This is a genomic window from Microcoleus sp. C2D2, from assembly GCF_036702495.1.
Taxonomy (GTDB): domain Bacteria; phylum Cyanobacteriota; class Cyanobacteriia; order Cyanobacteriales; family Microcoleaceae; genus Microcoleus.
The window spans coordinates 1-43361 of sequence record NZ_JAUBTO010000062.1 but is presented as its reverse complement, the minus strand read 5'-3'; the positions used below and the strand labels follow the sequence as shown (position 1 = coordinate 43361).

39 protein-coding genes and 2 pseudogenes are annotated in these 43361 nt (G+C 46.0%); 22 read left to right on the top strand and 19 right to left on the bottom strand.

Annotation, left to right across the window (positions count from 1 at the left end; all coding sequences use genetic code 11):
• The 3 genes from QUB61_RS20260 to QUB61_RS20250 all read left to right on the top strand — a co-directional run.
• Positions 1–288, top strand: a 288-nt coding sequence (locus QUB61_RS20260) for a hypothetical protein (RefSeq protein ID WP_333131422.1), incomplete at its 5' end; no start/stop codon positions are given.
• A gap of 29 nt (positions 289–317) precedes the next feature.
• Entirely contained in the window at positions 318–1115 is a 798-nt protein-coding gene (locus QUB61_RS20255) for a dihydrofolate reductase family protein (protein ID WP_333131420.1), read from the top strand.
• 200 nt (positions 1116–1315) lie between these two features.
• Positions 1316–2512, top strand: coding sequence for a GNAT family N-acetyltransferase (locus tag QUB61_RS20250; RefSeq protein WP_333131418.1), 1197 nt, complete (start codon positions 1316–1318; stop codon positions 2510–2512).
• Between the two features lie 467 nt (positions 2513–2979).
• Here the strand turns inward: QUB61_RS20250 and QUB61_RS20245 are convergent, their stop codons facing one another.
• Positions 2980–3534: a hypothetical protein gene (locus QUB61_RS20245; RefSeq protein WP_333131416.1), complete on the bottom strand. Its 555-nt coding sequence runs from the start codon at positions 3532–3534 to the stop codon at positions 2980–2982.
• Positions 3535–3736: 202 nt separating this feature from the next.
• Positions 3737–5101 (bottom strand): ATP-binding protein, encoded by a 1365-nt coding sequence (locus QUB61_RS20240; protein ID WP_333131414.1) that lies wholly within the window; start codon positions 5099–5101, stop codon positions 3737–3739.
• A 318-nt stretch (positions 5102–5419) separates the two neighbouring features.
• Between QUB61_RS20240 and QUB61_RS20235 the strand changes: the two genes are divergently transcribed.
• The 3 genes from QUB61_RS20235 (at position 5420) to ftsH4 (ending at position 8956) form a co-directional block, all read left to right on the top strand.
• Positions 5420–6265: a M48 family metalloprotease gene (locus QUB61_RS20235; protein WP_333131412.1), complete on the top strand. Its 846-nt coding sequence runs from the start codon at positions 5420–5422 to the stop codon at positions 6263–6265.
• Between the two features lie 112 nt (positions 6266–6377).
• The gene (locus QUB61_RS20230; RefSeq protein ID WP_333131410.1) at positions 6378–6851 is read left to right on the top strand and encodes a tryptophan-rich sensory protein; all 474 of its coding nucleotides are present in this window, start codon (positions 6378–6380) and stop codon (positions 6849–6851) included.
• A 230-nt stretch (positions 6852–7081) separates the two neighbouring features.
• A complete protein-coding gene (gene ftsH4 / locus QUB61_RS20225) occupies positions 7082–8956 on the top strand; it encodes an ATP-dependent zinc metalloprotease FtsH4 (protein ID WP_333131408.1) in 1875 nt (624 codons plus the stop codon).
• A gap of 97 nt (positions 8957–9053) precedes the next feature.
• Here ftsH4 and QUB61_RS20220 read toward each other — a convergent pair whose 3' ends face one another.
• Positions 9054–9287 carry a hypothetical protein gene (locus QUB61_RS20220; RefSeq protein WP_333131406.1) on the bottom strand — a complete coding sequence of 78 codons (234 nt, stop codon included), beginning with the start codon at positions 9285–9287 and terminating at the stop codon, positions 9054–9056.
• Between the two features lie 181 nt (positions 9288–9468).
• A complete protein-coding gene (locus QUB61_RS20215; RefSeq protein WP_333131404.1) occupies positions 9469–11361 on the bottom strand; it encodes an NACHT domain-containing protein in 1893 nt (630 codons plus the stop codon).
• A gap of 153 nt (positions 11362–11514) precedes the next feature.
• On the opposite strand from QUB61_RS20215, the gene QUB61_RS20210 reads away from it, so the two are divergent.
• The 3 genes from QUB61_RS20210 (at position 11515) to QUB61_RS20200 (ending at position 12436) form a co-directional block, all read left to right on the top strand.
• Positions 11515–11718: a hypothetical protein gene (locus QUB61_RS20210; RefSeq protein ID WP_333131402.1), complete on the top strand. Its 204-nt coding sequence runs from the start codon at positions 11515–11517 to the stop codon at positions 11716–11718.
• Positions 11719–11829: 111 nt separating this feature from the next.
• Positions 11830–12051: a type II toxin-antitoxin system VapB family antitoxin gene (gene vapB / locus QUB61_RS20205; RefSeq protein WP_333131400.1), complete on the top strand. Its 222-nt coding sequence runs from the start codon at positions 11830–11832 to the stop codon at positions 12049–12051.
• Between the two features lies 1 nt (position 12052).
• On the top strand, positions 12053–12436 hold the full coding sequence (locus QUB61_RS20200) for a type II toxin-antitoxin system VapC family toxin (protein ID WP_333131398.1): 384 nt from the start codon (positions 12053–12055) through the stop codon (positions 12434–12436).
• Positions 12437–12576: 140 nt separating this feature from the next.
• Here QUB61_RS20200 and QUB61_RS20195 read toward each other — a convergent pair whose 3' ends face one another.
• On the bottom strand, positions 12577–13473 hold the full coding sequence (locus tag QUB61_RS20195; protein ID WP_333131396.1) for a M48 family metalloprotease: 897 nt from the start codon (positions 13471–13473) through the stop codon (positions 12577–12579).
• Here QUB61_RS20195 and QUB61_RS20190 point away from each other — a divergent pair.
• Positions 13461–13703, top strand: a complete 243-nt coding sequence (locus QUB61_RS20190) for a hypothetical protein (RefSeq protein ID WP_333131394.1) — start codon at positions 13461–13463, stop codon at positions 13701–13703. The two genes, QUB61_RS20195 and QUB61_RS20190, sit on opposite strands and share 13 nt — an antisense overlap.
• 84 nt (positions 13704–13787) lie before the next feature.
• On the opposite strand, the gene QUB61_RS20185 is transcribed toward QUB61_RS20190, so the two are convergent.
• The 3 genes from QUB61_RS20185 to hemE all read right to left on the bottom strand — a co-directional run bounded on the left by QUB61_RS20185 (position 13788) and on the right by hemE (position 18299).
• The gene (locus QUB61_RS20185; protein WP_333131392.1) at positions 13788–15380 is read right to left on the bottom strand and encodes a B12-binding domain-containing radical SAM protein; all 1593 of its coding nucleotides are present in this window, start codon (positions 15378–15380) and stop codon (positions 13788–13790) included.
• 469 nt (positions 15381–15849) lie between these two features.
• Entirely contained in the window at positions 15850–16815 is a 966-nt protein-coding gene (locus QUB61_RS20180) for an NAD(P)-dependent oxidoreductase (RefSeq protein ID WP_333131390.1), read from the bottom strand.
• A 419-nt stretch (positions 16816–17234) separates the two neighbouring features.
• A complete protein-coding gene (hemE, locus tag QUB61_RS20175) occupies positions 17235–18299 on the bottom strand; it encodes a uroporphyrinogen decarboxylase (protein ID WP_333131388.1) in 1065 nt (354 codons plus the stop codon).
• 428 nt (positions 18300–18727) lie between these two features.
• Here hemE and QUB61_RS20170 point away from each other — a divergent pair, with 428 nt between their 5' ends.
• Entirely contained in the window at positions 18728–19402 is a 675-nt protein-coding gene (locus QUB61_RS20170) for a hypothetical protein (protein ID WP_333131386.1), read from the top strand.
• Positions 19403–19500: 98 nt separating this feature from the next.
• On the opposite strand, the gene QUB61_RS20165 is transcribed toward QUB61_RS20170, so the two are convergent.
• From QUB61_RS20165 to QUB61_RS20145, 5 genes are all read right to left on the bottom strand, one after another.
• A complete protein-coding gene (locus QUB61_RS20165; protein WP_333131384.1) occupies positions 19501–20274 on the bottom strand; it encodes a hypothetical protein in 774 nt (257 codons plus the stop codon).
• A gap of 163 nt (positions 20275–20437) precedes the next feature.
• Positions 20438–21367 carry an LD-carboxypeptidase gene (locus QUB61_RS20160; RefSeq protein WP_333131382.1) on the bottom strand — a complete coding sequence of 310 codons (930 nt, stop codon included), beginning with the start codon at positions 21365–21367 and terminating at the stop codon, positions 20438–20440.
• Between the two features lie 691 nt (positions 21368–22058).
• Positions 22059–22820: a type I methionyl aminopeptidase gene (map, locus tag QUB61_RS20155; RefSeq protein WP_333131380.1), complete on the bottom strand. Its 762-nt coding sequence runs from the start codon at positions 22818–22820 to the stop codon at positions 22059–22061.
• A gap of 43 nt (positions 22821–22863) precedes the next feature.
• Positions 22864–23940, bottom strand: coding sequence for a glycosyltransferase family 4 protein (locus tag QUB61_RS20150; RefSeq protein ID WP_333131378.1), 1077 nt, complete (start codon positions 23938–23940; stop codon positions 22864–22866).
• 233 nt (positions 23941–24173) lie between these two features.
• Entirely contained in the window at positions 24174–25373 is a 1200-nt protein-coding gene (locus QUB61_RS20145) for a HEAT repeat domain-containing protein (protein ID WP_333131376.1), read from the bottom strand.
• A gap of 245 nt (positions 25374–25618) precedes the next feature.
• Between QUB61_RS20145 and QUB61_RS20140 the strand changes: the two are divergent.
• A pseudogene (locus tag QUB61_RS20140) lies at positions 25619–26321 on the top strand (IS1 family transposase).
• Positions 26322–26414: 93 nt separating this feature from the next.
• On the opposite strand, the gene QUB61_RS20135 reads toward QUB61_RS20140, so the two are convergent.
• Complete coding sequence (locus tag QUB61_RS20135; protein WP_333131374.1) at positions 26415–27095, bottom strand: hypothetical protein; 681 nt, start codon at positions 27093–27095, stop codon at positions 26415–26417.
• 309 nt (positions 27096–27404) lie between these two features.
• Between QUB61_RS20135 and QUB61_RS20130 the strand changes: the two genes are divergently transcribed.
• Positions 27405–27755, top strand: coding sequence for a hypothetical protein (locus QUB61_RS20130; protein WP_333131372.1), 351 nt, complete (start codon positions 27405–27407; stop codon positions 27753–27755).
• Between the two features lie 93 nt (positions 27756–27848).
• On the top strand, positions 27849–28835 hold the full coding sequence (locus QUB61_RS20125; RefSeq protein WP_333131370.1) for a winged helix-turn-helix domain-containing protein: 987 nt from the start codon (positions 27849–27851) through the stop codon (positions 28833–28835).
• An 83-nt stretch (positions 28836–28918) separates the two neighbouring features.
• Here the strand turns inward: QUB61_RS20125 and QUB61_RS20120 are convergent.
• A pseudogene (locus QUB61_RS20120) lies at positions 28919–29096 on the bottom strand (IS1 family transposase); the annotation flags it as partial.
• A 476-nt stretch (positions 29097–29572) separates the two neighbouring features.
• Here QUB61_RS20120 and QUB61_RS20115 point away from each other — a divergent pair.
• Together QUB61_RS20115 and QUB61_RS20110 are read left to right on the top strand one after the other, a co-directional pair.
• The gene (locus QUB61_RS20115) at positions 29573–31309 is read left to right on the top strand and encodes a CapA family protein (protein WP_445300263.1); all 1737 of its coding nucleotides are present in this window, start codon (positions 29573–29575) and stop codon (positions 31307–31309) included.
• A gap of 308 nt (positions 31310–31617) precedes the next feature.
• Complete coding sequence (locus QUB61_RS20110; protein ID WP_333131366.1) at positions 31618–32604, top strand: pentapeptide repeat-containing protein; 987 nt, start codon at positions 31618–31620, stop codon at positions 32602–32604.
• A gap of 217 nt (positions 32605–32821) precedes the next feature.
• On the opposite strand, the gene QUB61_RS20105 is transcribed toward QUB61_RS20110, so the two are convergent.
• Positions 32822–33913 (bottom strand): PfkB family carbohydrate kinase, encoded by a 1092-nt coding sequence (locus QUB61_RS20105; protein WP_333131364.1) that lies wholly within the window; start codon positions 33911–33913, stop codon positions 32822–32824.
• Positions 33914–34214: 301 nt separating this feature from the next.
• Positions 34215–34763: a response regulator gene (locus tag QUB61_RS20100; RefSeq protein WP_333131362.1), complete on the bottom strand. Its 549-nt coding sequence runs from the start codon at positions 34761–34763 to the stop codon at positions 34215–34217.
• 195 nt (positions 34764–34958) lie between these two features.
• Here QUB61_RS20100 and lipA point away from each other — a divergent pair, with 195 nt between their 5' ends.
• Positions 34959–35915 carry a lipoyl synthase gene (lipA, locus tag QUB61_RS20095; RefSeq protein ID WP_333131424.1) on the top strand — a complete coding sequence of 319 codons (957 nt, stop codon included), beginning with the start codon at positions 34959–34961 and terminating at the stop codon, positions 35913–35915.
• A 126-nt stretch (positions 35916–36041) separates the two neighbouring features.
• Positions 36042–36188: a photosystem I protein PsaX gene (locus tag QUB61_RS20090; protein ID WP_333131360.1), complete on the top strand. Its 147-nt coding sequence runs from the start codon at positions 36042–36044 to the stop codon at positions 36186–36188.
• Between the two features lie 254 nt (positions 36189–36442).
• Here QUB61_RS20090 and QUB61_RS20085 read toward each other — a convergent pair whose 3' ends face one another.
• Positions 36443–36808 (bottom strand): hypothetical protein, encoded by a 366-nt coding sequence (locus QUB61_RS20085; RefSeq protein ID WP_333131358.1) that lies wholly within the window; start codon positions 36806–36808, stop codon positions 36443–36445.
• Positions 36809–36886: 78 nt separating this feature from the next.
• Here QUB61_RS20085 and QUB61_RS20080 point away from each other — a divergent pair, with 78 nt between their 5' ends.
• A complete protein-coding gene (locus tag QUB61_RS20080; RefSeq protein WP_333131356.1) occupies positions 36887–37480 on the top strand; it encodes a DJ-1/PfpI family protein in 594 nt (197 codons plus the stop codon).
• A 310-nt stretch (positions 37481–37790) separates the two neighbouring features.
• Here QUB61_RS20080 and QUB61_RS20075 read toward each other — a convergent pair whose 3' ends face one another.
• A complete protein-coding gene (locus tag QUB61_RS20075) occupies positions 37791–38681 on the bottom strand; it encodes a sugar ABC transporter permease (protein WP_333131352.1) in 891 nt (296 codons plus the stop codon).
• Between the two features lie 59 nt (positions 38682–38740).
• On the opposite strand from QUB61_RS20075, the gene QUB61_RS20070 reads away from it, so the two are divergent.
• From QUB61_RS20070 to QUB61_RS20060, 3 genes are all read left to right on the top strand, one after another.
• A complete protein-coding gene (locus tag QUB61_RS20070) occupies positions 38741–39316 on the top strand; it encodes a GNAT family protein (protein ID WP_333131350.1) in 576 nt (191 codons plus the stop codon).
• Between the two features lie 272 nt (positions 39317–39588).
• A complete protein-coding gene (gene purN, locus QUB61_RS20065; RefSeq protein ID WP_333131348.1) occupies positions 39589–40281 on the top strand; it encodes a phosphoribosylglycinamide formyltransferase in 693 nt (230 codons plus the stop codon).
• Positions 40274–41383, top strand: a complete 1110-nt coding sequence (locus QUB61_RS20060) for a class I SAM-dependent methyltransferase (protein WP_333131346.1) — start codon at positions 40274–40276, stop codon at positions 41381–41383. Before purN ends, QUB61_RS20060 begins: the two co-directional genes overlap by 8 nt.
• Positions 41384–43361: the final 1978 nt, after the last annotated feature.

Here is a 43361-nt window from a genome sequence, read left to right as displayed (position 1 = left end):
GCTTTATATTCTACCATGCTGTGCCTAGATTGTGAACCTTCTTTTTTGCTGTTACCCCGATTTATTGAGCGGATACCAAAAAATTTTAGTGCAAACGGGCGATCGACTTTTCCGGCAACGGGCGATCGCTCTTTTGGGATAGGGAAACGGCACCGCCCTGTCCTCTTTTGCCGTTATCATGTTGAAAATTTGATAAACAGGACTCACGCATTTTTCCCAAAGAAACCGGGTTTTTTACCTAATCTGTGGGGGACAACGAAAGATTTTGCTAAAAAACCCGGTTTCTGAGCACCGGTGCGTCCAGGACTGAGAAATTAATGACAGATAAAATCGATCGACCTTACGCAACAGTAATACTCGCAATCAGTGCTGACGGTAAAATTGCCGATGCAGTACGATCGCCCGCGAGATTCGGTTCTGCCAACGACAAAGCCCACCTCGAACAGCAAGTAGCAGCAAGTGACGCCGTTTTGTTCGGCAACGGCACTTTACAGGCTTATGGGACGACGATGAGAGTGATTTCGCCGGAATTGGTCAAACAGAGGGAACTGCAAGGGAAGCCCCCACAACCGGTGCAAATTGTATGTTCGCGATCGGCCCAATTTGACCCAAACTTGCGATTTTTCCAGCAACCGGTGCCTCGGTGGCTGCTGACGGGGCAAGACAGTAGGGAAACGGCATTGCCGTCTCCTCTCAAGAACGGGCAAGATGCCCGTTCCACAAGAGCTGAATTTTCTTGTGAAACAGGCATCTTGCCTGTTCATAAAAGGCTTATTGAGAATGGTGCAACATCTCAATTCGATCTAATTATCTATGCGAAAACCGCAGGTGGAGAGATTGATTGGATTGATGCGTTTCAACAGCTAGCAAACTTCGATATCAAACGCTTGGCGATTCTGGGCGGGGGAAAACTGGTAGCGTCTGTGCTGGCAGCAGGCTTGGTAGACGAACTTTGGCTGACGGTGTGCCCGTTAATTTTGGGCGGCGCGGATGCACCGACGGCTGTTGAGGGAAAGGGTTTTTTGGCGGATTTAGCTCCAAAATTGGAACTTTTGGCGGTTAAACAGGTGGGACAAGAGGTATTTTTGCATTATCGGGTCGATCGATCGATTTAACTGGTTGTAACTGGTTCCCCGGCTCTGCCTGGGAACCCATGTAAGCGAGGCTCTGCCTCGCAAGCGCAAGGAAAATCGAGGCAGAGCCTCTGGATCTGCGTTACCAGGCTCTGCCTGGTAACAAGTGTCGAACAAGTGTGGAACATGGGAAATTATATTAAGTTAAATGAAGTTCGATCGCTCTACGCTCAAATCTCCCTATGCTGAAACAGCCAAAATCTGAATATTCTGTAGCCTGGATTAGCAAAATAGGCGAAATCCCGCAAGCGTCGTGGGATGCCTTGGCGATGCCACTAAAAACTCCATTTCTAGAATGGGATTGGCTTAACAATCTCGAAGTCTCCGGCAGTGCGACAGGTAAAACCGGTTGGCTGCCGCATCACTTGACTGTGTGGCGAGACAAACAGTTGATTGCTGGCGCGCCACTTTATGTCAAAAGCCACAGCTACGGCGAATTTGTGTTCGACAATCAGTGGGCCGATTTAGCTCAACGTTTGGGCATTAAATATTATCCGAAATTGATGGGAATGACGCCGTTTACTCCGGCTGAGGGCTATCGGTTTTTGATTGCCGACGGGGAAGATGAAGACGAGTTAACGTCCGTAATGGTAAGCGCGATCGACCATTTTTGCGATCGCCACAATATCTCCGGCTGCAATTTCCTTTATGTCGATCCCGAATGGCGCGAAAGAATGGAACGGCACGGTTTCAGCAGTTGGCTGCACCACAGCTATATTTGGCAAAATCAAGGCTATCAAAATTTTGACAATTATTTAGGCGCATTTAATGCCAACCAGCGCCGCAATATCAAACGCGAACGCAAAGCAGTTGACCAAGCTGGTTTGTTGGTAAAAACGCTGACTGGCGATGAAATTCCCCAAGCCATGTTTGCTCAAATGTATGCTTTTTATGAGAATACTTGCGACAAATTTGGTTGGTGGGGAAGCAAGTATCTGACTAAGCGATTTTTTGAACAGTTGCACCACAATTATCGCGATCGAGTTTTATTTGTAGCCGCCTACGACAAGGAAGATGACAGACACCCGGTGGGTATGTCTTTTTGTTTGTATAAGGGCGATCGGCTGTACGGGCGTTATTGGGGAAGTTTGGAGGAAATCGACTGCTTGCACTTCGATGCTTGCTACTATACGCCGATCGAATGGGCGATCGATCGGGGCATCCAAAGCTTCGATCCCGGTGCGGGCGGACGGCACAAAAAACGGCGCGGCTTTCCAGCTACGCCAAATTATAGTTTGCACCGATTTTATAACAACCGTCTGGCGCAAATTCTCAAGTCTTATATAGGTCAAATCAACGAAAGAGAACAGGAAGAAATTGATGCTGTCAACGAGGATTTACCTTTTACTAAGTCACCTCCGTTGTTACTGGGCGATTGAAATTGCTTAAGAGTCAAACCTTCGTCTCAGTTATATCCGATCGCGAGTGCGATCGGGCAATTTCATCATCCAATCCGGTTGATTTTACCCGTTACCCGAAATCCGGAGAGGGCGCCGTACCCTTTCCCTAAAATTAGGGGGAGGGTTACATCCGATTGAGGGCGAGGGCGGGCGATTCCTCGCCCGTGCTAGGACGTTTTCGGTATCGATATTTTCGCGTAGGGAAACGGCACGGTGCGGTGTCCTCGCCCGGTTGTCGATGGTTAATTCGGATATTGAAATCGCGTCTACAAAAACAAAGTCCCAGCAGAGGGGGACTAAGACATAAGTCAGATTAGGTATTAGTTATTGGTTATTGGTTATTGAGAGCAGCTAACTAATAACTAATAACTAATAACTAATGACTAATGACTAATGACTAATGACTAATGACTAATGACTAATGACTAATGACTAATGACTAATGACTAATTCAAAATTACCTTGCCATCTTCCTGAATTTCCAACGATTTTGTATCAGTGGCCAAGTCAGTTGTCGCGCCGAAACTGACTTGCAACATTCCCGGCATCGCGGTGGCTTGGGGGCGAACCAGCAGCAATCCGCCGTCTGGGCGCTGGTAAGTGAGGGTGATTGGCACTTGGATGCTTTTAAGCAAAATTTCCGATTGTTCGCCCAGAGTGCGCTGCGGGGTGACGCCTACGATTTGATAATTGATGACAGCATTGGTGGTATTCACCAGTTTAATTACTATCATGCCTTCGGCAGGCGTAACTCGCGCACTGGGCATTGGGAAGCGGGGAGGTGCGTCTGTGGTTGTTGAGGGCATCCCGCTGGGGCTGGGGCTGGCAGCCGGAGTCGGTTGGCTGACGGGTTCTTCAGTAGCTGCGGGTTGGGAAACGGGTTTTCCTTGTTGGGGCGGGGGGCCGCCTGCCTGAGAAAGTGTTGCGAGACTAACGAGTAAACCCCCGCAGGTGGCTGCTAGCAAGCTGATTTTTTTGAACGGTAGATTGTGGCGAAACATAAATAACTCCTCACGAGTTCGATCGAGGTTTTCCAACAACGTTTATGTTAATCTATGGCGGAAATGAATTTTAATAGCTGGGTTTGGGCGCGAGGTAGGAAGAATAAGGGTTTGAGGGGTAGATTTTTTTTAAACCGCAGAGGGCGCAGAGGGCGCAGAGGAGGGTCCGAGAGTCCGAGAGTCCGAGGGTCCGAGAGGATTTTTAAGGGTGAGATGCTTCTGATTTGTGGGCGGGGAGGGTGACGGTAACGGCGGTACCTCGATCGACTTGGCTGTCAATGCGGATTTGGCCGCGGTGATTTTCGACAATTGCTTTGGCGATGGCTAATCCTAAACCGGAACCAGCGGCGCTGCGGTGGGTGCGGGCGGGATCTGCGCGGTAGAATCGATCGAACAAATGTGGCAGGGCTTCTGCGGAAATCCCGATGCCGGTGTCTGTTACTTTTATTTGCAGGGCTGGATTTAACATCGGCGAATTTCTTTTGTTTTTAGCTGCAAGTTGCAATTCTACTTCAATTTCGCCCCCCGATGGCGTGTACTGCACGGCGTTGCTGACGAGATTGGTAAACAGTCGGGCTAGTTGATCCCAGTCTCCCAACAGTGTAAAGTTGTCCTCAGCGTTGGGCAGATCGACAATTTCCAAAGAAAGAGAGAGATTTTGGGTAGTGGCGATCGCCTGTTGTTCTTCAATTACCTCCATCAGCAAAGCATCGAGGGGAACATCAATCCACTGCTGCTGGACGATGCCGCTATCTTGTCTTGCTAAAAACAGTAAATCGTCAACCAAGCGCCCCAAACGGCGGGTAAGGCGTTCGATAACTTGTAGCTGTTGATGCTGCTGCGGTTCGATATCCGGTTCCGCCAAAGCTACTTGGACGTTAGTTTGAATAGTAGCGATCGGATTTCTGAGTTCGTGAGAAGCATCAGCGGTAAACTGTTTGAGACGCCCGTAAGACTCCCGCACCGGTGCCATCGCCAAACCCGACAGCAGCCAGCCAATAGCTGCAACGCAAATTAGAGTTAAACCCGCGCCCAAAATCAAATCGAGAATTAATTGGCGGATGGGTTTTGTCACTTCAAACCAAGGATGGCTGACTCGCAAATATCCCAGAACTTGGCGGCCGATTTGTACTCGCTGCGTTACTTGTCTGAGAGAATAGTTTTGATCCGACTGCAACTTATTATTAATTATCCAAACTGTTTCGCCGGTGCGGTTAGCGTGAATGGGAATATTCAGCGGTTCCGATAAAGTAGACCACAGCAATTCGCCCGTAGGACTGAACCATTCTAAATCAATGTGGTCGTCTTCTACTGCATCCGTGCTATCTGGAAAACTGGCTTGAATATTAACTTGCAACTTATTTTTATCTTTGGTAGTAGGGAAAGTTAGCGGTTCGATAACGAGAGTTCGCTCTATAACTTCGACAACATGATTGAGCGTGTCATCAATGCGATCGATCAAAGTATGGCGGACGTAGAAATAGAAACCAGTGGCGAATACAAGCAACAATACAGCAGTAACGGCTGTGTACCAAATAGCTAGGCGGCGGCGGGTAGTTTGAAACATTGGAAATGGGTATTTTTTTTTTAAACGAACCGCGAAGACGCGAAGGGCGCGAAGGAAGAAAACAGCGAGATAATCTTAAATCGATTGTGAAGTAATAATCATTAACTAACTCTTAACCAACCATTTACAAATATAACGCTCTTCTCTTCTCTTCTCTTCCTTTGTGTCCTTCGCGCCTTCGCGGTTCGTTTTAAAAAGCCTTGTTCAGAAGTCCTGCAATAATTGCTACCACAATATTCCATTATTAATACTTCAGACAGATGTCGAGAAAGCTGTCACCATAGTAATCTAATCGCGAAACTTTTTAGGTAAAAACCTGTGAATAAATTTTTATTTCGAGCCGCGATCGGGCTATTAATGGCATTTTTTGGGGCAATCACATATTTTACAAACGACGTACAAAATCCGGTAACAGGAGAGAGACAGCGGGTGCAGCTTTCTCCCCGCCAAGAGGTAGTTTTGGGATTGCAGGCGCGAGATAAAATGGCCGCCCAGCACGGGGGGCTTTATCCCAGCCAGAGTCTTCAGCAGTATCTCGATCGAGTAGGAGCACGAGTTGTCAACGGTTCGGCCGCGAAACAAGCGGGTTATCCGTTTGAATTCCACCTGCTGCGAGACGCCAAAACTGTCAATGCTTTTGCTTTACCGGGCGGACAAGTTTTCATTACTGCGGGGCTGCTGCGGCGGCTGAATTCCGAGGCTCAGTTGGCTGCTGTACTCGGGCACGAAAGCGGTCACGTTGTGGCGCGCCACGGTGCGGAACACTTGGCAAAACAGCAGTTCGGCAGGTCTTTGGTAACGGCGGTTGGGGTGGCTACTAGCGACGATCGCGGGGGCGGTCAGCAGGCAGCATTAATTGCTCAAGCTGTCAATCAAGTTGTCGGTTTGCGGTACGGTAGATCCGACGAACTTGAGAGCGATCGGCTCGGTTTTCGGTTTATGACGGAAGCGGGTTACGATCCTAGAGGTATTGTTGAGGTGATGAAAATTCTCGGTGCCGCTAGGAAGGGCGAAGCGCCGCCGGAGTTTTTGAGTTCTCACCCAAACCCTGAAAACCGAGTTCAAAAGTTGCAAGCTTTAATCACGGAAAATTACCCTAACGGCGTTCCAGCTAATTTGGTGTCTGGACGCGATGAGTTTGCTAAGAATGTGTCGGGCGGTTAGCGAGAATTGCATCGGGCTTTACAAAAGTTATTACTAAAGGCGGATCAAAGTTCGGCTTTGATTTGACACGATCGACTTAATGAGCGATCGAGCAATTTGAAAGTTGAAAACCATGATTGAATCTTGGATGATTATCGGCGGGGTGACTTTCTCAGTCGCCTTCGGCACTCTGTTTTTTAAACTGCGCGATATTAACTGGGCAGTCAAACTTAAAAGACCGGATTGGATGTTTTTTGAGCCTGCTATTCCGTTAATTTGGACGGTGATTTTTGCTTGCGGGGCCGGCAGCGCTACTTTCGTGTGGGAACAGGAGCCAGGGAGCCTTAAAACATGGCTGTTGATGGCTTTGTACTTGCTTTTAGAAATTGTCACAGTTGCTTATATTCCTGCTACTCTCAGAGCCAAAAGTCTCAAAGTAGGGACAATTTTGGGAGGGGCTGGCGAGATTTTGGGACTTGTGCTGACCTTGGCTGTTTGGCCGATTTCTCAAACCGCCGCTTTGTTACTTTTGCCTTACGCGATTTGGGGTGCGATCGGCACTTATACTACTTGGGAAATGATTGATTTAAACCCAGAAGCTGCATAAAGCTCAGATGAGCTTCCGCGCACCCTACATACTATAACGCTCTTCTCTTCCCTTCCTTCGTGTCCTTCGCGTCTTCGCGGTTCGTAAAAAAAAACCTTGTTAAGAATAGCCAATCCCTGGTACCGGGTTAACCGACCGATAGAGTGAGGAAATCCGCTTAACAGTGTGTGGGTATTGGATGAGAAAATAGAGGAATAAAACTGGTTTAAATCAAAGGATGACAGTTATCAATGGCCATTAAAGACCAGCCCCAACCACCTCGTTTTCGGCAAATTAGCAATATTTTGTTATTGCTCTCAAGTTTGTTTTTGCTGGCAAACATCTTTTTACCGAATTTGTTCGGTCCCCAAATTCCGCAAGTGCCTTACAGCTTGTTCGTCCATCAAGTACAAGAACAAGATGTAGTCCGAGCTTCGGTAGGCCAAAATGAAATTCGCTACCAACTCAAAGGCGAAGGCGACAAACCCGGTCAAGTGCTCACTACTACGCCGATTTTTGACCTGGAATTGCCTCAACTTTTACAAGAAAAAGGCGTTGAATTTGCGGCAACTCCGCCGGCTAAAAATGGCTGGATCGGCAGTGTTTTAAGCTGGGTGGTTCCGCCGCTGATTTTTGTGGCGATTTTTCAATTTTTTATGAACAGGCAGGGTGGTGGCCCTCAGGGCGCGCTCTCGATCGGCAAAAGCAAAGCTAAGGTCTATGTAGAAGGCGAATCGGCGAAAATTACTTTTGCTGATGTGGCTGGAGTAGAAGAGGCTAAAACTGAATTAGTCGAAGTTGTGGAATTCCTGAAAACTCCCGACAGATTTACGGCAATCGGTGCGAGAATTCCGAAAGGCGTGCTGTTAGTCGGACCTCCGGGAACTGGCAAAACTCTGTTAGCAAAAGCAGTGGCTGGTGAAGCTGGCGTCCCGTTTTTTAGCATCTCGGGTTCGGAGTTTGTGGAACTGTTTGTAGGTGTTGGTTCTGCAAGAGTTAGAGATTTATTCGAGCAGGCTAAGAAACAGGCTCCTTGTATTATTTTCATTGATGAATTGGACGCGATCGGCAAATCCCGCAGCAGTAACGGTATGTACGGCGGGAATGACGAACGCGAACAAACTCTCAATCAACTGTTAACTGAAATGGACGGTTTTGCTGCGGGCAATACTACTGTAATTGTGCTGGCTGCAACTAACCGCCCGGAAAGTTTGGATGCTGCTTTGTTGCGTCCTGGTCGCTTCGATCGCCAAGTTTTAGTCGATCGCCCGGATTTATCTGGCCGCGAAGCAATTTTGAACATTCACGCTCGAAAAGTGAAGTTGGGCCCGGATATTAATTTGAAGGCGATCGCCACTCGCACCCCCGGTTTTTCCGGCGCAGATTTGGCAAATTTGGTGAATGAAGCTGCTTTGTTGGCGGGGCGCAACAAACGCCTAACTGTAGCACAGGAAGACTTTGCAGAGGCGATCGAACGGATTGTAGCGGGCTTGGAAAAGAAAAGCCGCGTGCTCAATGAAAAGGAGAAAACCATTGTTGCTTATCACGAAGTCGGCCACGCAATGGTTGGCGCTTTGATGACGGGTAATGGCGAAGTTGCCAAAATCTCGATCGTCCCTCGCGGTATGGCTGCTTTGGGTTATACTTTGCAGTTACCGACTGAAGACCGTTTCTTGTTAGATGAGTCGGAATTGCGGGGTCAAATTGCGACTTTGTTGGGCGGGCGATCGGCGGAAGAAGTTGTGTTTGGTAGCATTACTACTGGCGCTTCAAATGACTTGCAAAGGGCGACTGATTTAGCTGAACGGATGGTGACGACTTACGGGATGAGTAAGGTTTTGGGGCCTCTAGCTTACGATCGAGGTCAACAATCAATGTTCCTCAATGACGGTATGGGAAATGCCCGCCGTGCGGTAAGTGCTCAGACTGCTGAGGCGATCGACCAAGAAGTGAAGGAAATTGTCGAAACTGCACACCAGCAAGCTTTGGATATTCTGAAAGCAAATCGAGAATTGCTGGAAACAATTACGCAGAAACTGTTGGAAACTGAGGTGGTGGAAGGTGACGCACTTCGCGAATTCCTCGGTCAAGTGCGGCCTTTAGATAAGGTTGCGGCTTCAGTTTAATAGGGTTTAATTAAACCGCAGATGAACGCAGATGAACGCAGATGAGTGCAATATCATCTGCGTTTTTTGATTGACTACCCCAAAATTTATAATAATTTCAACTGTAAAGATTGTGCTCTGGGTCTAACCAGACAATATAAAAAATATTTTCACTAAAAAATCCATGCACCCTGCCGTATTCATTAGCAGATATTTGAAACTGGTAGGGGATATTTACTAGCTGATCTTCATTGGGAATGCCGAAACCATTAGGTTCTGTTGTATCTTGCCAGACTATTCCATGACAGCGCAGGCTTTTACTCTGATTATTGATAATTTCTTGAGATTTCAATTGTGATCAATCGCGCAGCCTTCTCAATAGAGATCCTAGATATCTCGAATCGCGATCGGCAAGTGAAAATTTATCTTTATCATCCTGATAATATCTGAAATAAAAACTAATTCCTGCGGGTATTTGTACATCTAGACGCTTGATGCTAGATAAAGATTGCTGGCGACGTATATCTGCTTTTTTAATTTTCTTCGATGACACGGGTTTTGTAGAATTCTCTCATTAATTCCTTCGTAATAATAGCATGGCAAGGTTCATCTTTTGGCAAGTCACCTCTCGCCTTAATCCAAGGGTCTTCGCGTCGCACCATCAATTCTAACTCATAAGCATCGCAAAAGAAATACTCGTCGGATAACTCGTCTAAAAACTCTTGTACTTCCTGTGGAAATTCTGGTTTTTCGACTTCTTTGAGAATTGGCTTAAACCCAAATTGTTCTTTGTATTCGTAAAATAAAGCCGGGATAGTTGGCCCGTGCACCCAGGCTTCAAAATCTTCATCAAAAAGCGGTGTATCTTCAAAGGCTAGATACCATGCTTGGGCATAGTACAATAGTTTTTGTAGCTTGTGGTTGCTGAGGTAGGAGCCTACGTCATTCGCGAACCAGATGTAGTAATCAGCCAGTTGGGAGGCTGTTGTTACTGTAGTTATTGTGGTCATATAATTCGACTCAATCTGCTCAAAGTTCTTCACCGCTAGATAAATCAGTAACTCCAACTTTCGGTCCACTGACAAAACTCGATAAATCTTATCTTGCTCCATCTCCCGCCACTTGTCCCACAGCTCCAGTAGCAACTCCAAGCCCTCTTCATAAAGCTTCGATCGCTTCGAGTAAAACTTCACAGTCTGATGAAATACTGCACAGATCCAACTCAGCAAACTCGGAGTAATCGCCAACTCCCGAATCGGCTTATTCTCTTCTCTAAAAAGCTGCTCCAGAAACTTCTGTGCCTTCGTCAGTCCCACCAACTCATCCCCTATCACTGCCTTAAACCACTGTTCTAAAAACGCTCGCACCTGAGGTTCATTAAAATCCGCAACTTCCACAAACTGAAAGTTTAGAGATTTCCAGCTCATTTCGCCCGTAAAACTCTGCGTTCGACACGTCACAATTACTTGCACCTGCGGATAGGCACGAGCAAACTTCTTAATTTCGTTGGTGATATTCTTCCCATCCTCCCCCGTCACCTCATCTAAGCCATCCAACAGAACCAGCACCCGACCTTGCTTTATTAGGCTTTCTGAATCTGATAACTGCCAACACCTCTCTAGATAAAGCTTTAGGGCAGAGAGAACCTCACGTCCATCCTTCACAAAATCCCGCAGCCTAATCAAAACCGGAATCCGGTGCGCTTGTAATTTTCCTGCATTGCACTCCGTAACCACTCGCTGCAAATATGTGGTTTTTCCTGAACCGGGTTTGCCCACCACCATCAGGTTTGTATTCTTCGCCACCACCTCTAAGCCTGACACCCGTTGCCGTTCCCTGCCCAAGCCAATGCGATCTAAACTGCGATAGCTGGGATTGTTGCTGAAATCCTGCCACAAGTCATCAAGTTCAGACTTACGACTATTGCTCAGTTTCTCCAGAATATAGACATCCACAAACAAATCACCGAACGGCACCCCACGATCGACACCCCAAAGTGGCATCGTGCCATTTAAGCCTTGGATGTCATTGGGGAGGCGCGATCGTACTTGTTGCACCAACCCATCAAGATCGTTGGCTTGGCTCCAAATATTTCTCGTCTGAATATTGGCTGGAAGTGAGGCTAAAGGCTGAGGTTCACATCCTTCAGGCACATCGGCCTTAACATCTTGCCACTTCAGCTTGAGCGCAGCACAGATTTCTTTGAAAATCTTGGCATTTTTGGGAGAGCCGTCAAAAAACTCATCAATCGTTGTCCGCGAGATGGCCGTCGTATTTTTTGGAGATGCCCCTTTCTTGTTTCTACGAGAATTACTGATGTGGGTTGCTAAATCTGACTTCGTGACAAATAAATTTGCCAGAGCCTCATTCGCTTTTTTAATTCCTTCAGTCGATAGTTTGAGCGATGGTATCGCCTTTCCAGCCATAGTTACTATTTTAGTCTTTTAACTATCATAGCCACCTGAACAGAACCCGAACAGAACCTGGACAGAATATGACAAGCCGTTGGACATGACCTGAACCAGCTTCCTCGGTAAATTTTGGCATCTTGTTGAAAGCTCAAGAAAAAGGTAGATCTCATGAAAGCTTCCCACAAGAAAAAGTGGATCAAAATTGTCGAGTTTGCAGTAGTGGGCGTTGCCAGTTGCCTCAATCCCCACGCAGGATTTCTGCTCTTTGTGCTCAAGCTGTGCTTTCAAATCCTCACAGCCTTGCAGAAAGATGAGCCGACTGAAACAGACCAGGGCAAACAGACAAACCCGCGTTTGTGCGATCGCAAGTAATCGTATTAAGGGAGAGCAATCACAGGGCGCTCTCCCTTCGCACCAAATACCTTCTGACTGCCATTACAGTATAATTGGTGAATGTGACATAGTAAAAATTGTACAGAAATCATGACTATCGAGCTACAGATTTTTCAAACTGTCGTCAAGATGCCAGAATCTCTCAAACAAGAGATATTGCATTATGCAAAATATCTACTTGAAAAACACGCCAAAACAGAAACATCTCCCGAACAAATTGAACAACCTCATGGTTATGGTAGTTGGGCCGGTCAGATCGTTATGTCTGATGATTTCGATGAACCGCTAGAAGATTTAAAGGAATATATGTAACATGGAATCCCTTTTAGATACTCATGCCTTTCTGTGGTATTTGCTTGGCGATTCCAATCTAGGTAGTAAAGCAAAAGAAGCGATCGATACTAAAACAGGTTTATATTTTAGTATTGCCAGCCTGTGGGAAATCTCTATTAAAATTAATGTCGGTAAGCTTCAACTGAATCGACCATTTGAAGACCTGCGGAAGGAATTGCAATACATTAACGCTCAAATTCTACCAATTACAATTGAAGACACTGAGATTTACGCAGGTCTTCCTCTGCATCATCGAGATCCCTTCGATCGCATTCTGGTAGCACAGACCCTAAATCATTCGCTGGTTTTGATTAGTCGCGATGAGGCTTTTGATGCTTATCCAATTCAGCGAGTTTGGTCATGAAGAAAGCAAAAGTTTTATACTAGCGATCGCCCTTTACCTATCGAATTAGTCGCTCCATACAGCGCTCGCTATAAACATACAGAAACCCGGCTGCTTCAAAACACCGGGTTTCTAAATATTGTTTCTGCATTTTCGACTGATTAACTTCCGCTCACGTAAGCCATCACTGGAGAACCTTGCTGCTGCTGCGCGATTTCCAAAAGGCGCTGAATCCGATCCTCTGTCGGCGGGTGAGTGCGGAAAAGTGACTGCAAACCTTTAGTCGAAAAAGGATTCACAATCAGCAGCGGCGACATCGCAGGATTGCCGTGCATCGGAATTTCATGACCGAGTTTCTCCAATTTTTGCAGCGCGTTTGCTAAACCGATGGGATTATTGGTAATTTCCACCGCACCGCTGTCTGCTGCAAATTCCCTCGTGCGAGAAATCGCCATTTGAATTACGGTTGCTGATAGCGGTGCTAAAATGATTAAAAACAGCAACCCAAACGGATTCGGGCCTTGTCTGCTATCCCGCGTTACCGGGCCGTAAAGCGCTCCAAAAGTCAGAATTCGCCCGACAAATGTAATCGCGCCGGCAATTGTTCCTGCAACTGCTTGAGTCAGAGTGTCGCGGTTGCGGATGTGCGTGAGTTCGTGCGCTATAACGCCTTCCAATTCTTCCCGGGAAAGCAGATTCATGATGCCTTCAGTAACTGCTATTGTGGCGTGTTCCGGGTCTCTTCCTGTGGCGAATGCGTTCGGAGATTGAGTGGGAACTACAAAGATTTTCGGTACGGGAATTTGGGCTTTTTCACTCAGCGATGCTACCATATCGTAGATTTCTGGTGCTTCGCTGCGGGCTATGGGGCGAGCGCGGTAAGCCATTAAAGCGGCCGTGTCGGAATAGTACCAAGAGCTAAAACTTGAGAAGGCGGCTAGGGCTAAACCGATGTAAAGTCCTTGCTCGTTGCCGATTAAGTAATAACTTCCTAAAACTAGAAGGCCGCTTAGGAGTCCTAAAAGAGCTGCTGTCCTGAGTTGATTTGTTCCTAGCATGGCGGGTTGAGGGCGATCGAGATTTTGATATTTTTGAGCTTGTTATTAGGTTTTCATACTTGGGGGCGATCGCGTCTCTATCTGCCGAAATAACTGCTGCCGCCAATAGTAGTATTTCACCTTTTCAGTCAGAAACTTGGAATGCCTCGGGAGACTCTCTGGCCTGCTCTCTTGAGGCTGCAGAGCCGCAGGATATGACATTTCCAGTCAGAACCTGGAAACCCGATTAAAAACAAAATAAACGCAGACAATCTTACAGTCATCTGCTTTTGTCTGCGTTTATCTGCGTTTATCTGCGGTTGAATTCTCGAACCCTAAACCGCTTGCACTTGCTTTTCCTCAACTGAAACAGGTTCTTGATATACAGTTTGAGACTCATTAGCCAAAAACTCAGCCACTTGAGCTTCGATTTCATCCCGCACAATCTGGCGGTATTCGAGGAAATGCTCGTTGTGAGCACAGACTGTCAAATAATGATCCCAAACCGCAGGATTGCGTCTGAGAATGCTGAACAAATGATGCCAGAACTTCCACCGAGTTTTGCGCTTGACTCCCTGACGCCACACCACAGTTAACAGTGCTCGCAAGTCTATCCAACTGGGAACTCGAGCAGGTATATTTGCTGTAGGTGCACCTAACATTAAGAAATGGCGATAAGTCCGGTCTAAATATTTCTCAGCATCGTACACTTCGCAGAATGCCTCGACATATTCGCGGGCAATATCTTCGAGAGGCCGCGTCGGAATGAAGTTCATCAAGGTAGTCTGGTTGAGGTTGCCAGATTTGTCGCGCAACCGCCCTTCTTTTGCTAGTCTGTGGGACAATGCAGTGTGCGGCAAAGCTTGCAGCATTCCAAAGGTTGTGCTGGGAATGGCTGCTGCTTCGGCAAACTGGACAATCCGCTGACCGGCACCTGGTTTTTCGCCGTCAAATCCGATGATAAATCCGGCCATTACTCGCAAACCGGATTTGGCAATTAACTCTACGGATTCGATCAGAGAATTGCGGGTATTTTGGAATTTTTTCGTCATTTGCAGGCTTTCTTCATCGGGAGTTTCAATCCCTAGAAACACTGCATTGAAATTGCAAGCAACCATCATGTCCATCAATTCTTTGTCTTGGGCTAAATCGATGGATGCTTCTGTGTTGAAAGTAAACGGGAATTTGTGTTCTTCTTGCCAGACTTTTAAGTCTTTTAGCAACAGTTTGACGCTGCGTTTGTTGCCGATAAAGTTGTCGTCTACCATGAACACGCCGCGCCGCCAGCCCAAGTTGTAGAGACTGTCTAATTCTGCTATCAATTGTTGGGGGTTTTTGGTGCGGGGTTTGCGGCCGTAGAGGACGATGATATCGCAGAATTCGCACTGGAAAGGACAGCCTCTGGAAAATTGAATTGACATTGAGTCGTAGGCGTCTAATTCCAGCAAATCGAAGCGGGGAATTGGGGTTGTGGTAACATCGGGTTTTACGCCGTCCGATCGATACATTCCGCTTTTTTCGCCGCGCCCTATTGCTTCGACAAACATCGGCAAGGTGATTTCGCCTTCGTCGAGAATCAGGTAATCTATGCCCGCTGCTTGAGGTTCTTCGGGTACGGAAGTGGGGTAGGGGCCGCCGCAAGCTACGGATTTACCGCGCCGTTTTGCTTCGCGAATTATGTCTAGCAAATCTTCTTTTTGGACAATCATTGCGGACAGAATAACGAGCTCTGCCCATTCCCATTCTGCTTCGGTGATTTGTCTGATGTTGCGATCGACTAACTTAAATTCCCATTCTTGGGGTAAAATAGCTGCTACCGTTACCAAACCCAGCGGTGGCAGCAGCACTTTACGATCGACTAATTCTAGGATTTTCTCGTAAGACCAAAATGTTTTCGGAAACAGCGGGTAAACTAGAAGAACTCGCATTATATGTTAAACCTCACATCAGTAAACAACTTGCGATCGGGCTGGCGTGTTTGAGAGTTCGATCGACTCTCAAGACTTAATGTTAAGGCTAAAATTACGATCTTGCACTCGAGCGAATATCTGGCGAGGGGTGAGACCCCCTAAGACAAAGATCGTCAGCGCAATTTTTAGCTTGCAGTTCCCTGTTAAAGTTTGCAAATGCTGATATAGCAGAAGGAAGAAGGAAGAAGGAAGAAGGAAGAAGCAGTAATAGCAATGGTTTCAGCGATCGAGAATGTCCTAACCGTCTTGGCGGTTGCTATATCTTATCGTATTTGACCCTTAATTGACGATAATCGCATTTAAAAAGCATGGGATGAAGGCAAAAAAGAACTTGAAACAGTAAATTAGTCGTTTGGTGCGCACGGATCACCCTACATTACTCGTTTGGTACACATTCCTTCTTCACGCTTGACCTCTTCCTTCTGGCCTATTTTGAATCTTTGCCGGGAATCCCGCTAGTTCTTAACATATCGGCCACTGTGCCGCAGTAACTCGGCATTCCTATGGTTTCGGGATTCACAAGATTTTGATAAGTAAAATGGCGGTAGCTGATGCAAAATCTATCCCAAGCAGCAACCTGAATTCGGAACAGCCAAATAAAGAAATCGGCTAGCCAAGGTGAAAGAGTAATCCGAAAAAATATGTTTTTATTCAAATAGTTGCAAGCTTGTTCTACCACTTCGTTAGCTGTAATCGCCGGATTTCCTAGCACAAAATGTCGCGGTTCCTCGGAAGCAGGCGGATGCTCAACTAAATAATTAACTACTTTGGCAATATCTGCACCGTGGATGAAGTGAAAACTTCCATCTGCCTTAAACCAGCGAATCAAACCAATCCATTTTGCGACCAGTGGCAGGCCAGATGACAAGTGAGAGACGGGTTTTTCTGCGTCTCCTCCCAATACTAATGTCGGGTAAAGTGCCGTAATCGGAGGGACATTTGTCAAGGCTGACAAATGCACCATGCAGTTGTATTTTGAGCGAATATAATCTGTTCCCAGTTCCCCGGCTTCTTTGAGCAAATTGTTGTCTCGACCGAGAATGCTGGCCGTTGAAAAATAAATTACTTGCTGGCAAGTCTGTGGCGAAAGTAGTTGAATTAGGCGCAGAGTTTTGGTGACGTTAACATCAAAAACTTCTTGAGTTCCTCCCCAAGCAGTGGCGGCTACAATGGCTACATTCATTGTTTGCAAAAGTTCGGCGTGTCGATCGATATCTCGCATATCGCCTTGTATGATATTAATGCCGGGGCGGGCTTTCCAGTCAAATTTTAATTTTTCGGGGTTGCGAACTAATAGGTAAAGTTCGTGGTTTGTCTCTTGAATCAAAGTTTCGGCCATGTAGTGACCGATACAGCCACTTGCACCCGTCACAAAAATTTTTTTGGAGTTCATTTTGCCGCAGGGGAAGAGGGAGGATTTGACGCTTTTTCGAGGCTAGGGAGACGGCATTGCCGTATCCCTACAAATATCAGATGCAATTAAACTTACATCTTGCAGCATTCTCAAGAACAGGCAAGATGCCTGTTCCACAAAAATTAAATTTACTCGTTACCAGGCTCTGACCTGGTAACGCATATCGGGAGGCTCTGCCTCCATTTTACGCGAGGCAGAGCCTCTGGATATGGGTTCACCAGGCAGAACCTGGGAACCAGTTAAAGCGAGATTTGTCAGGGGTTGTTACTCGTTACCAGGCTCTGACCTGGTAACGCATATCGGGAGGCTCTGCCTCCATTTTACGCGAGGCAGAGCCTCTAGATATGGGTTCACCAGGCAGAGCCTGGGAACCAGTTAAAACCAGTTCGCAATCAATTTCAAGCAGCAACTGCAAGCAATTTGTCCGCTTGTTTTGCGGTTTCAAAGAAGAAACGCACGTTGTCTTCGGGAGTTCCCGGTAAGACGCCGTGTCCCAAATTGAGGATGTGTCCGCGATGACCGGCTTTGCGAATTGTATCAAGAATTCGATCGCGAATAAACGCTTGAGAACCAAACAACACGCCCGGATCGAGATTTCCCTGAACGTTCATATTGGAACCCAAACGTCGGCGCGCGTCGGCCATATCCACTGTCCAATCGACGCTGACGATATCCGCGCCGGATGTTGCCATACGTTCGAGGATGCCGGCACTGCCGCTTACTAACAGAATTAGCGGGGTGTCGGGATGGGTTTTTTTGACTTGCTCGAATACTTGTTTCTGGTAAGGTAAAGCGAAGGTGTCGTAGTCTTGCGGAGACAGTTGGCCGGCCCAGGAGTCAAACATTTGCACTACTTGCGCGCCGCAGTCGATTTGGTAGCGCATATAAACGGCGATCGCATCTGCAAATTTTGAGAGCAACTGATGCAGTAAAGTTGGATCGGAAAATGCCATGTTTTTGATAATTGCATAATCCTTAGAACCTTTGCCCTCAACCGCATAGGCCGCCAGCGTCCACGGCGCGCCGACAAAGCCGAGCACGGTGGATTTGTTGCCGACTTCCTGGCGCAGGGATTTCAGGATAGTTTTGATAAACGGCAAGCTTTCTTCCGGGTTCAGCGGTTGCAGGTTGTCGATTTGCTGCTGAGTGCGAATGGGTGAGTGGATAATCGGGCCTTTTCCTTCGGCGATGTCCATCTCGATGCCCAAACCGGGCATAGGGGTGACAATATCGGAAAACAGAATTACGCCGTCGGGTTGAAACGCGCGCCACGGCTGAAGGGAAACTTCGATCGCAACTTCGGGAATTTCGGAACGTTCGCGAAACGAGGGATACTTTTCTCGCAAATCTCGATAAGCCTTCATGTAGCGGCCGGCTTGACGCATCATCCACACGGGCGGGCGGTCTAGGGTTTCGCCGCGGGCTGCCCGCAACAACAAGGGAACTTCATTTAATGCCGACATTTTAACTTTTCTCTACCTTAGATATTTCAATGCCTTTGGTAGCTTACCACTGTGCGATCGTCCTTTTTGACAAAAAATTCATCTGTCGGCGGGGAGGCAGATGGGGGGATTGGCTGAGTTCGATTAGGGGCGATCGGGATCTGATTGGTGGCGAGAGATTCTGACTTTGCCTATCTAGCAGAAAAGATTCTCCTCACTCGCTGGGAAGACGAATTAATCGAAACGTGGTTGTTTCATCTAGATTGTAAAGTTTGAACCCATTCTCCCCAGCGACTGGGGAGAATGGGTTCAATTACTCGGCTTTTTGGTATCCGCTTTATGCAGTAATGCAGTAAATAATAAAAACTTTCAATGCATAAGTGCCTTGTATCCAGAAATAAAGATACATTGGCAATGGAGTAAAAAGCATTTATTAATTAGTAAACCATATGGCACCAATTTTTGGAACAGCAATAGCCGATTCCCTTGTTGGGGAGCAGGGGAGAGATTTGATCTTTGGGTATCAAGGAGATGATACACTAACTGCTTATGGAGGAAACGATACACTATACGGCGGAGCGGGCAACGATCGATTATATGCTTACTTAGGCAACAACCTTTTATTAGGCGGGAAGGGAAACGATCTATTAGTTGCAGACGCAGGAAATGATACTTTGTTTGGCGGGCAAGGAAATGACCTTTTAAGTGGGTATGAGGGAAATGATTTTCTCTCTGGAGACTCGGGAAATGATACTTTGTTTGGGGTATTTGTTGAGTCGTTTGCTCCTGGTGGAGGAGAAATTGATACCTTAGTAGGTGGTGCTGGTAACGATTTTTTCGAGTTGGCGTACAGCAATTTTTCGTTAGGGATAATAGCTCAATCTTTTTATACCCTGACAGGAAACGCAGACTTTGCCTTAATTCTAGACTTTGAAGTGGGTCGGGATAAAATTGCTGTTTATGGCTTGGATACTTACACGCTAGCAGATATTTCTCTTCCAGGGTTTGGGTCTGGCGCGGGCGTACTTGTGACTACTCAAGGGCAGAATGAACTTATTAGCTTTTTACCAGGCTTAACATCAAATCAGTTAAGTTTCAGCCGGGACTTTACCGAGATATTTTGAGGATTAAAAATCAGAAACATAACTGAAGAACTCATTAGTCCTCTTGCATAGGACTTTTGCTTTGAGGCAGGGGTTGAAACCCCTGCCAAACTGCCCGACTATCTCGTCACACACACTCCGCCCACGGATACGCGACATTGATCGCGACCCTCATCGAACCTCCTATTATCATCCAACCTCGCCGAATCTAAATCTCTAGTCCGGGAATTGTAATAATAATCTCCCGCCGGAAAGTTTCTAGTCGGCACAGCGCAGTAAGTCGAGTCTTGATTACCATCGTCAAACCTTACTCTCACCATAGAACGTCTCTCGCGGCAATCAACAGACCGCAAGCCAAAATCATCTTGCAGAAGCTGTGCTCTGTCATATCGACTGTCATCTCGCCTCGTGTTCCAATCGTCCCGCGAATTGCGAGCTCGTCTGTCGCCCCCATCAATTCCCGAAACTTCCAGCGTGTAGCTACCGCCTCTGGCAGCATCTTTTGCTAACACTAACAGTTTATAATCGCCACTACGGGGAATTTGATAATTAAAAGAACGGTCTTGCGTAAAAGCGACTTGTTTGTTGTTGCCGTAAAACAGCACCATTACGGGAGCAAAACCGCGACTTGTATCTGTGTCTAAAAACACTTCAATGTTATCGCCTTCCCGAGCGCTGAATGTGTATTCTTGACCGCGCAATTCTTCAGTCGGAGAGCCCGGAACCCACATATTCCGGAAACGGTAAATCGGGGAAGTGCGGCGAATTACTCCACCTATGCGATCGTTATTCCCTATCTGTTCGCCAACGGCACTTGAGGAAATCCCCGTAAGTGCCAATCCCGTAACTAGGACTGCGGCAGCAATACTGTTTAACAAGTTGTGTGCTTTCATCTCAACCTCTGGAAAAATTTAAAATCTTTTTGCTTTCTTGGCGCCGACATTTGCATACACAATCCATTTTAAATGTAATTTCTGCCAACCGTGTCAACCACCCAACCCGGCTATTTAGCGGGTGCAAAACCTCATGTTAAAGTTATAGACGTTAATCCCTAATCTAAAGTTGCGATCGATCGCCGCAAATGAGCAATCCCGATTCAGCGTCGAGACTCGCCATAATTCCCATCGGTAAAGCAGCGTTAACCCCCTCGTGGCCGAAGGGCAAATCCGAGACAATCGGAATATTCAAATCCCCCAGCCGATCGCGCAAAACCTCTTCAATGCTAAAACTGGGAATACTCGGGTCAATATCGCAGCGGCTGAAACGCCCCAAAGCAATCCCCCGCACCCCAGCGAAAGCCCCCGCCATCCGCCACAAAGTCAGCATTCGATCGACCCTGTAAGGAGCCTCAGAAACATCCTCAAATGCGAGTATAACCCCGGTCAAATCCGGTTGATACGGGGTTCCGAGCAAATGAGAAGCAACCGTCAGATTCGCCGGAAACAGCGGCCCGGTGGCTTTTGAGCTGCCCCATCCTTTACCTTGCAAAGATTGTAAGGGACGACCTTCTATGCAGTCAAAAAGTCGATCGACAGACCAATCCGGTTCATCCGCCAAAGTTGTCAGCATCGGCCCGTGAACACCCCAAACGCCTAATTTAGCCTGATTCCACAGCAAAGCAGTAATGTCGGAAAAGCCGATTAACCATTTGGGCGAATGGGAATCGGGAGGTGGAAATTGGGAGTTTTCCGCCTTTCCCAAATTTCCTTTTTCCAAAAGTCGAGTGCTGCCGAAACCGCCTCGAGCACAGAGAATACCGCGACAATCCGGGTCATTTAGGGCATCTGCGAGCTGTCGGACGCGGTTTTCATCGGAACCTGCCAAATAGCCCCAGCGATCGTCAAAACCCGGTGTTAATTCAAGTCGATAGCCGCGGGATTTCCAAATTTCTACACCGCGTTCAAAGCTACTTAATTCTCGCAGAGTGCCGCTGGGAGCAATTACCCTGAGCAAATCTCCCGGTTGCAGCCATTTAATGTTAGTCATTTGTTATTGGTTATTTGTTATATAGCCATCCTAAATCATTTGTAAATTTCTTACTCCCGGACCGCGAGTTCGGGGAGGGTTGGGGTGGGGTAAAAAATTTACGACTCCTGCAAGAATTGCTATATCATGTTTTGTGAATTGACCGTTATCCCGTAGGGGCTGGTTTTACCAACCATCAACGACTGAAATAAACAATCTCAAAAACTAGCCCCAAACCCAAGGACAATCGACATCAATATTAGCCACATTTAGATATTTCCTTTGGTGGGGGCGGGTTTTTGAGATGGTCTGTTCCCGGCGGAAATTGTCTGTGAAACCCGCCCCTACGGGATTTGGGAAATTATTGCTCGAGGGGGGGCTTTTTGAGATTGTTTGTTAATCATTCCATCAACGACTGAAATCAACAATCTCAAAAACCTGCCCCGTACCCAAGGACAATCGACATCAATATTAATCCCCTTGGGGCTGGTTTTACCAACCATCAACGACTGAAATAAACAATCTCAAAAACTAGCCCCAAACCCAAGGACAATCGACATCAATATTAGCCACATTTAGATATTTCCTTTGGTGGGGGCGGGTTTTTGAGATGGTCTGTTCCCGGCGGAAATTGTCTGTGAAACCCGCCCCTACGGGATTTGGGAAATTATTGCTCGAGGGGGGACTTTTTGAGATTGTTTGTTAATCATTACTACGGTAAAGTCAGAATTTCCACTCCAGAATCAGTAACAGCTAGCGTGTGCTCGAATTGAGCCGAAAGCTTTCCATCCTGCGTGATAGCAGTCCAACCGTCGCCTAAAATTTCCACTTCCCAAGTACCCTCATTAATCATCGGCTCGATCGTAAAAACCATGCCTTGTCTGAGCTTCTTCCCCGTGCCCCGCTTACCGTAGTGCAAAATTTCCGGTTCCGTGTGAAAAACGCGGTGAACGCCGTGTCCCGCAAAATTTCGCACTACCGAAAAACCCTGTGCTTCAGCATATTCTTGAATCGCTGCACCGATGTCGCCGGTCCGAGCACCCGGTTTGACTTCCGCAATTCCTCTTCTTAAACATTCCTCGGTTACTTCAACTAACTTTTTCGCTACCGGTGAAGGTTTGCCCACAAAAAAAGTCTTGGAAGTATCGCCGTGATAGCCGTCAACCAAAGGCGTTACATCAATATTAATAATGTCACCTTCTCTCAGAATTTGTTTAGCATTCGGGATGCCGTGACAGACTACTTCATTGACGCTAGCACACAGAGATTTGGGAAATCCTTTATAGCCTAGCGGAGCGCTTTTTGCTCCGTGTGCCAAAGTCCAGCGTTCGGCTTCGTCGTTAATTTCGAGAGTGCTGACACCGGGTTTTACCATCGGTTCGAGATGCAGCAGAAGTTCGGCAGCTAAGCGACCTGCTTGGCGCATTTTGTCTATTTCTCTGCTCGATAAAAGCACTAAACGTTCGGTTGCCATAGTTTTTTCTGTTTTGTTTTTTTGTGGTCGATTAAGAGTTTATTTAACTCAATTTTAGAATAGATTTGAACCAGTGTTCAAAACGATCGCCCAAAGCTCCCAAAGAGTATTCTACCTCTGCTTGTCGGCGGCAAGCGCTGCGGTCAATTTGGTCTAAGCGGGCGATCGCACCTACCAAGCCATTTACACTGTCAGGCTCCACTAAAAAGCCCGTCAGTCCGTCTCGAACAATTTCGGCAGGCCCCCCGCGCTTATAAGCAATCACAGGCACACCGCACGCTAAAGCCTCGATCGCGACATTTCCGAAAGCTTCCACCCAGCGCGGCGTCATCAACAATGCTCGGCACTGACGGACTTGCTCTTGCATTTGGGTTGTTGTCAGAAACCCTAAATATTCTACCGGAGCCTCTGGCCAATCTGCACAAATTTTTTGCCAATAATCCTCATCTTGCATTTTTCCCATAATTTTTAGGGAAATGCCTGTAATTTTCGCTGCCGCCACTGCATCTTCTAAGCCTTTTTCTGGGGCGATGCGACCAAGCCAAGCTAATTTGGGTTCCGGTTGGCTGCAAAATTCGTACAGCGATATATCAATGCCGTTTCCCAACAACTGACACTCCTGGGCAAAGGCAAATGTTTCGGCTTGAGAAGCGGTGTGAACTCCGATCGTACCGGGAAACTGCACGGCAGTTTGTCCGGCGATGCGATCGAGGGATGCCGAAAGGGAGCCCATGCTGATCAAATGTGCGATCGGAGTCCTAAAAAATGGCGTTAAATAAAACGGCAGCCAATCGTAGGCAAAGTTAACAATGACATCCCATTCATCCTGAACTTTGCGAGCGTATTCCCACATATTCGCCAGCACAGCATCGGCGGGCATCACAATAGGAGAATTGTAATCTTGTGTTTGGGCGGTTACTTGCAAATCGCCCATTATTTCGATTACTGGAATTGATTCTAAGACTGAACCTATAGGCGCTACAACTGCTATTTTATGACCTCGGCGGTGCAATTCTTTAGCGATGTTGAAGACTGTAAGTTCGACTCCGCCGCCCAACCCCGAACCGAGTTGACCGACCGAAGTTGAGAGTAACAATATTTTTAAATATTCAGTATTCATTAGTCAGTAGTCATTAGTCATGAGTCATTAGTCAGTAGTCATTAGTCATTAGTCAGCCGTCACTAATTTTAACATAATCTAAGTTATAAATTCTCCCCTATAAAATCTAAAATCTAAAATCACTAGAAAATTGCTATAGCGGTTCGATCGCGTGGTGAGGTATGCCCTATGCCCACGGAGGCCTATGCCCTATGCACGTCGGAACATGTTACGCTCGAAAGGCTATAGACTTATCAATCCATCCCAGAACGCGGACGGATGCGGTTCAACTGATTGATTGCCCAGCGAGCAGTTTCCTGAACTTCTGGATCTGGATCGTCCGTCGCACGGTGCAACAAGTAACTGATTTGATTCACCAATTCGTAAATCCGCGTCAAGTCGCGAATCGCATTTTTACGCACTTCTGGATTTTCATTTTGCAGCGAAATTGACCAGGCATTATTCATGGGTTTGAGAGTGCGAATGCCAATTTCCGAGAGACTTGCCAAAATTAAACTGTACTGGTTCGAGTCGGAATTTGCTAGCAAATCGAGCAACGGCTCAACTGCTCTGGAATCTCCCCGCTGGCCGAGTTCCCAAATTGCTTTGCGCCTCGAAGCCGGATTTAGGTGCTGCAAATCTTCAATCAGTGCTTCAATAATATCAACTTTAGGGCTGCCATCCCTTTCGGGAAGGGAAATATCTTTCTTCCGACTCGCTAGGGAATCGGCTCGATTAGTTGTTTCGGGAATGTTGAAACCTGTGTCGCTGTACCCGTTGCTTTGAGTTTCCAAGGGCGTGGTGTCGGAATTAATTCCCTCGCCCTCGATTGCTGCATCCTGGGATTCTGGTTCCCCCGATTTCTGGATAAACGGTAAAGGCCGATCGCTGCTGTCGAGACTGTAGTCTTTTGGCAAATCCAAAGGGTAAGGCAAGGTTGACAGCGGTTTTTCTGGCCCAAAAGGAACCTCTTGAGATCCAATTTTGTGCGAGTTTGTAGGAGCATTGGGATTAGCGAATTGAGAGTTTTTTTGGTTGTGGCGATCGACTCTTGCCCGCCTTCGCTTTGAATGATTTGACTCGTCGTTGCTAACTAATTTGAGCATGATAAATACTGCCGCTGCCGTGACGACAATTGCTGCCAAACCCAACATTAACAACCCCCGCTGGTTAGACAAAATGACGATCGAATTGGATATCGCTTTCGGGAGTTGGGAATTGGATTTTGACGTTTGGGACGGCTTAGAGTTGTTTTTATCGGGATCTGGAGGCGGTTTTGAAGGCTTGGAGTCCTGGCGATCGTCCGGGGGAGAGTTCGCCTGAGCAATTTCTTGGGAAACAGCCCGGTAGGAGGAATTGAGTACCTGTTGCCTTCCGTCGGCACTTGGACTGAAGGCAGCGCCCAGACAGGTAATGCACGTGAAGAAACATACAAAGGAGCGGTAGTACGCCATAAGACTCAATCCGGGTTTTGAGAGGCAACGCCGCATGACGAGCTTTAGTGTAACCTTGAGTTAGCTGGATCCTAGCTGCTATGCGCTCAACTAACTAACAAATAGCACCTGACCCGCGAAAAACCCGGGTTTGAGAGGGCAGCGAGCCAGATATGATTAACACAATCGCGTCATTGACGTGGAAGTCCTTTAACTAATTAGTTTGGGCGTTGCAGAATGTTGGTATGAATTGAGGTCAATTGAGGATGCAATGCCCAGAATGCGGTTGCACCCATATCCGTAAAAATGGGAAGAAACAAGGTAAACACTCATCACATTTGTGTTGCTTGTGGTCGCCAGTTCATCGAGGGCTACGAACCACCGAAAGGCTACTGAGATCGAGTCAAAGGAGAATGCCTGAAAATGTATGTTAACGCCATCGGCTTTCGGGGTATCGAAGGAGGTCATGGCCTGTGCATCACAGGACGGTGATTGCTTGGGTCAAGTGCCTGGGACAACTGCTGCCTGATGCTTGCGAACCAGAGACTGTTCCCCTCGTAGGTGAGCTAGATGAATGAGAAACCTTTGTCGGTTCAATAAAAAACTTGCATCTGGCTGTGGAGGGCGGTTGACCACTTCCAGCAAGGGCTCTGAGGCTGAATCTTAGGTGACTATCCGTGCAGAAACGTTTCGAGCGTTGTGGGCAATTGTGCAGCCATGGCAGTGCTATTTCGGTACTCACTGATGGATGGTGGGTTTATCCAGGCTTGATTCCAGACGGCGACCTGATTGTCAGCAAGACATACATGACACGGGTTGAGGAGGAAAACACAAGGCAAAGACACTCCGCGAACTCGACTGCATCCCAAGACACTGTGCTATTCCAAATCTGAAGAACTACTGAGACACTCAATTAGATTGTTACTACATTATTATCTGAAGTTCTGGGATGTTGCGGTTCCTCAATAATTCATACCGCTATCGATCGACACCAAAACGGTGACGCTGTTTCAGTATCAGCACTATTTTTAAGTTGCCATTTTCACGCTTAGGTGTTGGTTATCATGCTGCCACAAGTTCCCCAAGAGAAGGTTCCTTTTTCTGGTTGTTGCCGATACTCCAAGCATTGAACATCCGATCGTACAAAACGCTAGTTTCATAAGCGATGCGACTGTATTCTTGACCTTGTGGCGAATCTTCATCGCACTGAGGGATAAGGTCCATGCCTAGTGCTAAGTGATCTCGAGCGCTCTCGCGGTGAACAACCCAATAACGGTTGGTGCTGAGGCCGAGCCGAGCAAACACGGGGATTACTGCCGAGAAAAAATCATAGCTTACACCCTCTGAAATGAGGTTCAGGGCTATGATTTGGTGTTCGTAGGATTCCCGCAAGACCGACCTGAAGCAATAGGCGCTGACCAACTGAGTTTCTAGGTAAGGGACAATGGAAGTCGGCTTTTCTCCCGGCTGCAGGAATTCGTGTTTGTACATCCAATCGAGCCGCAGCGAGGCGTGGTCTACTTCCTCTGTGGCGTGCTGTGCGAAGCATGATTGATACCGAAAGTCCCGACCAATTGTATAGCGCATCGCTAATGCCACATTAAAATCACTCGATTGATAGTACAGTTGCCTGACCCAACCTCGAACATCGTCGGGATGCTCGGCTGCAGCTAGCTGCGTGTAAAAAGACCCAGAAAGCAGATTTTGCCGGCACTCTGCTCCCAAGTTCAATAACCACTTCATGTTTGGAATCCCCTCTTTAGAAATTATTGCAATACAACAATATTTCCGTTCTATAGTACACCAGTATTATAATACCAGTCAACCAGTATTTTGCCTTAAATCAGCCAGAGTGTGGTATAGTGCCGTAAACTAATTGAAAACCTACAGCGTATTCCACGTTTATCAAGTAGGGACACGGCAATGCCGTGTCCCCACGGTGGCGGGGATAAATCGATAGGGGGTGTCCTTCATAAACGTGGAATCTGCTGTAAATCCCTGAATTCACAAGAAAGAGTGTGTGGAAAGTACAGATTTTTTATTTAAGAATTTATGATGATGTCAATTTCCGAACAACTAAAAAATCAGGATAATGCTTGCATTTTACTCGTCAACTGCCAACGACAAATCGTAGGATTCACTCCCAATTTACTGAGTATTTACAGTCTGCCTGAAGTTATTATCAAGTCGTTATCAGAGCAACTGGCGTTAGAGTTTGTATCCAAGCAATTTGATAATCCTCAACTTTTTCTCAAGGATATGACTGAAATTTACGAGCAAACTGATTTGGAGATTAATGAAAAAGTTCAAATCAAGGACGGTCGCATCATACAGCGCCATTCCAAGCCCCTATGCTTCAATGGAGTTTATGCTGGTCGGTTGTGGATGTTTGAACAGAATTAGTCTAATAGATTGAAGAGCATCCGTAGCAACGCTCTGTATTCTATGGGCTGCTTTTAATGGGTAAATTATGAATCAATAATAGGAGAAACAATTATGCCAACTTGTAGGACAGACCCGGTTTTTTCCCTCATAGTTGTCGATACTGCTTCGCCCATCACCATTGGTGCTCAAATCACTGAACAAATTAAGCTACTAATCGCGCGCGGCAATCTGAAGCCACATCAGCCTTTACCGCCGATTACCCACTTGGCTAAATACTTAGGAGTGAATCACACCATTGTGGCACAGGCATACAACAAAATGATTGCTTTGGGATATCTCGCAGGCAACCGAGGTAAAAGAACTGTCATTGCGAATTCTCCCTTGGTCAGGCAGATGGTTGCTCGCAAAACCTTCTACGACTTACTCAGTCAAGCTTTTCATTCAGCATCCCAATATGGGTTAACCGCAGCAGAGTTCTCCGCAGCAGCTTATGCTCAAGCAGTGTTGGTCGATCGCCATCAAATAAATGTAGTATTCGTGAACTTTTTTCCCGACAGTATCGATATCAGTGCAACTCTTCAATCAGCAACAGGATTAGCTTTGGTATCGATTCCTTGGGCGCACTTGCAAGCCAAAGAACCACAAGCATTAGAACAACTCTTGTCCGCCGATTTGATAGTAACGAGCATCAAACACTTGTGGGAGGTGGGTCAGATAGCAGACCCCAATAAGGAAGTGATAGGAATTGAGGTGCAGCCAGATATGCAGCTATGGGGTCACATCTCATCACTACCCCGCAATGCCAAGCTATTGTTTGTGTGCCAAGAACAAAGCAGCAGCGAAGCAATGAAGGAAATTATTGACTATAACGTGCATCACATAGAATCAAAAGTTGTTACCCTAGAATGGGTTCAAAACAATGTCCGCGGGCTAAAGCAATTTGATTTGGTGGTGTGTTCGAGATTAGTTGAGAGTCAGTTGAGGAAATACATTCCCGAAAATTTGAAATTAATGACTTTTAGTATCGGCATCGACCCAGTGAATATGCTGGTACTCCAAGCTCGTTTAGCGGCTGTTGAGATGGAAATTTTAACGTAGTACCAGCTTGCTAAATTATAATTTTATTTACAGCAGCGATCGCTCAACTAATCTTTTTGGTGTTGAGCGATGAGTGCTATGAATTATTGAGGAACCGCAACATCCCAGAACTTCAGATAATGTAGTAACAATCTAATTGAGTGTCTCAGTAGTTCTTCAGATTTGCAATAGCACAGTGTCTGGGGATGCAGTCGAGCTCGCGGAGTGTCTTTGCCTTGTGTTTTCCCCCTCAACCCGTCTCATGTATGTCTTGCTGACAACCAGGCGGAAGTCGGACAAGGGGGATTTGCCGTGGAAACAAGAAACCGAGTTTTTGAGTGTATTCTTGGCCGCTCGACCGAATATTTTCAGTACATTCTAAGACGCACTTTCGATCGAAGAAACGAGCTTTTTTAGCGAAAATGCTGTAAGAAAGAGAGCGCTGATTTGACCAATGTTAATTTCAAGGGGGGGAATTATGGCGGATAGGAGTGTGTGGGCGATCGGCTAAGATAACCGTTAGGAAATATTGTATTCAGCAAGCAAGCGCGAAAAATCCTACTATCTTGTCGAACTGGGGGCGGGTTTAGTTAGGACCTATAGTGAGAGCGAGCAGACTGTTTCAGGCGCGCCCCCTCTCGCCACGTTTTGTTTATTTGTACCCACTTACTTAAGTTAAATTAATCGGTATTTAATCCTGTGCCGCCAAATTTGATATAAGATCGAGCTGAATTTCTAGTGTGAGAGTAGAGGCATTGGTGAGCCAACAAGATATTTTAAATTTAGCAAAAGAAGGCGATGCCCGGGCGATCGCATTTCTGATCGGCCAAGCACTCGAAAGCTTCGGCGTCACGGCTAAAGCCAGCCGGGAAAATGACAGCCTGCACCTGCTGCTGGAAGCAGAACAATTGCCCGCAGAAGAAGCCTGTCTCCGAGTCGCCGTCAAAGGGTTGCAGCGGCTGCAACCAAATAACATTTACTCGCTGACAGTTTACGGACGGCGGGGTGGGCAGCAATTGCCGGCTTGGACTCAGACGGTAGAATTAAAAAAACGCCAGACTCCCGCACCCGTGAGTGCAGAAATTTCCCCGAGTGCAGCCGTTGCCGCGAGTCTACCCGCTTCCCCAATTCCTGTGACTTTGCCAAAGCTAGAAACAACTCAAAATGTCACAACTGCCTACACTCAAATACCAGAAAAATCCCAGCCCAAACCCCCTCAAATCCCAACTCCCAAACCCACAAACCAACGGCAGCAAAAGCCATCACCGCAGCCAGAGTTAGCAGGTACTAAAACTAAAAAAACTCGGCTGTCAATCCGTGTTCTGAGTCTGATTCTCGTGCCGATATTCGGCTTGGTTCTGGCCTCTCAACTTTACAAATCCTCAAGCACCGCTACTAATAACCCTCTAACGTCAAAGCCTGCGGTACAAAAAGTGAGATCGACCCCCCCACCTGCACCCGCAGCCAAACCCCTTCCAGCTCCCAAATCGCCCTCTGCAGCTGCAAACAAACCTGCCACTGTGCCCGCAACTGTCAGCATCAAAGCTGTTGGCGACATGATCCCGGGCACGAATTATCCCTACAACAAACTCCCTGCAAAAAAAGAGCTTTTATTAGAGTCGGTAAAACCGTACCTCAAAGGAGCTGATATTCTGTTTGGCAATTTTGAAAGCACGATGACCGATTATCCTTACAGTTCCAAAGCAGGCGGCGGACGAATGCTGTTTGCCTTTCGGACGCCTCCGAGTTATGCCAAAATCTTCAAAGATGTTGGTTTTGATATTTTGAGTGTTGCCAACAATCACTCTTACGATTTTAACGAGCAGGGATTTAAGGACACGATTAAAAACATCGACAGCAACGGCATGAAGGCTGTTGGCAAAAAAAATCAAATTGTTTATCAAAATGTCAAGGGCGTGAATTTTGCCTTTATCGGTTTCAGCAACTACGGCGAAGTTCACAATTCCTTGCTGGAATTGAAAGCGGGAGCAGAAGTTATCAAAAAAGCGAAGCAAAACGCGGATATTGTAGTGATATCAGTTCATGCTGGAGCTGAAGGAACGGGAGCTCTGAATGTGAGAAATAAAAACGAATTCTTTTACGGAGAAAACCGGGGAAATATGGTTTTATTTTCGCGGACGATGATTGATGCGGGAGCAGATTTGATTTTGGGACATGGCCCGCACGTTCCCAGAGCTATGGAACTTTATAAAGGGAAATTGGTTGCTTATTCGCTGGGCAATTTTTTGGGTTATCGCACTTTGTCCACAGCAGGAACACTCGGTCAATCTTTGATTTTGGATGTGAAAATGACTCCGCAAGGGGATTTTGTTTCGGGTAAGATTATCCCCGTCCAACTTGACGGGCGAGGTGTTCCGGCTGTTGATAACAAATTTAGGACTGTGGGGTTGATTGGCCGTTTGACAAAGAGCGATTTTCCCAATAGCGGTTTGACGATTGATGACAAGGGACAAATTTTGAAAAAGAGTAAGTAATACTGAGTAGGGTGCGTCGCCATCAAAAATATGTACAGAAGATAGACAATCTCATGGCGACGCACCACACAATATTTGATTGTTTTTTCTCTTAAATAAGTTTCCTTGCAGATTTTATTAATGAGATAGATATACAAATATTAACTTTACTATATTTAACTGGGAGTTACTCTATAAGGTAAGCTGCGGAGCATCTAAATTGAATACAGAGACGGGCTCTCCTGCGCGTCCCACAATAATTGTAGAAAAATTGACTGTCAAATTAGATGCACAACAGCTTATAACCACTCCCTTCTGGCTATAAATTTATGAAACGGCTGTCAGGATCTACCGCTCTGCTTCTGATTTCCATAGCTTTTGCTACTCAGGCTCGCGCTGCTAATCCCGAACACGTCAAGCAATTGTTACAAACCAAAGAATGCAAAGGTTGTGATTTAAGTAATGCTCGATTAAAGGGCGCGAGTCTGAAGGGAGCAAATTTGGAAGGAGCAAATTTGGAAGGTGTATATTTGTACAAAGCTTATCTCGTAGACGCTAACCTTAGCAGCGCTAACGTCAAATCAGCCGACTTAGGAGACTCGAATATGCAGGGGATTAACTTTAGCGGTTCTGACTTGACTAATACTAATCTCAAAGGCAACGATATGACTGGCGCTAACTTGGAGAATGCCAATTTATCTGGAGCTGTTTTGGAGTGCAATCAAAGAAATCGAACTAAACTTGGTTATGCTAACCTCAAAAAAGCTAACTTGAGTAATGCTAATCTTAAGGGAGTATGGCTTCAAGGTGCGAATCTCGCAGGTGCCGACCTCAACTATGCTGATTTAAGCCCTGATACTGCTGAGAGTGGGAGGACAATTTACACTATCTATTCTAACGTCAGCAGCGCTAATTTGAGCGATGCTAATCTCAGCAATACTAATTTGTATCGTGCTATTTTCTTTAGAGCTAATTTGAATAATGCCAAGTTAACTGACGCTAATTTGAACGATGCTTATTTGGTGATGGCTCAATTAATGGGAGCAAATTTGATGAAGGCTTCTCTGAGGGAGGCAAACTTGCAAAGAGCTAATTTAAGCAACGCTAACCTCAGTAATGCGGATCTGGTGAAGTCAAAACTGGTTGATGCTAATTTAACAAATGCTATCTTGAAATCAGCTCGGTTGGTAGATATCAATATGAGTGGAGCCAACTTAATGGGTGCTGATATTAGTGGTGCCGAAATGCGTAAAAATAAATTATGTCGTGTGACAATGCCAGATGGGACAAAAACTGAAGAAGGCTGTGATAAATGATATAGCCTTTCGAGCGTAACATGAGGTGCTCTCGCGGGCATAGGCCTCCGTGGGCATAGGCCTCCGTGGGCATAGGCCTCCGTGGGCATGGGCATAGGACTTGCCCCCATACCTCACCACGCTTGAGAACCGCTATATACCAGATTACAGTTGTAAAACCGCCTGTGGAGTTAATAGATAATCGATTTTCTAAAATCGATTATCTATTATTGATTAACTACTCATAAACCATGGTTTTCAAAGCTTCTTTCATTTCCTCCGCAGTCGTCGTTGCCGTACCGAATTGACGCACGACAATACTAGCTGCCAAATTGCCCAAAACAGCAGCTTCCCAACCGGATGCACCGACGCACAAAGCTAAAGTCATTGCTGCTACGACTGTATCTCCAGCACCGGTTACGTCGAATACATCAGTCTTGTTAAAAGGGGGAATGTCCCAACTTTGAATAGCAAATTCCCCGTTTTCACAAGTGGATGTTGGAGAAGGTGAATTTTTGATTTCTTCGCCGTTCACCCTTTCAAACAAACTCATCCCTTCTTCACCGCGAGTAATCAGGATTTTTTGAGCTTGAGTTAAGTTCAACAAATCGCGTCCTGCTTGCATTAAAGTTTGAGGGCTTTTGATAGCATATCCGACGGCTTGCTCGGCTTCTGGCAAGTTTGGAGTAAACAGCAGCGCTCCGGAATATCGCTGCAAATTTGTTTGAGCGTCTACAATTGTTTTGCCGGGAACCACTGCCGATTCGATCGCCAAATTCGTCAAAACTCCGTCGCCGTAGTCGGAACAAACCACGGCATCTACTGTCGGTATTTGCTGCCGGATGTAGTCTGACAATTGCAATTGCAAATCTAAATCCGGCAACTCGTCCGATTTGCGATCGACTCGGACAATTTGCTGAGTCACCGACTGCCGCGCGTGCCCGGAAATTCGAGTTTTGGTGACAGTTGGACGCTGCGAATCGATTAAAATGCCCGCCGTATCAATTCCCGCCGCCTCAAAAATACTGCACAAAGCCTTTCCCTGGTCGTCTTTTCCCACCAAACCAGCAACTTTTACTTTGCCTCCCAGTTTGGCTAAATTGTAGACAGCATTTGCGCCACCTCCGGGTAGTTGCCGAGTATTTTCGTAGCGCAAAATCAACACAGGTGCTTCGCGGGAAATTCGCTCTACTTGTCCGGTAAGAAACTCGTCCAAGGTCAAATCTCCGATCGCTAATACCTGCGCTCGATCGAAGCAGTCTAATCTTTTCAATAATTGCTCAGTTGAGGCACGCAGTTGAGGCAAAAAATCGGAATAGTCGTTAGTCATTAACCAAAAAAATGAGACTGAGGAGTTGATAATTGAGCGTGGAACGAGCGGGAATTAAAAATCCTAATATAAATTAATAATTAATTTCCTCCCTTGTTTGATTTTTAACTTTTAATTAATTTGCTCGCGGGGATTTTGAGAAACCAGTTGCAGGCTGTTGGCGATCGCACTCGCTCAAACAATTTCGCAAAAAAATGCGGATACAAGGGAACCCATTGAGACTCAATAGAAAGTTTCACGGTGTGGAAGTTTTCTTCTACATAAGTGCTTTCTACATAAGTGCCTTCAACAAACAGCAGAATTATTTCAATTTCTGCTTGATGATCGTAATCACCTGAGTCATTTGTTTTTTGAGTGCATCTATTTCCGCTTGCATTTTCGCCATTTTCTGAGTCATCGCCTGAATGTCGGCGGCCCCCGCTCCGGAACTGGGTGCAGCGGCGGCTGGGGCTTCGGGCACTGGTTTCTTTTTCGCCAGTACCATCGCCGATTTGATCGCCTCGGTTAGCTGCTTTTTCTCAAAGGGTTTGGCGATGAATGCAAAAAAATGCTTCTCGAAGGGTTTCGGAATTTTCTCCATCACCTCTTCTTCGCGGCCCGACATGATCACCAAAGGTATCTTAGAAAGCTCCGGATGGGCTTGCACTTTTTGATACACTTCCCAACCGCTGACTTTGGGCAGTAGGAAATCTAACATAATTAGATTCGGACGGGCTTGACGGATCAGTTTGAGTCCCTCTTCGCCGTCTTTTGCTTCTAGAACTTCAAAGTTACCCTGAGGCAACATCTCTCGGACTCGGACTCGGATGACTTTACTGTCATCGATTACTAAGATTTTTTGACCAGCCACGACTGACTCCTTCAGTAATGAGTGATGATTCGCAACCTTCAGTATATCCCTAAGAGAATTCTACCCAGAATTCTGGGCGATTTTAGTTTTGCCCAACTGGAGGCGCAATTCTGATTTGGGGTTATACTCCTACAAGTTCAGGGACTTTGATTTCGGATACGATCTAAGAAATTAACTCAATTGCCACTTAATTTTATGTCGCCCCAAACTCCTAAAACTCTTACTGTCAAAGCAGTTGCTGCCCAAATGCGGGGTGAAATCGAGGCGATGCCGGAGTGGTTGCGCAGGCCTGTCGGCAAAGCTAGCGAACTTTCCCAAGTGCAAAAAATTATTAAACAGCGACAAATTCACACGATTTGCGAGGAGGGCAGATGTCCCAACCGGGGCGAGTGCTACGCGCAAAAAACGGCGACTTTTTTGTTGATGGGGCCGACTTGCACCCGGGCTTGTGCTTTTTGTCAAGTAGATAAAGGTCATTCTCCGATGCCCCTAGACCCGGAGGAACCGCAAAAGGTAGCCGAGGCCGTGCAGTTGTTGGGTTTGCGGTATGCGGTGCTGACTTCGGTGGCGAGGGATGATTTGCCGGATGGGGGTGCGGGTTGGTTTGCAAGGACGATCGCCCAAATCCGCCTTCTTAACCCGGATACTGAAGTTGAGGTACTGACGCCGGATTTTTGGGGGGGAATGGGGAGGAGTTCAGAGGGGGAGAATTCCGGCCTCGATGAGTTGCAGCGAGAGCGGATTCGCACGGTGGTGGAGGCTAAACCGGCTTGTTACAACCACAATATTGAGACGGTGCGCCGGTTGCAAGGGCCGGTGCGCAGGGGGGCCAAGTACGATCGCTCGATCGACGTTCTCCGTATTGTCAAGCAATATGACCCAACTATTCCCACAAAATCCGGTTTGATGTTGGGACACGGGGAAACCGAAGCCGAGATAGTCGAAGCGATGGCCGATTTGCGGGATGCCAAGTGCGATCGACTCACCCTCGGTCAATACATGAGACCATCTCTAGAACACCTCCCAGTGCGTAAATACTGGACGCCTACCGAATTTGACCGTTTCGGGTCGATCGCCCGGGAGATGGGGTTTGAGCGCGTGCGATCGGGGCCTCTCGTCCGCAGTTCCTACCACGCCGGAGAGAGCGATTGAAATTAATCTGAATTCAACTCGGTATAAACTCCTTGTTACAAAAAATAACTCTAGAGGATTGTGCATAAGTGCGACGCTCTCTGCTATTTGTAAATACAGAGACATTATCAATTAGGAGCTTTACCTATGGCAGAGATAGCGAAGAACCAATTAAAATCCGACTCCGTGATGAAAACGGGCAAATTCCCTTACACCTTTCGCGCAGGCTGGTTTCTGTTCCTGTTAGCTATCAATTTTTTGGTTGCAGCCTATTATTTCCATATCATTGAATAGTTCTGCAACTTAACTTTTAGCAGGCCCTGCTGTTCTCGCCCTCAACGTCGGAGAGTGGGAGAGTGGGAGAGAAGGAGAGGGGGAGAGTTTTGAGTTTTGAGTTAGCGAGAATATGACTTCATCCTTCTAACTAATGACTACTGACTTCTTCCCTCTTCCCTTGAACCTCTTCCTTCTGACTAATGACTAATGGCTAATGACCAATGACTAAGGACTAATGACTAATGACTGATGACTAATGACTGATGACTTCTCTAACGATTTCTAGACGATTCTAGCTTTGACAACCGCTCTTGAATTTTGATAACATCTTGCTTAGTTTCAATTGCCAAAGTTGCTAAATTGTCAAACATCGGGTCTCCCGACAGCATTCTAGGATTTGTGCGGCCAGAGCTCGGACGGTTCGGAGACTGAGGCCGGTTAACTCTAGAAGCTTGATTCTGCAAGCTGTAGATTTGTCCTCTGAGTTCAGAAATTTGACTTTCTAATTGAGTAATGCGAAACTCTAATTGAGTTGTGGATTGAGCGGGCGTAAAAATGGGCGCTACAGCAATTGCTAAGGCGCAAGCCAGACACAAAAGACAGATTTTTAGGGCGCGATGGCGAATATTTTTCGGCATAGCTTTAATAATTTAAATTATACCAGTTCTACCATAACAAATCGCCGAGATTTTTGGCCTCTATCAGAAGTATGTCTTATGGCAACTAGGAACGTAGCTATTTTAATGTTCGACGATGTCGAGGTACTGGACTTTGCAGGTCCTTTTGAAGTGTTTTCGGTGACATCAGAATTAAGTAAGGGCGATCGACCTTTTGCAGTCTCTACCGTAGCCGAACATCCCGGTGCTGTCAGCGCCCGCAACGGTTTGAGCGTAAATCCCCACTGCACCATTTCCGATTGTCCGCCACCGGATATTTTAATTGTACCGGGAGGACAAGGTACGAGAAAGTTAATCGATAATTCAGCAGTTATTAATTGGATAAAAGATTCTGCGCGAACAGCAGAATTAGTGCTTTCTGTCTGTACGGGTTCGCTGCTTTTGGCAAAAGCTGACTTGTTGGAAGGTTTGGCAGCAACTACACACCATCGAGCCTTGGAGTTATTGAGAGAATTAGCTCCCAACACAACTATTATCGAAAATCAGCGATTTGTAGATAACGGCAAAATCATCACCTCTGGGGGAATTGCTGCGGGAATTGATATGTCTTTGCACGTTGTCGGCAAGCTTTTGGGAACAGCACAAGCTGAACAAACAGCAGAACACATGGAATATAAAATTGGGAATTGGTAATTGGGCCCTGGGCATGGTTAATTGTATAATGTGCGCGTAGGGGCGGGTTTTACCCACCATAATTGCCTCAAACAAACAATCCCGCAAACCGGCCCCGCCCATACTTTTAGTTGTAAATAGACTAATATCAAAGCTAAAGCTATATGGAATATAAAATTGGGAATTGGTAATTGGGCAATGGGCATGGTTAATTGTATAATGTGCGCGTAGGGGCGGGTTTTACCCACCATAATTGCCTCAAACAAACAATCTCGTAAACCCGCCCCGCCCATACAGGAACCATACACGAAGGATGCTACCGGACGTGATATCAAGCATCTTCGCCCCAAACTTTTAGTTGTAAATAGACTAATATCAAAGCTAAAGCCATCAGGAAAGTTGCGGCTGCGGCTGCATAGCCAAAATCAAATTGCGAAAAAGCTTGCTCGTAAATATAATAAACTAGCAAATTAGTAGAGTTTAAAGGGCCGCCGCCAGTGATGACGTAAACTTGCTCGAAACTCCGCAGGGTAAAAATAGCAGTAGTGACAGTAGCAAATACTAAAGTCGGTCGCAAACCGGGTAAAGTGATGTACAAAAATTGCTGCCAAGCATTAGCTCCATCCAATTGGGCCGCTTCGTAACGATTTACCGGAATTGCTTGCAATCCTGCTAAAAATACTACCATATTAAACCCTAATTGTTTCCAAACACTGAGCAGAATTATCACTGGCATTGCCCAAACTGTGCTACTCAGCCAAGGAATTGGATTTAAACCGAGATCCATTAGCGCATTATTCACCGGGCCTTCGGTTTGAAACAACCACCGCCAACCCAAGCCAACTGCAACTAAAGAGGTAATCGAAGGAATAAAATAAGCCGTGCGGAGAGCTCCTCGCCAAGCAAACGAGCGATTTAGCAAAACTGCTAAGCCCAAAGGAATCACTAAACTGGGAATGACTGTAGCAGTAGTAAAATAGATCGTGTTTTGGATAATTTGCCAGAAATCCGGGTTTGTGACTAGACGCCAGTAGTTGTTCAAGCCAATCCAACGCACTCCCGACTGGGTAAAGCTGCCGCTGGTAAAGCTGAGGTAAAATAAATAGGCGATCGGCAAAATCAAAAAAGTACCCAGAAACAGCAAAGCTGGGGCCAGAAAAGTCCAAGCTGCGATCGAATCATTATCTAACCAGTTAAAACGCCCAAATTTTATCCGAACCATTGGCTTGTAAATTTTAGCTTTTAGTTTTAAATGGTATCACAATATAGGTCAATGTCAAAATGAATCTTCTCGATATATTAGCCCATTTACCCACTATAGAAACTGAAAGGCTGCTGCTCCGAAAAATTACTTTAAACGATGCCAGCGATATGTTTGAGTATGCCTCAAACCCCGAAGTATCAGAATACACAATGTGGTCAACTCACACCTCGATAGAAGACACTAAATACTTTCTCCAGTCACTTACAAAAATGTACAAAAGACGAGAGCTTGTAGATTGGGGAATCGTCCACAAAGCCGAGAAAAAATTTATCGGCACTTGCGGATTTGTGGAATGGAGCATGACGCACAGCCGCGCGGAAATTGGCTACGCACTTTCTCGAAGATATTGGGGCGAAGGATACATGAGCGAGGCGGTCAATGCAGTTATTGAATTCGGCTTTCGGGAGATGTTGCTGAATCGAATTATGGCTCGCTGTGAGGTTAACAATATTGCTTCGGCTCGGGTGATGGAAAAAGTGGGGATGCAATTGGAAGGGATATTGCGACAGCATCTATTTGTGAAAGGCAGATATTGGGATCTAAAAATTTATTCTATTCTCAGGGAAGAGTTTTTTGATAATATTGTAGAATAAGAGTGAATCAGTAAGTCAGAAAAAAAAAATATATACTTAGGAGTTACGCAATATCTCCATTTAGAGTGCGCGGCAGCACGCCTTACCCTTTACTTTTATTGTATAATACGAGTGAATAGATTTTATTATATTTATGACCAAGAATTTCTTGATGGTACAAGCCACGTGATTTATCCGTGGAATCAATCCAAAATCTCAAATCTAAAATCCTCAAGCCCCCGAATTTATCCGTGGGGTCAATCCAAAATCTAAAATCTAAAATCTAAAATCGAATGACCGCTAATCCAGTATCTGTTAATTCCAATGCCAGCCTGATTTCTCCTGAGATTGGCAAAAGTTCGGAAGCGTTGCCCTCGAAGAGGAGCGCTCCGGGTCATCCTCCGTTAAAATTAGGGATTTTAGCATCAGGAAGCGGCAGCAACTTCGAGGTGATTGCCCGAGCCATCCAAAACCAACAACTCGACGCTCAAATCCCATTATTAATTTACAACAACCCCGAAGCCAAAGCGGCATCCCGAGCCGAAAAATACGGCATTCCCTCGATTCTGCTCAATCACCGCGACTGCAAAAGCCGCGAAGAATTAGATACAAAAATTGTCAAAAAATTTCAAGAATATGATGTAGAATGGGTAGTGATGGCGGGTTGGATGCGAATTGTTACCAAAGTTTTGCTTGATGCTTTTCCCGATCGCGTTATTAACATTCACCCCAGCTTACTGCCGAGTTTCCCAGGAATTCGCGCCGTCGAGCAAGCGCTGGCCGCCAAGGTTAAAATCACCGGATGTACGGTGCATATCGCCCGTTTAGAAGTAGACAGCGGGCCGATTTTAATGCAGGCTGCAGTGCCGGTATTGCCTGAGGATACCGCAGAAACGCTGCACGCTCGAATTCAAGTACAAGAGCACAAGATTATGCTGGGTGCGATCGCCCTTATTGCCGAATCTAATCAAAAATATTGTGACTAAAAACCTTACGAGTGCCGCATCTGTCCCCAAATTGCCCGTCAGCGACTCACCCGAAACAGGCCCGCCGCTGACAGACTCCAATCGCCTGAAATTAATTCTCAAAGAAAGGCTCAAAAAGAGCATCGGCATCAAGGGAGAATTCTATCTGCCTTGCTTGCCATCAATGCTAGACGATTATCTTCAATTCCTCTCAGACTTCTTAAAACTTCTCGGGCAAAACCTCGACCCTGCCCAAACCGAAAACTTGCGAACCTTAATTGCCAACGCCTTAGCAGAAGGATTCAAAAATTCTCCCCACGCTAATCTAATAGTCTCATACCTTCCCGCCAATTCCCAAACCGGTTTAGTCGGTGGCATTACTCTGAATACCAAGATTCAAGTCGAATCGATCGCCCAGAAATATCATAGCTGGCCGGATATTCGCCCCGAACCTTTATTCGGCAGCCATCCCGATGCCAAAGTCATCGCAATTGCCGCCGAATTAGGCGAACCCCCAAAAGCACCTATTTTAGATGTCGGTGCGGGCCCAGGGCGCAATAGTTTGCCCTTAGCAAGGTTAGGTCATGCCGTGGATGCGATCGAACTAACACCGATATTTGCCGAGAAACTATCATCCGCAGCCACCGCCGAAAACTTGCGGATAAATGTCACCCAAGGCGACGTTTTAGATCCCTTATTGAGGATGAAAACTTATCGGTACAAATTAGCCATTGCTACTGAAGTGCTCTCTCATTTCCGCTACCCCGAACAAGTCCGCCTGTTCCTCGGCAAAATGTCCGATGCCGTTTTAAGCGGCGGGTTTATCTTATTCAGTGCTTTCTTAGCTGTAGATGGGTACGAACCCGACGAGATGGCAAAACAAATGTCTGAATTGTCTTGGTCTTATCTGATTACCAGACAAGAATTGCAAGCAGCAATAGAGGGTTTGCCCTTAGAAATTATTTCTGATGAATCTGTGATTGAATACGAACAAAAACATTTGCCTGACTCTGCGTGGCCGCCGACACCTTGGTTTCTCAGTTGGGCCAGCGGGCGCGATTTATTTCCCGTGCAACAAACACCGCCGTTAGAGTTGCGGTGGATACTTGTTAAACGCTTGTAGAGTTTATTGTTTTAGCTCAAGTTTTAGGTAAAAATTGTCGAAATTTGTCCGAGGTTTGGGCGAGGATACTTTTGTCTGGGAAATCGGCTAGAATCTGCTGTATTATCTCGAATTTTGTTAAAGGTCAGGATTTTATATACGGCTTGCTGAATAAAGCGAAAAAGGAGACGCTAATTGGGTTTTCTGACCGAAAAAAGGTGGCGGAGTACCAAAAAAAATAGCGATATAATGCCTCAAAACCCTTGCATCACCCTGGGGGGTGACAACCGGCCCCAAACCCATATTTAGTAAGGATTGAGCCAACTTGTGGTAAAAAAAGACAGTCAGCAGAATTGTTACACGCTTGCCTATCCAAAAAAATAATAATACTAAGATTCTACCAGACTCAAGGACAAAAATACCTGACGCCATCTCAGTTTTTGGTGATGACAACCAAGTATCCTTGATGCAATCAGAAAAACAAGTGAGATTAGAACGGCTTTCCCTCCTCTTTTCCCTGTCTAATTACAGCCGAAAGTCGGCGACGTAAATTACAAAGATTTTTAGATTTACCTCACCAGAGCGAGGGAATTAATTTGGTTCCCATTAATTACTTATTGGTTGACCACTTATTGCCGTGTTGGTCAAAGCCGATCGATCGCAATCGCTCCTAGGTCAATGGGGGTGTATTAATCTCTTGATGACTAGCTTAATCTGGGAGCGAAGAGCAATTCCGTTATACTGGTAATTGTTGCCCAAATTGGGCAGCAGCAACTTCGAGGAACAAACTACAAATCTACAGCTTGTTTTACCATTATTTTCAGAATATCCATACTCCGGACAGTTTTTAGATAGGGATGCGATGCCTTCGGCAGCTTCGCTAACACCACAAAGCACAGAAGCGAAAAAAGTGAGTGAAATCAGAGCTAAAAAAATACAGAAAAAAAGGCACTCTTTTAGGTTAAGCTAAAAACACACACACAAGCTTAACAGATTGCCTCATGAATCTTATTGAATCAATCTTACAATAGATGCCAGGGATTAGTCAACCCCCAAAAAAGTTTTTAGTAGTTTTATTTTCAACTATTTTGCTCATCTATGGCCAGGTTAACTTTACGAATCTCAGTCGTTATAGTTGTTTGAGTGAAAAAACCTATCGTCGTCACTTTCGCTCATGCTTTAACTTTCCACAATTTCATCAGTATTTTCACGGAACTTGCGTTGAATCCGGACCGAACAGTTATTGCGGTCATTGATTGTTGTTTTTTTCTTTTGAAGCGGCAAAACAACTGAAGGAAAAGCTTATTTTTATAATAGCATAGCTGCCAAACCTCAACAGGGGTTGGAAATTTCCGTGATTTATCTTGTCGAAGTGGAGACTCGTTTATCCTCTAGTTTAAGTTTCCCAAAAACTCCTTCACGTCCTCAAACAGAAATATCGACAAACCCCCAAATAGTTGCCAAAAGATACCGAGTAAAAAAACCGAGCAAAAAACAGGTGTCTGAAATCTCAAACCCTGATATAACAACAGTTGACGGCTAGGCTCAACCTTAAAAAAATACTCGTTTTTTCTTTCCAGATTCTGTGCGTTATTTGGTGGCTGATGGCTATTATTACCGTTATAAGTTTTGGTAGAATGTGCGGGATTTAAATTGAGATTTAATGGGAAAATTAAGAGTTGATGCTAACCTACGTTATCTTTATACAGGTGAATAAAAGAAACTGGGAACTCCTGGCAAATATGATGGCAAGGTTGACTGCCATGATTTGAGTCGTCTTAATTTGGTTAAAGTAATAAAACCGAGAATTTCACTTTATACATTGGTGGTCGGGAGTTGTTGTTTAAATGGCCCAGTTAGTTTAGCTTGTATCTCTGAGGTTCAAGCTAATGGTAAAATCAAAAATGCTTTATTATTTAGGAATGAGAATTAAATAACTTCCACAAGTTTGTGGGATGGGCGTCCCTCCCGTCCTTTTTGGACGGGCGGGACGCCCATC

Excerpts from the sequence above, each read along its gene's own strand:
- QUB61_RS20255 (WP_333131420.1), top strand. The coding sequence starts at position 318 with ATGACAGATAAAATCGATCGACCTTACGCAACAGTAATACTCGCAATC.
- QUB61_RS20250 (WP_333131418.1), top strand. The coding sequence starts at position 1,316 with ATGCTGAAACAGCCAAAATCTGAATATTCTGTAGCCTGGATTAGCAAA.
- QUB61_RS20245 (WP_333131416.1), bottom strand. The coding sequence starts at position 3,534 with ATGTTTCGCCACAATCTACCGTTCAAAAAAATCAGCTTGCTAGCAGCC.
- QUB61_RS20240 (WP_333131414.1), bottom strand. The coding sequence starts at position 5,101 with ATGTTTCAAACTACCCGCCGCCGCCTAGCTATTTGGTACACAGCCGTT.
- QUB61_RS20230 (WP_333131410.1), top strand. The coding sequence starts at position 6,378 with ATGATTGAATCTTGGATGATTATCGGCGGGGTGACTTTCTCAGTCGCC.
- ftsH4 (WP_333131408.1), top strand. The coding sequence starts at position 7,082 with ATGGCCATTAAAGACCAGCCCCAACCACCTCGTTTTCGGCAAATTAGC.
- QUB61_RS20215 (WP_333131404.1), bottom strand. The coding sequence starts at position 11,361 with ATGGCTGGAAAGGCGATACCATCGCTCAAACTATCGACTGAAGGAATT.
- QUB61_RS20210 (WP_333131402.1), top strand. The coding sequence starts at position 11,515 with ATGAAAGCTTCCCACAAGAAAAAGTGGATCAAAATTGTCGAGTTTGCA.
- vapB (WP_333131400.1), top strand. The coding sequence starts at position 11,830 with ATGACTATCGAGCTACAGATTTTTCAAACTGTCGTCAAGATGCCAGAA.
- QUB61_RS20200 (WP_333131398.1), top strand. The coding sequence starts at position 12,053 with ATGGAATCCCTTTTAGATACTCATGCCTTTCTGTGGTATTTGCTTGGC.
- QUB61_RS20195 (WP_333131396.1), bottom strand. The coding sequence starts at position 13,473 with ATGCTAGGAACAAATCAACTCAGGACAGCAGCTCTTTTAGGACTCCTA.
- QUB61_RS20185 (WP_333131392.1), bottom strand. The coding sequence starts at position 15,380 with ATGCGAGTTCTTCTAGTTTACCCGCTGTTTCCGAAAACATTTTGGTCT.
- QUB61_RS20180 (WP_333131390.1), bottom strand. The coding sequence starts at position 16,815 with ATGAACTCCAAAAAAATTTTTGTGACGGGTGCAAGTGGCTGTATCGGT.
- hemE (WP_333131388.1), bottom strand. The coding sequence starts at position 18,299 with ATGTCGGCATTAAATGAAGTTCCCTTGTTGTTGCGGGCAGCCCGCGGC.
- QUB61_RS20170 (WP_333131386.1), top strand. The coding sequence starts at position 18,728 with ATGGCACCAATTTTTGGAACAGCAATAGCCGATTCCCTTGTTGGGGAG.
- QUB61_RS20165 (WP_333131384.1), bottom strand. The coding sequence starts at position 20,274 with ATGAAAGCACACAACTTGTTAAACAGTATTGCTGCCGCAGTCCTAGTT.
- QUB61_RS20160 (WP_333131382.1), bottom strand. The coding sequence starts at position 21,367 with ATGACTAACATTAAATGGCTGCAACCGGGAGATTTGCTCAGGGTAATT.
- map (WP_333131380.1), bottom strand. The coding sequence starts at position 22,820 with ATGGCAACCGAACGTTTAGTGCTTTTATCGAGCAGAGAAATAGACAAA.
- QUB61_RS20150 (WP_333131378.1), bottom strand. The coding sequence starts at position 23,940 with ATGAATACTGAATATTTAAAAATATTGTTACTCTCAACTTCGGTCGGT.
- QUB61_RS20145 (WP_333131376.1), bottom strand. The coding sequence starts at position 25,373 with ATGGCGTACTACCGCTCCTTTGTATGTTTCTTCACGTGCATTACCTGT.
- QUB61_RS20135 (WP_333131374.1), bottom strand. The coding sequence starts at position 27,095 with ATGAAGTGGTTATTGAACTTGGGAGCAGAGTGCCGGCAAAATCTGCTT.
- QUB61_RS20130 (WP_333131372.1), top strand. The coding sequence starts at position 27,405 with ATGATGATGTCAATTTCCGAACAACTAAAAAATCAGGATAATGCTTGC.
- QUB61_RS20125 (WP_333131370.1), top strand. The coding sequence starts at position 27,849 with ATGCCAACTTGTAGGACAGACCCGGTTTTTTCCCTCATAGTTGTCGAT.
- QUB61_RS20110 (WP_333131366.1), top strand. The coding sequence starts at position 31,618 with ATGAAACGGCTGTCAGGATCTACCGCTCTGCTTCTGATTTCCATAGCT.
- QUB61_RS20105 (WP_333131364.1), bottom strand. The coding sequence starts at position 33,913 with ATGACTAACGACTATTCCGATTTTTTGCCTCAACTGCGTGCCTCAACT.
- lipA (WP_333131424.1), top strand. The coding sequence starts at position 34,959 with ATGTCGCCCCAAACTCCTAAAACTCTTACTGTCAAAGCAGTTGCTGCC.
- QUB61_RS20090 (WP_333131360.1), top strand. The coding sequence starts at position 36,042 with ATGGCAGAGATAGCGAAGAACCAATTAAAATCCGACTCCGTGATGAAA.
- QUB61_RS20085 (WP_333131358.1), bottom strand. The coding sequence starts at position 36,808 with ATGCCGAAAAATATTCGCCATCGCGCCCTAAAAATCTGTCTTTTGTGT.
- QUB61_RS20080 (WP_333131356.1), top strand. The coding sequence starts at position 36,887 with ATGGCAACTAGGAACGTAGCTATTTTAATGTTCGACGATGTCGAGGTA.
- QUB61_RS20075 (WP_333131352.1), bottom strand. The coding sequence starts at position 38,681 with ATGGTTCGGATAAAATTTGGGCGTTTTAACTGGTTAGATAATGATTCG.
- QUB61_RS20070 (WP_333131350.1), top strand. The coding sequence starts at position 38,741 with ATGAATCTTCTCGATATATTAGCCCATTTACCCACTATAGAAACTGAA.
- purN (WP_333131348.1), top strand. The coding sequence starts at position 39,589 with ATGACCGCTAATCCAGTATCTGTTAATTCCAATGCCAGCCTGATTTCT.